The following is a 55,248-nucleotide window of genomic DNA, read 5'->3' as shown; positions in this document are numbered from 1 at the left end:
CAGCCGCCTGCGCAATGCCCAGCCCGTGCTATGGACCAACCCTGCGCGGCAAGCCCAGCCCGGTCCGGCACTGCAGGCCCGTGGCACCACTATTAGTCTGGATGATACGAAGGCGGCGGCCGGCCGGCTGGCCCGCTTTGCCGGCCTGCTGGCGGAGGTGTTTCCGGAGCTGGCCGCCAGCGGGGGCGTGGTCGAGTCGCCGCTGCTCAATGCCGCCGCCCTGCAGCCTGCGCTGGGCCTGGCCGCCGGCCAGGGACGGCTGTTCATCAAGGCCGACCACAGCCTGCCCGTGGCGGGCTCCATCAAGGCGCGCGGCGGCATGCACGAGGTGCTGGAGTTTGCCGAGCAGTGCGCGCTGCGGCACGGGCTGGTGCAGCCCAGGGGCGACTACCGCGCGCTGAACACCCCCGAGGCACGGGCGGTGCTGGGCCGCTACCAGGTGGCGGTGGGCTCCACGGGTAACCTGGGCCTGAGCATCGGCGTCGTGGCCTCGGCCCTGGGCTTCCAGGCCACCGTGCACATGTCGGCCGATGCCAAGGAGTGGAAGAAAGACCGCCTGCGCCAGCGCGGCGTGCAGGTGGTCGAACACGCGGGCGACTACGAACGCGCCGTGGCCGCCGGCCGCGCCGAGGCGGCTGCCGACCCGCAGTGCCACTTCGTGGACGACGAGCAATCGTTCTCGCTGCTGCTGGGCTACAGCGCGGCGGCGCTGCACTTGCAGCGGCAGCTGGCCAAGCAGGGCGTTGCGGTGGATGCCGAGCACCCGCTCATCGTGTACCTGCCCTGCGGCGTGGGCGGCGCGCCGGCGGGCATCACCTTCGGCCTGCGGCTGCTGCTGGGGCCGCACGTGCATTGCTTTTTTGCCGAGCCGGTGCAGTCGCCATGCTTCATGGTGCAGATGATGGCCGGGCAGGGCGAGCACCCGTCGGTGTACGACTGGGGCCTGACCAACCGCACCGAGGCCGACGGCCTGGCCGTGCCGCGCGCCTCGCTGCTCGCGGCCGAGCTGATGTGGCCGCTGCTGTCGGGCGTGTTCACCGTGGCCGACGACACCTTGTTTGCACAGCTGGTGCAGGTGCTGGACGCACTGGGCGAACGCATCGAGCCCTCGGCAGCGGCAGGTTTCAGCGGCCCGGCCATGTTGACCGGCACCACCGCCGGCCAGGCCTGGCTGCACCGCAGCGGCGTGGGCGCCGTGCTGCCCCAGGCCACGCACCTGGTGTGGACCACGGGCGGCCTGCTGGTGCCCGATGCGCAGTACCAGGGCTTTGTGCAACGCGGGCGTGCGGTCATCGCCGCCCAGGTCTGACAGGCCGGATTGCGGGCGGCCCAGCGGTGGCCTTGCCCGGTGTTGTTGAATTTTTCCTCGTCCTCTTTTTTTACCTCTGTTGGGAGCCCCGCCATGAACCGCAAGAAGCTGCTTTTGTCCGCCGTCCTCTGTGCCCTGGGGGCCGCTGCGTGGGGCCCCGCCATCGCGCAGGAGGCTGCGTTTCCGTCCAAGCCCATCACGCTGGTGATCCCGTTCCCGCCCGGCGGCGCCACCGACGTGCTGGGGCGCCTCATCGGCAAGAAGATGGGCGACCTGCTGGGGCAGCCCGTGGTCATCGACAACCGCGCTGGCGCGGGCACCACCGTGGGCGCCAGCTTTGCGGCCAAGGCCGCGCCCGACGGCTACACGCTGTTCATGAGTTCGGGCACCACCTTCACCGTGAACCCTGCCGTGCGTCCCAAGCTGCCCTACGACCCGGTCAAGAGCTTCGAGCCCATCGGCATCACCGGGCGCACGGGCCTGATCCTGCTGGCCAACAAGGACGTGCCCGCCAGCGACGTGAAGCAGTTCGTGGCGCTGGTGAAGGCCGCGCCCGACAAGTACTCGTATGGCTCGTTTGGCGCGGGCACCACCTCGCAGTTCGCGGGCGAGATGTTCTTCCATGCTGCGGGCCTCAAGATCCAGCACGTGCCCTACAAGGGCAGCGCGCCGGCCATGACCGACCTGCTGGGCGGGCAGATTCCGTTCACCGTGGACACGGTGTCGGCCGCCATCCCGCAGCTCAAGGACGGCAAGATCAAGGCCATCGCCGTCACGTCGGCCAAGCGCTCCAGCCTGCTGCCCAAGGTGCCCACGCTGGTGGAAAGCGGCTACCCCGGCCTGGAGATGGACACCTGGCTGGCCATGGTGGCGCCGCGCGGCCTGCCGCCGGCCGTCAAGTCGCGCCTGGAGCTGACGCTGGCCCAGGTGGTGTCCGACCCCGCCACGCGCGACAAAATGATCGCCGTCGGCTTCGAGCCCGCCTATGCTTCGTCCAAGGCGCTGGCCGAGCTGATCGACAAGGAACTGCCGCTGATGCGTGCCATTGCGCAGCGCGCCAGCATCACCGCAGACTGATCCGGCTGTGCGTTCAGTCATTCCCTACCGTTCGGGCTGAGCTTGTCGAAGCCTTGCGCGGCACTTCGACAAGCTCAGCGTGAACGGCTTTGCATTTTTTATAGGCCATTGGAGATGGGCCCGCAGATCCTGAAGGAGACAAGTCTGAGATGACAACGACAAGCACCCCTACCGGCACCCTGGTCGAGCTGACCGCCAACGAGCTGCGCCACCGCATCGGCACCCGCGAGGTGTCGCCCGTCGAGCTGCTGGAGGCCTGCATCGAGCGCATCGAGGCGGTGAACCCGCACGTGAACGCCATCACCGCCACCTGCTACGACCGCGCCCGCGCGGAGGCCAAAGCGGCCGAGCAGGCCGTGCTGCGCGGTGAGCCGCTGGGCTTGCTGCACGGCCTGCCCCTGGGCGTGAAGGACCTGGAGGCCACGGCCGGGCTGCTGACCACCTACGGCTCGCAGATCTACCGCGAGCACATCCCGGCCGAGGACAACGTGCTGGTGGCGCGCCTGCGGGCGGCGGGCGCCATCGTCACCGGCAAGACCAACATTCCCGAAATGGGCGCGGGCGCCAATTCGCGCAACACCGTGTGGGGTGCCACGGGCAATCCGTTCAACCCCAACCTGAACGCGGGCGGCTCCTCGGGCGGCTCGGCCGCCGCGCTGGCGTGCGACATGCTGCCCGTGTGCACGGGGTCGGACACGGGCGGTTCGCTGCGCATCCCGGCGGCCAAGTGCGGCGTGGTGGGCTTCCGGCCGTCGCCCGGCGTGGTGCCCAGCTCGCGCAAGCTGCTGGGGTGGACGCCGATTTCGGTGGTGGGCCCCATGGGCCGCACGGTGGAAGAGGCCTGCCTGCAGCTGGCTGCATCGGCCGGCATGTCGCCCGGCGACCCGCTGAGCTACCCGCTGGACCCGATGAGTTTCCTCCTCCCCGAAACGGTGGATTTGAGCCGCCTGCGCGTCGCCACCACCGAAGACTTTGGCGCCTGCGCGGTGGACGACGGCATCCGCGCCGTGTTCCGCCAGAAGGTGCAGGCCATGAAGCACCTGTTTGCGCGCTGCGATGCCATCGACATCGACCTGGGCGACGTGCACCGCTGCTTTGACGTGCTGCGCGCCGAGGCCTTCGTGGCCAGCACGCGCGACGCCTACGAGCGCGACCCCGCCAGCCTGGGCCCCAACACCCGCGCCAATTACGAGATGGGCGCCGCCATGACGCTGCTGGACAGCGCCTGGGCCCAGGCCGAGCAGACGCGCATCCTGGCGCGCTTTCAGAAGCTGTACGAAGACTACGACGTGATCCTCGCGCCGACCACGCCGGTTTCGCCGTTTGCGTGGACGCAACTGTTCGCCAGCCACATCAACGGCGAACCGCAGGCCAACTACTACCGCTGGCTGGCGCTGACCTACGTGACCACGCTGACCACCCACCCGGCGCTGAGCCTGCCGTGCGGGCTGGACGGCGCGGGCATGCCGTTCGGCCTGCAGATCGTGGGGCGCTTCCGGACCGACCGCCACACGCTGGGCGTGGGGCACGCGCTGGAGCAGGCCTTCAAGGGCATTGCGGGCCTGGCCCGCCCCCGGCCGGACATCGCCAAACTGATGCAAACCCGTGCCGAGCCTGCGCTGACGTCCATCGTCACGCAGGCCCCCGATCCGCTCGACGCCCGCAGCCTGCCGCGCGACGACCGTGCCGCCTCGGCCGCCCAGGTATCGGCGGTCTGAAGGGGAGGAGCAGACCATGCAAACCGTTGATTTCCTCGTGGTTGGCGCCGGCATTGCCGGTGCCTCCGTGGCCTGGCAGCTGGTGCAGCCCGGCGCTGCCGGAGCGGGCGCCAGCGTGCTGCTGCTGGAGCGCGAATCGCAGCCCGGCTACCACACCACCGGCCGCTCGGCCGCGCTGTACATGGCGACCTACGGCACGCCCAACATCCAGGCGCTCACCCGCGCCAGCCGTGCGTTCTACGACGCGCCACCGCCCGAGTTTGGTGCCGACCCCATCCTCTCGCCGCGGGGCGTGGTGTATGTGGCCGGGCCGGACCAGCTGGACCTGCTGAGGCAAACCTATGACGCAGCGCATGCCGCCTCGCCCAATGTGCGCTGGGTGGAGCAGGCCGAACTACTGGCGATGCTGCCCTGCCTGAAGCCCGAGGCCGCAGCCGCAGGCATGAGCGAGCCCGAGGCGGCCGACATTGATGTGAACGCCCTGCACCAGGGCTACCTGCGCGGCCTGCGCCAGCGCGGCGGCCAGGTGCTGACAAATGCCGAGGTCACGGCGGTGCAGCGCGAGGGCGATGGATGGCGGGTGACGCTGGCCGACGGCCGGGTATTTGCCGCCTCTACTATCGTCAATGCTGCGGGCGCCTGGGCCGACGTGGTGGCGGGCCTGGCGGGCGTGCCGCCCGTCGGGCTGGAGCCGCGCCGGCGCACGGCGTTTACCTTCCCGGTGCCCGAGGGCATGGACGCGACCCATTGGCCCGCCGTGGTGGGCATTGACGAGAGCTTCTACTTCAAGCCCGATGCGGGCCAGCTGCTGGGCTCGCCCGCCAACGCCGACCCCACGCACCCCCACGATGTGGTGCCCGAGGAGCTGGATGTGGCCACCGGCATCTACCACATCGAGGAAATGACGACGTTCCAGATCCGCCGCCCCTCGCACACTTGGGCGGGGCTGCGCTCGTTCGTGCCGGACGGCGACATGGTGATCGGCTGGGACAACCACGTGCCGGGCTTTTTCTGGCTGGCGGGGCAGGGCGGCTACGGCATCCAGAGCGCTGCCGGGGCATCGCTGCTGGCCCGCCAGCTGCTGCGCGGCGAGCCGCTGGCGCCGGAACTGGCGCGCGAGGGCGTGTTGGCGGAGGGGTTGTCGCCCGCGCGGCTGCGCTGAACGCCCCCGAAAGGCTCAAGCGAAGGTGTTGACCTGGGTGCCCAGCGGGCCGGACGTGGCCAGCGCGGGCTGCTGCGGCGCGGATTGCGGCAGGGCATCCAGCAGGGTGGCGGCAGAAGCCGCCTGGGTGTCCAGGGCTTTTTTCAGCACGGTCATGTGCACCGCATCCGAAGTCTTGGCGCTGGCCAGCGCCGTGGCGGTATTCACAATGCTGTTGGTGAGGGCGATGTCCATGGCGGTTCCTGGGGGCAATGCCCTGTTATCGGCAGATTCCCGGGCGGCTTGAGCGGTGTGCGGCCTGCGCAGGTGCGCGGCTGCCGCACGGGGCTATTCCAGTGCCGCTACGCCAATGCTGGCGCAGCTGGCCAGGTCCGATTCGGGCGCCGACGGCAGCTGCCGCGCGGCATCGCGCAGCGCCGTGCGCAGGCCTTCCTCGTAGGTGGGGTGGTAGAACGGCATGCCCAGCAGGTCGTGCACCGTCAGCCCCTGCTGGATGGCCAGCGCCAGCAGGTGGACCAGGTGTTCGCCGTGCGGGGCGCACATTTCCGCGCCCAGCAGCCGGGCGGTCGATGCATCGGCCGCCAGGTGCAGGCGGCCGTGGTGGTGCAGCGCAGCACGGGCGCGGCCCTGGTCCTTGAAATCCACCGTGCCCGTGACGGTGCGGCCAGGCTCCAGTTCGGCAAGGCGTTTGCCCACCTGGGCGACCTGGGGGTCGGAGAACACGATGGACAGCGGCGTGCGCCGCCGGAACGCGCCCGGCGAGCCGGCCAGGGCATTCATGCCGGCAATGTGGCCTTCATCAGCGGCCTCGTGCAGCAGCGGTGTCTGCGCGTTGGCGTCCCCCGCCAGGAACACGGGCAGATCGCCGATCTGAAGGGTTTGCGGGTTGACCTCGGGCAACCCGTGCGCGTCCAGCGGCAGGCCCAGCGTTTCCAGCCCCAGGCCCTCGGTGTTGGGAACCCGCCCCAGGGCGGCCACCACTTGGTCCACCACCACGCGGTTGGGGCCGCTGCGCACCTCGATGCCGCCCGCCACTTCGCGCAGTTCGGCCGCGGCGCCTGTGTGCAGCACCATCTCTTTCTTGAGCGCCGCGACCAGCGCGCCATTCACCTGCGTGTCGCTCAGACCCGCCAGTTCCGGGGCCGTGGTGAATGCCGCCACCTCCAGCCCCAGCCGTGCCAGCGCCTGCGAGATTTCCACGCCGAGCGGCCCCATGCCGATGACGGCGACGCGCGGCCCCAGCGTAGGCTGCTCGAACAGGGTGTCGGTGGTCAGAATGCGGTCCCCAAAGGCCAGCCATTCCTCCGGCACCTTGGGGCGCGAACCGGTGGCCACGATGATGCTGCGGGTGGCGTGCACGGTGCCGTCAATGTCGACCGCGTTCGGGCCGAGCAGGGTGGCACGGCCTGCAACCCGCTGGTGGCTTGGCAGCGCGTCCGTGGCGCGCAGGGCGCCGGCCACGAAGTCGTCGCGCAGGTCGCGGATGCGTTGCAGCACGGCAGGGATGTCGGCCTCCAGGGCATCTCCTCCCCGCAGCCCCAGGTCCTGCAGTTGGTGGCGGCGGTGCAGCGCGTTGGCCGCCTCGATCAAGGCCTTGGAGGGCATGCAGCCCACGCGGGCGCAGGTCGTGCCCCAGGGCCCCTCGTTCACGAGGAGGAAGCGGGCCGAGCGCTTGCGCACCTCGCGCAGCGCTGCCAGGCCGGCGGTGCCGGCGCCGATGATCAGAGTGTCCAAGGTGGGCGCACTCATGGGCTTGTCTCCAGGGGGCTTGTCTCCAGGGCCATGGGGTTCCAGTCCGCCGGTTTGTCCGGTTCAGGGGACTAGTGTCGTGTGGGACGCCCCCCCGGGCTGTAGGCGCACAGCCCTTTTTGGGCACTGGCCGGCAGCCAAGGCCGTGGCAGGTGGCTGCGGTGGAGCGGCCCGGGTGGCGGGGCGGCCCTGGCGGGCGCGTCAGTCGGCCTGCGCCGTGAGCCACCCCACGCGGCCCTGGCCGGCATCGTTGACGCGCTGCACGAAGGCCGCCGCCTGTGCTTCCACCAGCCGCAGTTCCATGCTCACCTGCGAGCCGTGTTCCACCTGCAGCAGTTCGGCCCCCGCTGCCGCGAGCTCGCGCCGCAGCAGGCCTTCCAGGGCGTAGGGCACTTCGCAGGCCAGCGTCTTCATCCGCTGCAAGGGCACTTTCTGCACCGGCAGGAGTGCCTGGGCCACGGTATCGGTATAGGCGCGCACCAAGCCGCCGGCACCCAGCTTCACCCCGCCAAAGTAGCGCACCACCGTGGCCAGCACGCCTTCCAGGTCCTGGTGGCGCAGCACGTCCAGCATGGGGCGCCCGGCAGTCCCGCCGGGCTCGCCGTCGTCCACCGCGGCGGACTGCCCGCCCGCCAGCAGGGCCCAGCAGATGTGCGCGGCGCCGGGGTGCTGTTGCCATAGGGCGTCGACCACCGCCTGCGCGCTGGCCCGGTCGGCCATGGGCTGCACGCAGCCAATGAAGCGGCTTTTCTTGATGATGAGTTCGCTGTGGGCCGGGGCGGCCAGGGTGTAGGGCATGGGGCGAACAGTTTAGGGCACCGCTGGCCCGGCCTTCGCGCGCGAGCCCACGGGATGCGGGCCGGCCCTGCCGCCGTGCACGCTGCGGTGTGCCTCGCGTCACACGCGGCAATGGCGTTCCTTCCTACACGGGCGCACGGCGCGCGCAGCTTAAAGTTTCGCTACGGTTTTCAAAGCAACACCCCCTACCCAGGAGCCGCCATGCTTGCCTTGCCCTTTGCCGCCATGCCCTCGCCGCAAACGCTGACCCGCCGCGTGTGGGGCCGGTTCCTGCCCCGTCCCGCAGCGGCCGGGCCGGGCGAAAGTGCCGCCGTCGCGGGGCTGGCGGAGGGGGAGGCCGCGGCCGAGGTGGACGAATCCGTGCCAGACCTGGCCCAGCGGGTGCGCGAAACCGGCGAGTGGTAGCGGGCGGATGCCGGTGCGCCCGTGGCTCCCTCAGAGCTTGAGCTCCCAGTGCTCGCCCACGAGCTGTTGCCCAAATCCCTCGTACGGCTCTGACTTGACCAAGCGGAAGCCGCGCTGGGCATAGATGCCGCGGGCTGCGGTGAGGCAGCTGTTGGTCCACAGCACCATCTTCTTGTAGCCCTTGCCGCGTGCAAAGGCGATGCACTCGTCCGCCAGGCGGGCGCCCAGGCCCAGGCCGCGGGCCCGGGGCGCCAGGATGAGCATGCGCAGCTGGGCCACCGTGGCCGACTTGCGCACCACAAACACGGCGCCGACGCGTTCGCCCTCCAGCTCCGCAATCCAGCAGCGCTCCCACCCCGGCTGGAACCGGGTGATGAACTGGGCGGCAATGTCCGCAACCAGGGCCTCGAAGCGGCTGTCCCAGCCGTACTCGCGCCAGTAGATCTCCCCGTGCTGCTGCACCACCCACCCGATGTCGCCGGGCACGGGCTCGCGCAGCACGGCCAGCGGGGAGCGTGGCGCGGGAAGCGCCGGCGGCTCCAGCAGCGCTTCGATGCGCTGCATGGCGTCGACCACCTCCTGGCGCCGGTGGGGTGCCAGCGGGGCCAGCAGCGCCGCGGCCTCGTCGCGCGAGCGTTGCTGCAGCGGCTCGAACGTGGCGCGGCCGGCGTCGGTCAGCGCCAGCACGTTTTGGCGTGCATCGCGCGGGCTGGCGCGGCGGGTGATCCACCCTGCCGTCTCGAAGCGGCGCAGGATGCGGCTGAGATACCCGCCGTCCAGCCCCAGCTCGCGCGCCAGTTCGCTGGCGACGGGGACCTCGCGGTGCGCCAGCTCGTACAGCACCCGCACCTCGGTCAGCGACAGCTTGCTGCCCAGGTACGGATCCAGCACGCCGATGCGCCGGGTGAAGAACCGGTTGAACTGGCGAACGGCCTTGACCGCGTCGGCGGGAATCGGGGGCGTATCGTCCGGCACAGCGGGCAGGTGCGAGGGGTACTTGAATGCCTTGGTCATGTAATTGATTGACTGAGGCAAGTATATGGCGCGTGGCATCAAACCTGCCCGGGGCAGGGGCAAGCCAGGCCAGGGCGACAAAAAAGCCCTGCCCGCCTAAAATTGCGGGTTACCCACCACTGCCGCGCCCCAGAAAGCCCCCGTCCGCCCCGGGGCCGGCCGCGCCCTCCGCACCAGCATGAACGCCCCCGTCGACGTCTCCTTTTTTGCGCGCGCCGCAAAGCCCTTGACCAGCTACCGTCCGTACTGGGCCAAGCGCTTTGGTACAGCTCCGTTCCTGCCGGTGAGCCGCGCCGAGATGGACAAGCTGGGCTGGGACAGCTGCGACATCATCCTGGTGACCGGCGACGCGTACGTGGACCACCCGAGCTTCGGCATGGCCGTGATCGGCCGCACGCTGGAGGCGCAGGGCTTTCGCGTGGGCATCATTGCCCAGCCGGACTGGCAAAGCGCCGAGCCCTTCAAGGTGCTGGGCAAGCCCAACCTGTTCTGGGGCGTGACGGCGGGCAACATGGATTCGATGATCAACCGGTATACCGCCGACCGGAAGATCCGCAGCGACGACGCCTACACCCCCGGCGACGTGGGCGGCAAGCGCCCCGACCGCGCGGCCATCGTCTACAGCCAGCGCTGCCGCGAGGCGTACAAGGACGTGCCCATCATCCTGGGCGGCATCGAAGGCAGCCTGCGCCGCATCGCCCACTACGACTACTGGAGCGACAAGGTGCGCCGCTCCATCGTGGTGGACAGCAAGTGCGACCTGCTGCTGTACGGCAACGCCGAGCGTGCGCTGGTCGAAGTGGCTCACCGCATCGCCGCGCGCGTGCCGGTGGAGCAGATCACCGACGTGCGCGGCACGGCCTTTGTGCGCCGGCCGGATGATGAAAGTGGCAAGGGCTGGTTCGAGATCGACTCCACCACGGTGGACGAGCCCGGCCGCGTGGAGCCGCACATCAACCCCTACATGACCACCAGCGAGCAGGCGGCCTCGCAGGGCGCCAGCTGCAGCAAGGAAGACGCTGGAGATGCTCCTGATTCAGGAGCTGCCAGCGATTGTGGGACGGTCGCTGGCGGCCAAAATGACCCGAACCCAGCGATCCAGCCGATCCAGTTCGTGGCCAACCCCGCGCTCAAGGCCAGGCTGAAGGCTCCCCCGCGCGACAAGACCGTGATCCGCCTGCCCAGCTACGAGCAGGTGAAAAGCGACCCCGTGCTGTACGCCCACGCCAACCGCGTGCTGCACCTGGAGACCAACCCCGGCAACGCCCGCGCCCTGGTGCAGGCCCACGGCGAGGGCGTGACGGCGCGCGATGTGTGGATCAACCCGCCGCCCATCCCGCTCACCACGGCCGAGATGGACTACGTGTTTGATCTGCCCTACGCCCGCAGCCCACACCCCAGCTACGCCGATGAGAACGGCAGCCACGACGGCGCCACCAAGATTCCCGCGTGGGAGATGATCCGCTTCTCGATCAACATCATGCGCGGCTGCTTTGGCGGCTGCACCTTCTGCTCCATCACCGAGCACGAAGGCCGCATCATCCAGAGCCGGTCGGAGGATTCCATCATCCAGGAGATCGAGGACATCCGCGACAAGGTCAAGGGCTTCACCGGCACCATCAGCGACCTGGGCGGCCCCACGGCCAACATGTACCGCCTGGGCTGCCGCAGCCCCGAGATCGAGGCCGCCTGCCGCAAGCCCAGCTGCGTGTACCCCGGCATCTGCCAGAACCTCACCACCGACCACGGCCCGCTCATCAAGATCTACCGCCGCGGCCGCGCGCTCAAGGGCATCAAGAAGATCCTGATCGGCTCGGGCCTGCGCTACGACCTGGCCGTGAAGTCGCCCGAGTACGTCAAGGAACTGGTACAGCACCACGTGGGCGGGTATCTGAAGATCGCGCCCGAGCACACCGAGCAGGGGCCGCTGACCAAGATGATGAAGCCGGGCATCGGCAGCTACGACCGCTTCAAGCAGATGTTCGAGAAGTTCAGCGAAGAGGCGGGCAAGAAGCAGTTCCTCATCCCGTACTTCATCGCCGCGCACCCGGGCACGAGCGACGAGGACATGATGAACCTCGCCATCTGGCTGAAGAAGAACGGTTTCCGTGCCGACCAGGTGCAGACCTTCTACCCCAGCCCCATGGCCACCGCCACCGCCATGTACCACTCGGGCCGCAACACGCTCACCAAGGTGCGCCGGCAGATGCGTGACGAGGCGGACGAGTCCGTGGACATCGTGCGCGGCGAGAAGCGCCGCCGCCTGCACAAGGCCTTCCTGCGCTACCACGACCCCAACAACTGGCCGCTGCTGCGCGAGGCGCTCAAGGCCATGGGCCGGGCGGACCTGATCGGCAACGGCAAGCACCATCTGATCCCCACCTTTCAGCCGATGACCGATGGCGGCTACCAGAGCGCGCGCAAGAAGAACAGCACCTCCGGCAAAGGTGGCGGTGGCTTGGGCTACGCGATCAACAAGGACGGCAAGGCGGTGGCCCTGCGCCCGCGCACCCAGGAAACGCACGAGCCGAAGGAAGACGTGCGCTTCCGCGCCACGCAGCCCAAGCCAGGGCGCATGCTGACCCAGCACACGGGGCTCCCGCCCCGGGCCACCGGCGCGGCCAAACCTTCCGCCAAGCGCAAGCCCCGGTAACTGCCGAGCGGGTCACCGCGCGATTTCGGCCGGGCAGAGCGTTCCCGGTCCCTGCGGGCGGAAGCGCTGCGTCAGCGCGGTGGGTCGCCGTTCACCGTGGGGTGCATGTCGCCCTTGGCTGCGTGCGTGCCCACCACGACGGACTGTGGCGAGTTGTCCAGCGGCTGTTGGGGGATCAGGTCTTCGATGATGAAGGTGCGGTAGTAAAACGCCGTCACGGCGCCCTGGGGCCGGATGGCGTCCACCAGGCGTTCCGGCGCGTCCTTGCTGCCCATGGAAATCAGCAGGCCGTGGTAGCCCCTGCCTGCCAGGTCCGCGATGCGGCGCACCATGTCGCCTTCCGCGCCCACCGACGGCATGGGCGCGTCGGCCGTGCCCAGCGTGCGCACGATTTCTTCCAGGATGAATTCGGGGCTGGCATAAGCCGTATCGCCCTGGTGGCCTGCCGCCTGCAGCGCGCTGGCAGCCTGGCGCACGCAGTCCTCGTCAGGAAACAGCGCGAACACATGGCCGGTGGGGTAGAACACGCCGCCCATGTTGGTCATGGTGGAATCAAGAACGAGGGGTTTCATGGGCATCTCCCGATGTGTTGCGACCCTCTGAATTGAAATCGGGCCCGCGGCGGCGCGGTGTAGGCCGGCGGGCATTTTGGGCGTCAGTACGGCCCCGGAGAGGCGGAAACATTGAGGAAAAATGGCGCTAGCGCTTATCTGGCAAGCGCTACCAGCTATCAAAAAGAGAGTTGCCTTTTGGGGGCGGGTGGCGAACTGCTACCGCCCGCTGCCCACCCAGGCTGCGAGTGCCGCGCAGTGCAGGCCCGCGGTGGCCCAGTACACCGCGCGGAACGGCTGCTTGCGGGACTTGTGCCGCAACCCTTGCTGGGCCAGCCACGCCCCCGGCCAGCCGCCGGCCAGGCTCAGCAGGTGCAATTGGCTTTCGCGGGTGCGCCATTGGCCGGTTTGCGCGGCGCGCTTGTCGATGGCGTAGACCAGGAAGGTGAGCAGGTTCACGCCGACGGCCGCACCCAGCACCCACACCGGCAGCCGCCCGGCCCAGACGCTCCACGCCAGCAGGGCTACCCAGCCCAGCATGAGCAGCTGGATCAGCGCTGCCCCGGCCGCGGCGGGCGGTTCGCTGGCTGAAGAGGAGGGCGGGCGTGGGCGGCGCGGAGCCTGCGGCCGGCCCGCAGGCGGCTTTGCCGCCGTACGCCGCGTGGAGCCTTGTTTTTGCATGGGCGCGGGCAATCCCTCAGGCCAGGGTGTGCAGCGGAATGTCCTGCGCCACCGCCAGCGCGTCCAGCTGGGCGCGGGTCTGCGTGCGCAGGAAGGCCGCCAGGGCCGCGTGGGTGGCGGGGGCGCGAAGCACCTCGGGTTCGCCCGTTGCCGGCAGGCCGGCGGCGGCGCACAGGCGGGCGGCAAAGTGGGGTTCCAGCGCGGCCACGGCCACGCGGCCGTCGGCGCAGGGGTAGATGCGGTAGCCCGCGTGGTGGCCGCCCACATCGCCGTCGGGCGTGGTCAGCCCCCAGGTGCGCGGCTGGGCCAGCCAGGCGGCGGCGTCGGCCAGGGCGACCTCCATGCACACGCCGCGGCCGGTATGGGCGCGCTCCAGCAGGGCTTGCAGCACCGCTTCGCTGGCCATCAGGGCGCCGCCCATGTCGGCGTACAGCGTGGGCGGCATCTCGGTGCCCGTCACCAGGCCGGCGTCGGCCAGGTAGGTGAGGTCGTGCCCAGGCTCTTCGGCACGGTCGGCCGCCGCGCCCACGATGCGCACCAGCGACAGGCGCGGATATTTCGCTTGCAGCGCTTCCCATGACAGGCCCAGCTTGGCCAGCGCCGAGGGGCGGAAGGAGGTGATCAGCACGTCGGTACGGGCCAGCTCTTCGTGCAGCGCGGCCTGGCCTTCGGGCGTCTTCAGGTGTGCGTGCAGCACCTGTACCCCTTCGTGCAGCGTGGCGTAGGCGGCCGGGCTGTAGATGCCCATGGGGTCGGCGCTCGCATGCCCGGGCGCGGGCGGCGGTTCGAGCTTGGTGCACAGGGCTCCCATGCGTGCGCAACGCATCAGGGCGGCCGGGCCGGGCAGGTTGAGCGCAAGGCTCAGGACGCGGACATTGCGCAGGGGCTGGGGCAGGGCGGTGGTCATGGGTGGAACGTTGTCTCGGAGTGTTGTTGCTGGGCAGGCGCGGCAGGAACTTCCGGCGGAGGCCGGGCTCACTCCCGCGTTATACATAACTTGTTACGCTCCCTGATCCATGCAACGCAGAACCTCTTTGGCCGCCCTCGCGGGGCTGGCCGCTTTCCCGGGAGCTTTCTTCATGACCGCATCCCTCAGCAGCGCCGCCACGGCGTCTGCGCTGCAGGCGCTCAAGCCTTCGCCCCGCATGCCGGTGCTGTTCGTGGGCCACGGCAGTCCCATGAACGCCATCGAAGACAACGCCTGGCGCCGCAGCTGGCAATCCGTGGGCGCGGAGTTGATGGCGCGCGCCGCGCAGCCACAGCTCATCCTGTGCGTGTCGGCCCACTGGCTCACGCGCGGCGGCTGGCAGCTCACCGGCATGGCCAGCCCCAAGACGATTCACGACTTTGGCGGGTTCCCGCAGGCGCTGTTCGACCAGCAATACCCCGCGCCTGGCGCGCCGCAGGTGGCGCGCAGCCTGGCGGCCGAGCTGAAGTCGCCCGCCACGGGGGGCGCCCTGGGCGTGGACGACGGCGAATGGGGGCTGGACCACGGCACCTGGTCGGTGCTCAAGCCGATGTTCCCGCAGGCGCAAATCCCGGTGGTGCAGCTGAGCATGGACTACAGCCGCGCCCCGGCCGAGCATTACGCCCTGGGCCGGCAGCTGCGGGCCCTGCGCGAGCGGGGTGTGCTGATCGTGGGCAGCGGCAATGTGGTGCACAACCTGCGCGCGTCGCGCCGGGGCTCCGCGGCCAACGAGGCCTATGACTGGGCCGCCGAGTTCGACACCACCGTGCAGGAGCAGATCAAGAAGGGCCAGCTCGATGCCCTGCAGGACTTTCTGCAGCTGGGCGCGGTGGCGCGGCAGGCGCACCCCACGCACGAGCACTACCTGCCGCTGCTGTATGCGGCGGGCGCGGTGCTGCCGTCGGAAATGCCGCGCTTCTTCAACACGGGGTTCCAGTCCGCGTCGATCTCGATGCGCTCTGTGCTGTGGGGGTAATGCTTCAAAAATGATAGCTGTCAGCGCTTTCTGCACAAGCGCTGCAGGCCAAAATCATGCTGATTGCAGCGTGAGCCAGCTCCAGCGCTCGCGGTAGCTGCGGGCCTTGGCCTCGAACAGCGGCAGGTGCGGGCATGCCGGGTTGGGGCGCAGGATGCCGGCGTACAGCTCTTGCAGCCCGTAGGGGGCGTACTGCCGGGGCGCATGTCCCGCTGGATCGGGCTGCAAGCCCACGCAGGTGCCCGGCACCAGAAACCGCCCGATGCCATCGTGCGCCGACTGCAGGGCGGTGTAGGGGTAGCCGAACCATTCTTCGTACCACAGGTGCACGCGCGCCTGGTTCTTGGCTTCCACCGTGATGGGCAGGTCGGCAAAAAGCGCGGCGGCGCGGACCTGCACCTGCTGCTCGGCCGCGGCGGACAGGTCCGCTGCGTCGAAGTAGAACAGGTCGTAATCCTTGATGTGTGCCGTGGGCGCCTGGCCCGAGCGCAGGTTCCACACCGTCTGGAACAGGCAACCCGCCACCAGCCAGGCATCTGGCAGGCCCAGAAGCGGCAAACGCTCCAGAAGGGCCGCGTTGTGCGGGTTCTGGAGCGTTTCGCTCACAAAGCGGCGCTCAAGCGCCGCTTCGATCTCTTGGTGCTCAGATGACCTTTGCAATGGCCTGGCAGACGTAGTCGATGTTCTTGCTGTTCAGCGCCGCCACGCACATGCGGCCGGTGTCGGTGCCGTAGACGCCAAACTCGCTGCGCAGGCGCACCATCTGGTCCTTGGAGAGGCCCGAGTAGCTGAACATGCCGATCTGCGTGGTGATGAAGGACATGTCCTTGGTCACGCCCGCGGCCTTGAGGCCGTCCACCAGCTTCTGGCGCATGGCCTTGATGCGCACGCGCATCTCGCCCAGTTCCTTTTCCCACAGAGCACGCAGCTCGGGGTTGCCCAGCACGGCGGCCACGATGGCGCCACCGTGGGTGGGTGGGTTGGAATAGTTGGTGCGGATGGCGATCTTCAGCTGGCTCAGCACGCGGTCGGTTTCTTCCTTGGTGCTGCCCACCACGCTCAGGGCGCCCACGCGCTCGCCGTACAGGCTGAAGCTCTTGGAGAAGCTGGTGGAGACAAAGATGTTCAGGCCGGCGGCCACGAACTTGCCAATCACGGCGCCGTCCTCGGCAATGCCGTAGCCAAAGCCTTGATAGGCCATGTCCAGGAAGGCGGTGAGGTTGCGTTCCTTCACCACGGCAATCACCTGGTCCCACTGGGCGGGGGTGATGTCGTAGCCGGTGGGGTTGTGGCAGCAAGCGTGCAGCAGCACGATGGTGCCGGCGGCGGCGGCCTTCAGCTTGGCCAGCATGCCGTCGAAGTTGATGCCGCCCAGGCCGCCGTTGGCGCTCTGGTCGAAGTAGGGGTAGGTGTCCACCGTGAAACCGGCATTGGTGAACAGCGCGCGGTGGTTTTCCCAGCTGGGGTCGGAGATCAGCACGGTGGCGTTGGGGCTGATCTTCTTGAGAAAGTCGGCACCGATCTTCAGGCCGCCGGTGCCGCCGATGGCCTGTACGGTGGCCACGCGGCCGCTCTTGACCACGTCGGAGTCCGCACCGAACACCAGGCCCTTCACGGCAGCGTCGTAGGCGGCGATACCGTCGATGGGCAGGTAGCCGCGGGCGGTGGGCTTGTCCATCATGGCCTTTTCGGCCGCTTGCACGCACTGCAGCAGGGGCAGCTTGCCGTTGTCATCGAAATACACGCCCACGCCCAGGTTGACCTTGTTGGGGTTGGTATCGGCAGCGAATTGCTCGTTCAGACCCAGGATGGGGTCGCGGGGGGCCATTTCGACGGCGGTGAACAGAGACATGTAGATCCTTGAAAGGTTGTCAGTAGCGAAGAATCCGGGCGTGGTGTAGTGTGCCGGGTTCAGCCAATTTTAACGGCCGCTCCCTACCACTCGTTGACTGCGCCCATGCCGGATCTCTCTGAAGTCATCACGGAAAAGCAAGAAGGCACTTTCGTGCGCTTTCCCGATTCACCGTTCGAGCTGTTCCAGCCGTACCCGCCCGCGGGCGACCAGCCCGAGGCCATCAACAAGCTGGTGGAGGGGCTGAACGACGGCGAGGCCTTCCAGACCCTGCTGGGCGTGACCGGCTCGGGCAAAACGTTCACCATGGCCAACGTGATCGCCCGCATGGGCCGCCCGGCCATCGTCTTTGCGCCCAACAAGACGCTGGCCGCGCAGTTGTACAGCGAGTTCCGCGAGTTCTTCCCCAAGAACGCTGTGGAGTACTTCGTCAGCTACTACGACTACTACCAGCCCGAGGCGTACGTGCCGCAGCGCGACCTGTTCATCGAGAAGGACAGCGCCATCAACGAGCACATCGAGCAGATGCGGCTGTCGTGCACCAAGAGCCTCATGGAGCGGCGCGACGTGGTGATCGTGGCCACCGTCTCGGCCATCTACGGCATCGGCGAGCCCGAAAGCTACCACCGCATGGTGATGACGCTGCGCGTGGGCGACAAGCTGGGCCAGCGCGACGTGATCGCCCAGCTCATCCGCATGCAGTACCAGCGCAACGAGCAGGACTTCGCGCGCGGCAAGTTCCGCGTGCGGGGCGATACCATTGACGTGTTCCCTGCCGAGCATTCCGAGCTGGCCATCCGCATCGAGCTGTTTGACGACGAAATAGAAAGCCTGCAGCTGTTCGACCCGCTCACCGGCCGCGTCAAGCAGAAGATCCCGCGCTTCACCGTGTACCCCAGCAGCCACTACGTCACCCCGCGTGACAAAGTGCTGGCGGCCGTGGAGACCATCAAGATTGAATTGGCCGAGCGCCTGCAGCAGTTGCTGGCCGACGGCAAGCTGGTGGAAGCGCAGCGGCTGGAGCAGCGCACCCGGTTTGACCTGGAAATGCTCAGCGAGGTGGGCCACTGCAAGGGCATCGAGAACTACACGCGCCACCTGTCGGGCGCGGCGCCGGGCGACCCGCCCAGCACGCTGACCGACTACATGCCCAAGGATTCGATCATGTTCCTGGACGAAAGCCACCAGATGATCGGCCAGCTCAGCGCCATGTACAACGGCGACCGCGCGCGCAAGACCACCCTGGTGGAATATGGCTTTCGCCTGCCGTCCGCACTGGACAACCGGCCGCTGAAGTTCGAGGAATTCGAGCAGCGCATGCGCCAGGTGATCTTTGTCTCGGCCACGCCCGCGGACTACGAAAAGACCCATTCCGGCCAGGTGGTGGACCAGGTGGTGCGGCCCACGGGGCTGGTCGACCCGCTGGTGGAGGTGCGCCCAGCCACCCACCAGGTCGATGACGTGCTGCAGGAAATCCGCATCCGCATCGACAAGCGCGAGCGCGTGCTGATCACCACCCTGACCAAGCGCATGGCCGAGCAGCTCACCGACTACCTGACCGACAACGGCGTGAAGGTGCGCTACCTGCACAGCGACGTGGACACGGTGGAACGGGTGGAAATCATCCGCGACCTGCGCCTGGGCGCGTTTGACGTGCTGGTGGGCATCAACCTGCTGCGCGAGGGGCTGGACATTCCCGAGGTGTCGCTGGTGGCCATCCTGGACGCTGACAAGGAGGGCTTCCTGCGCGCCGAGCGCAGCCTGATCCAGACCATCGGCCGCGCGGCCCGCAATCTCAACGGCCACGCCATCCTGTACGCGGACCGGATGACCGATTCGATGAAGAAAGCCATCGGCGAAACGGAACGCCGCCGCGCCAAGCAGATCGCCTACAACAAGGAGCATGGCATCACTCCGCGCGGCGTTGTCAAGCGGGTGCGAGACCTGATTGACGGCGTGTACAGCGAAAAAGCGGGCAAGGACGCCGAGCGGGCGGAGCAGGAGGCCCTGCAGCGCGCCAAGGTGGAGGACATGTCCGAGAAGGATGTCGCCCGCGAGATCAAGCGCCTGGAAAAGCAGATGCTCGACCATGCCCGCAACCTGGAGTTCGAGCAGGCCGCCCGCGTGCGCGACCAGCTGTCGCGGCTCAAGGACCAGGCTTTTGGTGCGCACGGCGGCGATGCCGTAGGGCTCTAAACGCTCGCAAGTGGGCGCCGCGGCGGGAAGCTGGCTTCGCGCACCCAGCCGGCAGGCCGGCCGTTCCATAGAAGTTACCTACCCGGTCAATTGGTAACTGGACCGTCTCTTATCCTGACAAATTCGATAGGGATTTGTGGTATACTCCCACAAAACACTCAAGAAAACAGCCTAGCGATGAAGGGCTCTGCACCGTAACACGGGGGCAGGGTAGGGGCGGAGACGGTGCCTTGCGGGCTGCGGCCGGCACGGCGGTTTCTACAACGGACAAGCCTTAGCACAAGGAGCTTGCGATGCGTCTCACAACCAAAGGCCGTTTTGCGGTCACCGCCATGATTGACCTGGCCCTGCGCCAGAACAACGGTCCTGTCACGTTGGCCGCCATCAGCCAGCGCCAGCAGATTTCGCTGTCCTACCTGGAGCAGCTGTTCGGCAAGCTGCGCCGCCATGAACTCGTGGAGTCTACCCGCGGGCCCGGCGGCGGGTACACGCTGGCGCGCAAAGCCGGGGACATCACGGTGGCCGACATCATCGTTTCGGTGGACGAGCCCATCGATGCAACCCAGTGCGGCGGCAAGGAAAACTGCCTGGGCGATGCGGGCCGCTGCATGACGCACGAGCTGTGGGCTTCGCTCAACCAGCGCATGGTGGAGTTTCTGGATTCCGTCACCTTGCAAAAGCTGGTGGACGAGCAGATCGCCAAGGGCGTGCAGATCGAGGACAAGCCGGTCGTGCGCCGCGCCATCTCCACGACGCCGGTGGTCAAGCCCATCCGCGTGAATGCGCCCAACTCGGTCTTTGCCCTGGGCAACGCGTTCGCCAAATCCTGATCTTCCCAGCGCAGCGGCCGGCCCTGGGGTCGGCGCCGCTCTGAGCGATTTCTGAGATTGTTAATTTTTGTTTTCTTCTTGTTTGCCAGCCAGAAGCAACCCCTGAGCCAGCCATGGACATGACTCCGCACTTCCCCATCTATCTCGACTATGGCGCCACCACACCCGTGGACCCCCGGGTGGTCGACGCCATGATTCCCTGGTTGCGCGAGCATTTCGGCAACCCGGCGTCGCGCAGTCACGCCTGGGGCTGGGAGGCCGAGGAAGCCGTGGAGAAGGCGCGTGCCCAGGTGGCCGACCTGATCCATGCCGATCCGCGCGAGATCGTGTGGACCAGCGGCGCCACCGAATCCATCAACCTGGCGCTCAAGGGCGCTGCCCACTTCTACCAGGGCAAGGGCAAGCACCTCATCACCCTCAAGACCGAGCACAAGGCGGTGCTGGACACCATGCGCGAGCTGGAACGCCAGGGCTTTGAGGTGACCTACCTGGACGTGCAGGAAGACGGCCTGGTGGACCTGGACAAGCTCAAGGCGGCCATCCGCCCCGACACGGTGCTGATCAGCATCCTGTTCGTGAACAACGAAATCGGCGTCATCCAGGACATCCCCGCCATTGGCGCGCTGTGCCGCGAGAAGGGCATCCTGCTGCACGTGGACGCCGCCCAGGCCACGGGCCGGGTGGACATCGACATGGACGTGCTGCCCATCGACCTGATGAGCATGACCGCCCACAAGACCTACGGCCCCAAGGGCATCGGTGCGCTGTACGTGCGCCGCAAGCCCCGCGTGCGGCTGGAGGCCCAGATGCATGGTGGCGGCCATGAGCGGGGCATGCGCTCCGGTACGTTGCCCACGCACCAGATCGTGGGCATGGGCGAGGCCTTCCGTATCGCCAAGGCCGAGATGGCCGAGGGCAATGCCAAGGCCCGTGCGCTGCAGCAGCGCCTGCTCGACGGGCTCAAGGACATCGAACAGGTGTTCATCAATGGCAGCCTGGAGCGCCGCGTGCCGCAGAACCTGAACATGAGCTTCAACTTCGTCGAAGGCGAGTCGCTCATCATGGGGATCAAGGGCCTGGCCGTGTCGTCGGGGTCGGCCTGCACGTCGGCCAGCCTGGAGCCCAGCTATGTGCTGCGCGCCCTGGGCCGCAGCGACGAGCTGGCCCACAGCAGCCTGCGCATGACGATCGGCCGCTTCACGACGCAGGAGGAGATCGACTATGCCATCACCACCATCCGCGAAAACGTGGCGCGCCTGCGCGAACTGAGCCCGCTGTGGGAGATGTACAAGGACGGCGTCGATCTCAGCACAATCCAGTGGGCTGCGCACTGAGCGGGCGCTCGGCGCCCCCCGGCATTTTGAAGAATTGAAGAGGTACACATCATGGCTTACTCGGACAAGGTAGTTGACCATTACGAAAATCCCCGCAACGTGGGCTCGTTCGACAAGGGCGACGACTCGGTGGGCACCGGCATGGTGGGCGCACCGGCCTGCGGCGACGTGATGAAGCTGCAGATCAAGGTGAATCCCCAGACGGGCGTAATCGAAGATGCGCGTTTCAAGACGTATGGCTGCGGCTCCGCCATCGCGTCGTCGTCCCTGGTGACCGAATGGGTCAAGGGCAAGACGCTGGACGAAGCCGCCGCGCTCAAGAACAGCGAGATCGCCGAGGAGCTGGCGCTGCCGCCGGTGAAGATCCACTGTTCCATCCTGGCAGAAGACGCCATCAAGGCGGCCGTGCTCGACTACAAGACCAAGCACGCCGCCACCGTGGCCTGAGCGATGAAGAGTGCCATGGCCATTACGCTGACAGAAGCTGCTGCCCGGCACGTCACCCGCTACCTTGCCCGGCGTGGCAAGGGCGTGGGCGTGCGCCTGGGCGTCAAGACGACGGGCTGCTCCGGGCTTGCCTACAAGCTGGAGTACGTGGACTCGAGCGAACCGGAAGATCTGGTGTTCGAGAACCATGGGGTCAAGGTCCTCATCGACCCCAAGAGCCTGGCATACATCGACGGCACCGAGCTGGACTACGTGCGCGAGGGCCTGAACGAGGGCTTCAAGTTCAACAACCCCAACGAGCGGGACCGCTGCGGCTGTGGAGAGAGCTTCCGCGTCTGAGCGCACGGGCTTACCCGGTCCGTGGAGTGACACACTACCCAACCGCCACCGCGTATGTGCTGGCGGTTTTTTCATGTTTTTTCCTTGAAAGAGCAGGCCCGTCACCGGGCCTGGGCTGCATGAACCTGCAATCCGACGATTTCGAACTGTTTGGCCTGCCCCGTCGCATGGAGCAAGACCGTGGTGCCATTGATGCGCGCTGGAAGGAACTGCAGCGCGAAGCCCATCCGGACAAGTTTGCGGCGCAGGGCCCGGCAGCGCAGCGGGTGGCCATGCAGTGGTCCGTGCGCATCAACGAGGCGTACCAGCGTTTGAAGGACCCCATGCGCCGGGCGGCCTACCTGTGCGAGCTGCACGGTGCGCCCATTCGCGCCGAGGACAACACGGCCATGCCCGCGGCGTTTCTGATGCAGCAGATGGAGTGGCGCGAAGCCCTGGAAGAAGCCCGCGCCGAAAGTGCCCTGGATGCGCTGGATGACGCCGTGCAAGACGCGCACCGTGCCGCCCTGGCCGAATGCGCACGGTGCATCGACGGCCAGCAGGACTACGCGGGGGCCGCCCGCCAGGTCAGAGCCCTCATGTTCATTGCGCGATTTGGCGACGACATCGAGCGCCGCCGGGAGCAACTGGGACAATAGCCAGGTTTTGCTTTTTTCGGGCTCCGCATTGCCGTGGCGGCCCGTCACGTTGAGATCCGACTTTCATGGCGCTTTTGCAGATTTCCGAACCCGGTCAGTCCCCTGACCCTCACCAGCGGCGCATTGCCGTGGGCATTGACCTGGGCACCACCCATTCCCTGGTGGCCGCCGTGCGCAACGGCGTGGCCGAATGCCTGCCGGATGCGCAGGGCAGGGTGCTGCTGCCTTCGGTGGTGCGCTACCTGGAAAACGGCGGGCGGCAGATCGGCCACGACGCTGTCGCCGCGCAGAGCGCCGACGCGCGCAACACCATTGCCTCCGTCAAGCGCTTCATGGGCCGGGGCCTGGGCGACGTTGCGCAGGCCGGCGCGCTGCCGTACGACTTTGTCTCCGACGCGGCCGGTGGCGGCGCGCAGGGCATGGTCAGCCTCGCAACGGTGGCGGGCAACAAGTCGCCGGTCGAAGTCAGCGCGGAGATTCTGGCCACGCTGCGGTTTCGCGCAGAAGACACCTTCGACGCCGATCTGTACGGCGCCGTCATTACCGTGCCCGCCTACTTTGACGATGCCCAGCGCCAGGCCACCAAGGACGCGGCCCGGCTCGCAGGCATCCACCTGCTGCGCCTGATCAACGAGCCCACTGCCGCCGCGATTGCCTACGGCCTGGACAACGCGAGCGAAGGCGTCTATGCCGTGTACGACCTGGGCGGCGGCACCTTCGATATCTCCATCCTGCGCCTGACCCGCGGCGTGTTCGAGGTCATCGCGACGGGCGGGGATTCCGCCCTGGGCGGTGACGACTACGATGCCGCCCTGGCGGAATGGGTGCTCGGGCAACTGGGCCTGCAAGCCGCCACGCCCGCGGACAAGTCGGCCGTGCGCCTGGCGGCGCGGGCCTGCAAGGAAGCATTGACTGCTGCAGAAACTGTAGCTTTCTGCGCCCATCTGGCGGGCGCTGACGTTCGTTTTGATGTGAAACGATCGGATTTCGAGGCCGCCACGGCCGACCTGACCGCCCGCTCCATGGCGGCCGTGCGCCGTGCCCTGCGCGATGCCCGTCTGGCGCGCGATGAAGTGCAAGGGGTGGTGATGGTCGGCGGCTCCACGCGCATGCCGCAGGTCCAGCGCGCCGTGGAGGAATTCTTTGGCAAGCCCCCGTTGACCAACCTGAACCCGGACGAGGTCGTCGCCCTCGGGGCAGCCATCCAGGCCAACCAGCTGGCGGGCAACAACACGGCCGGCGACCTGCTGTTGCTGGACGTGATTCCGCTGTCGCTGGGCATCGAGACCATGGGCGGGCTGGTGGAGCGCATCGTCTCGCGCAACGAGACCATTCCCACCGCCAAGGCGCAGGATTTCACCACCTACAAGGACGGCCAGACCGCGCTGGCCATCCATGTGGTGCAGGGCGAGCGCGACCTGGTGCAGGACTGCCGCAGCCTGGCGCGTTTCGAGCTGCGCGGCATTCCGCCGATGGCCGCAGGAGCGGCGCGCATTCGCGTCACCTTCACCGTGGATGCGGATGGCCTGCTGAGCGTGAGCGCGCGCGAGCAGGGCAGCGGCGTGGAGGCGCGCATCGACGTGAAGCCGTCGTACGGCCTCTCGGACGACCAGATCGCGCGCATGCTGCAGGACGGCTTTGCCACGGCTGCGCAGGACATGAAGGCCCGCGCCGTGGTCGAGGCGCGCGTGGATGCCGACCGCATGCTGATCGCTACCCAGGGCGCACTGGATGCCGACGGCGACCTGCTGAGCCCCCGCGAGCGGGAGGACATCGACGCGCTGATGGTCGCGCTGCGCCACCTGCACGACAGCGACGACGCGGCCCGCATCGAAGCCGCCACCGAAGCCCTGGCCAAGGGCACGGAGGCGTTCGCGGCGCAGCGCATGAACCGGGGCATCCAGCACGCCCTGGCTGGCAAGAACGTGCAGACTCTCTGAGGGCCTGCAAGGGCCCTCGCCGAACCAGAAACCCCACCCCCATGCCCGTCATCAAGATTCTTCCCCATCCCGAGTACTGCCCCGCGGGCGCCGAGATCACCGCCCCCGCGGGCACCTCGGTCTGCGAAGCGCTGCTGGACAACCACATCAACATCGAGCACGCCTGCGACATGAGCTGCGCCTGCACCACCTGCCACGTGATCGTGCGCCAGGGCCTGGCATCGCTGAATCCCGCCGAGGAGGAAGAAGAGGATCTGCTGGACCGCGCCTGGGGGCTGGAACCCCAGTCGCGCCTGTCGTGCCAGGCCATCCTCGCGCAGCAGGACCTGGTGGTGGAGATTCCCAAGTACACCATCAACCACGCCAAGGAGAACCACTAAATGAGCGCAGCGCCCGGCCGCCCCAAGGCAGCACAGGCCCCCCTGGGGGGCCACGAGGACACGAAGTGCCCAGCGTGGGGGGCTGTATGACCCGCCAGATCGTCCTGGACACGGAAACCACCGGCCTGTCGGCCGAAGGCGGGGACCGCATCATTGAACTGGGCTGCGTGGAGCTGCTCAACCGCAAGCTCACCGGCAACAACCTGCACCTGTACTTCAACCCCGGGCGGGACAGCCACGAGGACGCGCTGAAGGTGCACGGCATCAGCAACGAGTTCCTGCGGGACAAGCCAAAGTTCGCGGAGCTGGTCGACGACATCCTGCAATACCTGCAGGGCGCGGAGATCATCATCCACAACGCAGCGTTCGACGTCGGCTTTCTGAACAAGGAGCTTGAGCTGACCGGGCGGCCCGCCTTTCCGACCTATGTGGAGAGCATCACCGACACCCTGGCCATGGCCAAGGAGATGTACCCGGGCAAGCGGAACTCGCTGGACGCCCTGTGCGACCGCCTGGGCGTGGACAACTCCGGCCGTACCCTGCACGGCGCCTTGCTGGATGCGGAGCTGCTGGCCGATGTCTACATCAACCTCACGCGCGGCCAGGATGCGCTGCTGATCGCCGATGACGCACAGGACAGCGGCGTGGGCCTGAAGGTGGCGGCCGTCGATCTGCGGGCGCTCGCCTTGCCGGTGCTGCGGGCCAGCGAGCAGGAGCTTGCGGCCCACGACGAGGTGCTCGCGCAAATCGACAAGGCCAGTGGAGGCAAAACAATTTGGCGAACTGCTCAGCCAGCGTAAAAAGCTGTGCCATAATAGCTGGCTGTCGCAACGACACGGGTGATTAGCTCAGCGGTAGAGCACTGCCTTCACACGGCAGGGGTCACATGTTCGATCCATGTATCACCCACCACGTTGTCGACACCGTTGCAAAAGTGTTCTGCCCCGCAGAATGCCGGCGCCGGGTGATTAGCTCAGCGGTAGAGCACTGCCTTCACACGGCAGGGGTCACATGTTCGATCCATGTATCACCCACCAATACCAACCCCTGCAGATTCCGGTCTGCAGGGGTTTTTTCTTGGGTTCATGCGGTCTGGCACGCTGGCGGAGCTCGGCGGTGCGGATACAGTCGTGGTGCCTGTTCAAAGACGGTGGGAACGCCGCGCGGCCGTGCCTCCAACGTGCCCCCCCAAAGTTGCCGAGGTGCTGCATGGCTTGTGCCTGCAAGCCGCCGAGAGCGCCTCCCACCAGCCTTGCAGTGCCCATTCCGAGGCCTTCATGATCACCTTCCACAATCCAGCCCACCCGGGGCATGCCCCGGTGTACGAGTTCTTCCGCGGCGAGCGCGTGCCCTGTTTTGAAAAGCCGGCGCGCGCCGATTTTGTCGAAGACGCCTTGCGCCAGCGCGGCCATGCGCTGGTGGCGCCCGATGCGGACAGCACGGCAGCTTTGAACGCGGTGCATGCCCCGCGCTACCTTGCCTTCTTGCAGACGGCCTGGGCGCAGTGGGTGGCCCTGGATGCGGCCAATGCCCAGGTGCAGCCGTTCCCGTCCGTGTGGCCCGTGCGCACCTTGCGCAGCGACGTGGAGCCCGAGAACTTTGTGGCCCGCCTGGGCCTGTACTCCATGGACAACGGGACCCCTATGGCCGCCGGCACCTGGACTGCCGCCAAGACCGGCGCGGACGCGGCCGCCAGCGCGGCCCAGCGCGTGGCCCGGGGCGCCCGGGCAGCGTTCTGCTGCACGCGCCCGCCCGGCCACCATGCCGGGCCGGACTTCATGGGCGGCTACTGCTTCTTGAACAACGCGGCGGTGGCGGCGCAAGGGTTGCGCCAGCAGGGCGCCTGCCGGGTGGCCGTGCTGGACGTTGACTACCACCACGGCAACGGCACGCAAAGCATCTTTTACGACCGTGCGGATGTGCTCTTCGTCAGCATCCACGGCGATCCGCGCACGGAATACCCGTTCTATCTCGGCCACGCGGACGAGACCGGCGCGGGGGAGGGCCTGGGCTTCAACTGCAACCTGCCGTTGCCCGCCGGCACCGGCGCGCAGGGCTGGTTTGCAGCGCTGGAAGCGGCGTGCGCGCGGATTGCGGGCCACGCCGCAGACGCCCTGGTGGTGTCGCTGGGGCTGGACACCTTCGAGGGCGACCCCATCTCCCGGTTCACCCTGGCATCGTCCGACTTCAGCCGCCTGGGCGAGCGCCTTGCGCGGCTGGGGCTGCCCACCGTCTTCGTGCTGGAGGGCGGCTACGCCGCCGCAGAGCTGGGCACGAATGCCGTCAACGTGCTGGACGGGTTCGAGCAGGCCTGAGGCGCCGGCCCCAATGCAACGAACAAGGAAGGAACCCATGGTGGACACGGTGGAAAGAGTCGATTGCGTCGTGGTGGGGGCGGGCGTTGTCGGCTTGGCGGTGGCGCGGGCGTTGGCCTTGCAAGGGCGCGAAGTGATGGTGCTGGAGGCCGCAGACGCCATCGGCACCGGCACGAGCTCGCGCAACAGCGAAGTCATCCATGCCGGGCTGTACTACCCCACCGGCTCCCTCAAGGCGCGCCTGTGCGTGCAGGGCCGCGAAAGGCTTTATGCGTACTGCGAGGAGCGGGGCGTGCCGTACCGGCGCTGCGGCAAACTGGTGGTGGCTACGGCGCAGGACCAGCTGGCGCGCCTGCACGCGATCGAGGCGCATGCGCAGGCCAACGGCGTGCGCGACCTGCGGTGGGTGGACCGCGACGAAGCCCGGGCCATGGAGCCGGCGCTGGAATGCGTGGCCGCCTTGCATTCGCCCAGCACCGGCATCGTGGACAGCCACGCCTTCATGCTGGCGCTGCAGGGCGACCTGGAGCACGCCGGCGGCCTGGTGGCACTCAATTCGCCGCTGGAGCGTGCAGAATATGCGCAAGGTGCTATCAATTTGGTAGCTTCCGGCGGAGTGCAGCTGCGGGCCCGCACGGTGGTGAATGCGGCGGGCCTGCAGGCTCCCGCACTGGCGCGGCGCTTTGCGGGGCTGGCCGCGCAGCACATCCCCGCCGCCTATTTCGCCAAAGGCAGCTACTTTACCTTGTCCGGCAAGGCGCCCTTCAGCCGGCTCATCTACCCCGTACCCGAGGCCGCCGGGTTGGGCGTGCACCTGACCCTGGACCTGGGCGGGCAGGCCAAGTTCGGCCCGGACGTGCAGTGGGTGGATGCTCCGGGTGACCTGCTGGTCGACCCGTCCCGAGGCGAGGCGTTCTACGCCGAGGTGCGCAAGTACTGGCCCGGGCTGCGCGACGGTGCCCTGGCGCCCGGCTATGCCGGCATGCGCCCGAAGATCAGCGGGCCGGGCGAGCCCGCGGCGGATTTCGTGATCCAGGGCCCGGGCGTTCATGGCGTGGCCGGGTTGGTGAACCTGTTCGGCATCGAATCGCCGGGCCTCACCAGCGCACTGGCCATTGCCGAGCATGTAGCCGCGATGGTGTGACGTTCCGGCATTCCGGGCCCGCATCGGCCCCTTGGCATGATGTACGTCATCTGTTGCCTTCGGTAACCTCTTGCGTCCCCGTCCTACGGGGCGATTGCGACCCCGGGGCTAAGATCAGGTTGTATTCTGTCTGGCGGGGCCGGCAGAAGGAAAAAGGCCGGGTTTTTTGTTTCGCTAAGAAAGGTTTTGTATGACTGCTTCCGATACCACCACCGAACTGGAAAAACTGGTTTCCGACCTGCGCGGACTGCTGGCCAACAAGGATCTGGATGCGGTTCCCGAGATCAAGCTGCTGCGCCAGCGCCTGGACGATGGCATGAGCAACGTCCGCGATTCTGCCGTGCGCGCTGCGCAGGACGCAGCCCGCCAGGCCAAGGAAGCAGCGCTGGCTGCCGACCGCTACGCCCATGACGAGCCCTGGCGCGTGGCCGGTGCGGCCCTGGCCGTGGGCGCCCTGGTGGGGTTCCTGCTTGCCCGCCGCTAAAGCGGCCCTGCGGGCTCCGCGTCACCCGTTGCCTGGAGGCCTGGGATGAACTGGCTGTCTCTTCTGGGCCTGGACGCTTTGGTAGCGCGCTGGCGCGCCCATGTGATCGAAGGCGCCATCGCGGCCGAAGACCGCATGGAACTGGCCCGGCTGGAATGGCAGGATCAAAAGGCGCGCCTGCAGCGCCTGCTCGTCCTCACCATTGCGGTGGGCGGGCTCACGGTTGTGGCGCTCCTCATGCTGTCGGCCGCCATCCTGGTGCAGTTCTGGGACACGCCCCAGCGCACCGCGGTGGCCTGGGGGGTGGCAGCTGTCTGGCTGCTGGGCTGGGTTGTGGCGCTGGGATCCCTGGTGTCAGTGGCCCAAAAGGCCCGCCATGGCTTTGCGCTGACCCGCCGGGAGCTGGCCCAGGATTGGCACGAGATCAAGGAGCGGCTCTGATGACTTCTCCCCAACTTTCTGACCCTTCCGCTTCGCCAGGCCCTGTGCCCGTGCCCACGGCCGCCCAGCAAAAAGTGCTGGACCGCATCGCGTTGCAACGCGAACGTCTGCGGGCCCGCCGGGCCGCCCGTGCCCAGGCGATGGCGCTGGCGCAGCGCGACGCAGGCACTGTCGGTGCGGACGAGTCGCTGGCGCTGCGGGCCGCAGGCTTTGCGCGCCAGCATCCGCTGGCGGTGGCCGCCATGGCGGGTGTGGCGCTGGTGGCCGGGCCGCGCCGGCTGGTGCGCTGGGCGGGCGTGGTGCTGCCGCTGGTGATGCGGCTGCGGCGCTGAGCACCGCCGCGCACTGCCTTGCAGGTCACGACAAGAGCCACTGCCGGGTGCGGCGGCTTTTTGTTTGGGTGCGGCCGCCCCGCCTGGGCGGCGCCGGCGCCAACTACCGGCCTGCTGCCTTGATCGCGCGGGCCGCCTGGGCCACCAGCGCGGGCCCTTCGTAGATCAGGCCGGTGTAGATCTGCACCACGTCGGCCCCAGCCCGGATCTTGCTGACGGCGTCCTCGGCGCTCAGGATGCCGCCCACGCCGATGATGGGGTAGCGGCTTCCGAGCGCCGCGCGCAGCTGGCGGATGACCTGGTTGCTGGCTTCCAGCACCGGGGCGCCGCTCAGGCCCCCCGTTTCCTCCGCATGGCGCAACCCTTGGACCGCCGCGCGGCTGATGGTGGTGTTGGTGGCGATCACGCCATCCATGCCATGGCGCTGCAGCGTGGCGGCGATCACGGCCACCTGGGCTTCGTCGAGGTCGGGCGCGATCTTCACGAACACGGGCACGCGACGGCCGTGCTGGCTGGCCAGCGCCTCCCGGCGGCTGGCGATGGCTTCGAGGAGCCCGTCCAGCGCGGCATCGCTTTGCAGGGCCCGCAGGTTCTGCGTGTTGGGCGAGCTGATGTTGACCGTGACATAGTCTGCATGGGGGTACACACCCTCCAGGCAGGTGAGGTAGTCGCGCGTGGCGTCCTCGATGGGGGTCGTGGCGTTCTTGCCAATGTTCAGGCCCAGCAGCAGCGGGTGCTTGCGGGGCTGGCTGCGAAAGCGCGCTTTCTGCACGTTGGACAGAAAGGCGTCCAGCCCCTCGTTGTTGAAGCCCAGGCGATTGATGAGCGCGCGGGCCTCGGGCAGGCGGAACATGCGGGGCTTGGGGTTGCCCGGCTGCGCCTTGGGCGTCACCGTGCCCACTTCGACAAAGCCGAAACCCATGGCGCCCAGGGCATCGATGCAGCGTGCATTCTTGTCCAGGCCCGCGGCCAGGCCGACCCGGTTGGGGAAGGTCAGGCCCGCGAGTTCCACGGGGTCGTCCACCGTTTCATTGCACCAGGCCCATTGCAGCGGCGTGCGCTGGCCGCGGGCGAGCATGTCCATGGTGAGTTCGTGGGCTGCTTCGGCGTCCATGCCAAAGAGAAAGGGGCGGGTCAATGCGTAGGGAATGAGGGACATGGGGAGATAATTCGCGGATTACCCCTGATTTTCCCTCATGACCACTTCTGCTCCCCTGACCCAAGACGAACTCAAGACCCTGGTAGGCCAGGCCGCGCTGCAATACGTGGTGCCCGGCGAGATCGTGGGCGTCGGCACCGGCTCCACCGTCAACAAGTTCATTGACGCGCTGGCCACCATCAAGGACCAGATCAAGGGCGCCGTTTCCAGCTCCGTCGCCAGCACCGAGCGCCTTAAGGCGCTGGGCATCACGGTGTACGACGCCAACGCGGTGGAATCGCTGGCCGTCTACATCGACGGTGCGGACGAGATCGACGGCAAGGGCTACATGGTCAAGGGCGGGGGCGCGGCACTGACCCGCGAGAAGATCGTCGCGGCCCTGGCGGGCCGTTTCGTGTGCATTGCCGACGAATCCAAGCTGGTGCCGGTGCTCGGGCAGTTCCCGCTGCCGGTCGAGGTCATCCCCATGGCGGCCGCGCACATCGCGCGCCGGTTTGCGGCCGAGGGCGGGCAGGCCCAGCTGCGTCTGCGCGATGGGCAGCCACTGGTGACGGACAACGGCCAGCACATCCTGGATGTCAAAGGGCTGGCCATTGCCGACCCGCTGGCGTTTGAGTCGCGCGTCAACCAGTGGCCGGGTGTGGTCACCGTGGGGGTGTTTGCCCACCAGAAGGCTTCGGTGTGCCTGCTGGGCACCGCGCAGGGCGTGAAAACCATCACCTACTGAGCGAGCGCGGGCGCTCTGGCCCCGGCGTGGTCGGGTGTGCCAGGGGGCACAAAGGAAAAGGGGCCTCAGCGGCCCCTTTTTGCTGCAGCGCTTGCAGGCGCCGTTTTTTTAGAACCGGATGCCTGCCGGATTGCTGGGTGTGGGGCCGTCGGTCACCGGGGGCGGCGTCCGGACACTGGGGGCTGCGGGCGCAGGGGCCGTGGCGGCTGCTGGCTCCGCAGCTTTCACGGCGACCAGTGGCGTGGCCGCGGGTTGCCGGTGGTTGCGGGGCAGTTGCGACTGCTGGGGATACCCCGCGGCGTCCAGGTACTGGCTCCATTCCTGTTCGGAGAAGCCCGACAGTTGCTGGCCCCCAATGGTGCCGAAGGGCAGCCCCGTGCTGCCGCTCAGGCGCTGCAGCGCTGCAATGTCTTCGTTGCTGGACACGGTGCGCTCGGTGAAGGGGACGCCCCGTGCGCTGAGCAGGTTGCGGGCGGCGGTACAGGGCTGGCAATTGTCACCGGTGTAGAGCGTGACGGGAAAGCGGCTGGCAACCTGGCGCAGTTCGTAAGGCAAGGCCCCGTTGGCTCCCGCGGCGGCAGCGGCCGGAGCCACCGGCTCCACCGCGCGCGGCTTTGCGCCCGCATCGGCCGGCGGACGGTCGGAAAAAGTCACCTTGCCGTCCGGGCCGACGATCCGGTAGATGCCTTGGGCTTGCACGCCAGCGCAGGCGCAGGTCAGCAGCAGGGCCGCCAGAAGGGGCAGGGGCGTGGTCTTCGTGTGCATGGCGGTCTTTCTCCTTGTTCCTTCGGCAGCTTGTTCAGGCCGCAGCGGTGGCCGGTGCGCCGGCCATGCCCTGGTGGCGCAGCAGCGCGTCCAGGCTGGGTTCGCGTCCGCGGAAGGCCTTGAACGATTCCATGGCAGGCCGGCTGCCGCCCACTTCCAGGATGGCTTGCCGGTAGCGGCGGCCGGTTTCGATGCTGGGCTGTCCGTCGCTGGCGGCGGTTTCTTCAAACGCTGCGTAGGCGTCGGCGCTGAGCACTTCCGCCCACTTGTAGCTGTAGTAGCCGGCAGCATAGCCGCCCGCAAAGATGTGACTGAAGGTGTGGGGCGTGCGGCTGAACGCCGGGGGCTGCAGCACGGCCACTTCGCGGCGCACCGCGTCCAGCAGCGGCATGATGTCCTGCGCCGGGTCGTGCTCGGTGTGCAGCAGCATGTCGAACAGCGAAAACTCGATTTGCCGCAGCGTTTGCATGCCGCTCTGGAAGTTCTTGGCCGCGATCATCTTGTCGAACAGGGCGCGGGGCAATGGCTCGCCGGTGTCGACGTGGGCCGTCATGTGCTTGAGGACGTCCCATTCCCAGCAGAAGTTCTCCATGAACTGGCTGGGCAGCTCCACGGCATCCCATTCCACGCCGCCGATGCCCGACACGTCGCGTTCGCTCACCTGCGTGAGCAGATGGTGCAGCCCATGGCCGAACTCGTGGAAAAGGGTGATGACGTCGTCGTGGGTGAGCAGTGGCGGCTTGCCGTCCACGCCGCTGGCAAAGTTGCACACGAGGTGCGCCACGGGCGTTTGCAGCACGCCGGTATCGGGGCGCAGCCAGCGCGTGCGCACATCGTCCATCCAGGCGCCGCCGCGCTTGCCGGTGCGCGCGGGCTGGTCCAGGTAGAACTGGCCCACCAGCTGCGTGCCGCCGTCGGGCCGCGTGCGCTCGATGCGGTAGAACTCGACCGCCGGGTTCCAGACCGCGGCGGTGTCGCGGCGGATGGCCACCTCGAACAGGGTTTCGATGATCTTGAACAGGCCCGCCAGCACCTTGGGGGCAGTGAAGTAGGCCTTGACCTCCTGCTCGCTGAAGGCGTAGCGCGCTTCCTTGAGCTTTTCCGAGATGTAGGGCCAGTCCCAGGCCTGCGGGTTCGCCAGACCCAGGTGCTGCGCGGCGAAGGCGCGCAGATCGGCCACGTCCTTCTCGGCGTAGGGCCGCGCACGGTGGGCCAGGTCGCGCAGAAAGCCGGTCACCTGTGCCGGAGACTGGGCCATCTTGGGCACGACGGAGACTTCGCCAAAGTTGGCATAGCCCAGCAGCTGGGCCTCCTCGCGCCGCAGTGCGAGGATCTCGCGGATCAGGGCCGTGTTGTCAAACTTGCGTGCGTCGCCTTCGGCTTGGTCGGAGGCGCGGGTGACGTAGGCGCGGTAGAGCTTCTCGCGCAGGTCGCTGCGGGCGGCGAACTGCATGACGGGCAGGTAGCACGGCATCTTCAGCGTGAGCTTGTAGCCCTCCCGCCCGTCGGCCTGCGCTGCCTCGCGTGCCGCCTGCTGCACGTCCTGCGGAACACCTTCGAGCTCCTCGGCCGTGGCGTAGTAGGCGTAGGCGTCCGTGGCGTCCAGCGCGTTCTCGCTGAACTTCTGGCTCAGTTCGGCCTGGCGCTCCTGGATTTGCGCGAAGCGCTCCTTGGCGGCGCCGGTGAGCTCGGCGCCGCTGAGCACGAAGTTGCGCACGGCATTCTGGCGGGCCTGGCGCTGCTCGGCCGTCAGCGTGAGGGGATCGATGGCCTTGTATTTGGCGTACAGGCGCTCGTCGGCCCCCAGCCGGGTCCAGAACTCCGTCACCTTGGGCAGCACGGCGTTGTAGGCCGCGCGCAATTCGGGCGTGTCGGCCACGCTGTTGAGGTGGCTGACGCTGCCCCAGGCAACGCCCAGCTGTTCGGTGGCGACATCCAGCACCTTGGCGATGGCGTTCCACTCGGCCGGGAAGTCCGGCGCCGTCACGGTCTCCAGCGCTGTGTTGGCGCGCTCCAGCAGCACGTCGATGGCCGGGGCCACGTGCTCCGGCGCGATGCGGTCGAAATGGGGAAGGTCCGAGAAGTCGAGGAGGGGATTGCTCATGCGAGGTCAGATGGCGCCGGGCGGCAGAGGTTCAAGTTGCGAGGCGGCCGCCCCGTCAGCGGGCGGCCGAGCGGTCGGCGCCAGGACGCCGCCAGCGCGGGCGCCCCGGGCCTGTCAGCGTCCGGCGCAGCGCTCGGCTGCTTCAATGGTGTTGACCAGCAGCATGGTAATGGTCATGGGGCCGACCCCGCCAGGCACGGGGGTGATCCACCCGGCGACTTCCTTGACGCCTTCGAAGTCCACGTCGCCGCAAAGCTTGCCGTCGGCCTTGCGGTTGATGCCCACGTCGATCACGATGGCGCCCGGCTTGACCATGTCCGCCGTCAAGGTATTCGGACGGCCGACTGCGGCCACCACGACGTCGGCCTGGCGCGTGTGGTAGCCCAGGTCTGGCGTGCCGCTGTGCGTGATGGTGACGGTGGCGTTGGCCTGCAGCAGGAGCAGGGCCATGGGCTTGCCCACGGTGTTGCTGCGGCCGATGACGACCGCATGCTTGCCCTTGAGGGACTGGCCGGTGGACTCGATTAGCTTCATGCTGCCATAGGGGGTGCAGGGCCGGAAGCCCTCCAGCCCCGCCATCAGCTCGCCGGCCGACAGCACCGAATAGCCGTCCACGTCCTTGGAGGTGGCGATGGCTTCGATCACCTTGTGCGGGTCGATGTGCTTGGGCAGCGGCATCTGCACCAGGATGCCGTGCACGGTCGGGTCCGCATTGAGCGCGGCAATGCGCTCGAGCAGCGCGGCTTCGGTCAGGTCGGCGTCGTACTTCTCAAAGATCGAGCGCACGCCGCTGTCCTCGCAGGCCTTGACCTTGTTGCGCACATACACCGCCGAGGCGGGGTCTTCACCGACCAGAATCACGGCCAGGCCGGGCTGGTGTCCGCGCGCCGTGAGGGCGGCGGCGCGTTGCGCCACATTGGCACGCAGTTGGCGGGAGAGGGCGTTGCCGTCAATGAGTTGGGCTGTCATTTCAACAAGAGGTACGGTTCAAATTCGGCTCTGGCGCCCGTGGATAGGGCGCAAGCAGCTATAAAAACAGGAGTATCAGGCCTTGGGGGCGTTCTGGCCCAGGGCAATCTTGAGCAGGTCGGCCACGGTGTTGGCGTTGAGCTTTTCCATGATATTGGCGCGGTGCGCCTCCACCGTCTTGATGCTGATGCCCAGGTCGTCGGCGATCTGCTTGTTCAGGCGGCCCGCCACGATGCGTTCCAGCACCTGGGCCTCGCGGCTGGTGAGCTTGGAGAGCAGGGCGTCCCGGCTGGCGGCCTGCTGGTATCCGGCGAAGGCCTCGCGCGCGTGGTCCAGCATGCGCTCGACCAGACCCACCAGCTCTTCTTCGTTGAAGGGCTTCTGGATGAAGTCCAGCGCGCCCTTCTTCATGGTGTTCACGGCCATGGGCACGTCGCCGTGGCCGGTGATGAACACGATGGGCAGGGGCGACTTGCGCTCGATCAGGCGGTCTTGCAACTCCAGGCCGGTCATGCCGCCCATGCGGATGTCCACGATCAGGCAGGCGACTTCGCGGGGGTCGTAGCGCGAGAGGAAGGTCTCGGCCGAATCAAAGCAGCGTACGCGGTAGTCCTTGCCCTCCAGCAGCCACTGCAGGGAGTCGCGAACTGCCTCGTCGTCATCCACGACGTAGACGGTGCCTTTTTTCGGAATCAAGCTCATGCAACTGTCCTCGGGTTGTGTTCGTTTGCTATCGAATTCGTAGTGGCTTCGGCAGGCTTGGCAAGCGGCAGCCAGAAGGAGAACCTGCAACCAACGACCTCCGGTCCATTGTAGATGTTCTCCGCCTGCATCCGGCCCTGGTGCGACTCCACGATGCTTCGGCACAGGTTGAGCCCCATCCCCATGCCTTCGCTCTTGGTGGAGAAGAAGGCTTCGAACAGCCGCTCCAGCACCTCGGGAGCCAGGCCCTTGCCGGTGTCCTGCACCGAAAACTCCACCACCTGGTGCTCTTCGATCTGCTTGGGCACCACGCGCAGCTCCACGCTGCGCCGGGACGCGGGGCGCCCGGCATGCTGGATGGATTCGGCGCCGTTCTTCATCAGGTTGACCAGCACCTGCTCGATGAGGATGGTGTCGGCCATCACCGGCGGCAGCCGGGCGGCCACGTAGTGGGTGAGGCGGACGTTGTGGCGGCGCAGCTCGATGTCCGCCAGCTCCACGGCCTCGTTGACCATGGAGTGCACGTCGGCCAGGGTGCGGTTGGGCTCGCTCTTCTTCACGAACGCGCGGATGCGCTGAATGATCTGCCCGGCCCGCTGGGCCTGGTGGGCGGTCTTTTGCAGGGCGGCCAGCAGGGCCTCTTCGGTCAGCTGCCCGCTCTGGATGCGCGAGACCATGCCGCTGCAATAGTTGTTGATGGCGGTGAGGGGCTGGTTCAGCTCGTGGGCCACGCTCGACGCCATTTCCCCCATGGTGATGAGGCGGCTGACCGACTGGGCGCGCTCGGCCTGCCGTTCGGCCTGCTCTTCGGCCAGGCGGCGGGGCGTGATGTCCGTGGCAATCACCATCTGGGCCAGCCGGCCGTCCACCCAGTTGAGGTAGCGCGAGCGCACCTCCAGCCATTTGCCCAGGTCGGGCAGGTAGATTTCCGCGTTTTCGGTGCGGGCGCTGGTCAGCGGGTCGGTGGGCAGGCCCATCAGGCCGTCCTCATCGTCCATGCCCGAGTGGTCCGTGCCCGCCACGGGTACCACGCCGGCCTGCGCCACCAGTTGCAGGTGCCCGGTGGTCTGGGATCCGAACCACTGGCGGTAGAGCTTGTTTGCGAACAGCAGCTCCTCGCTGCCCAGCGGGGCCACCGACACCGATGCGTCCAGCGACTCCAGGACGATGGTGAACCGCTCGTGCGAGGCCGAAAGCTGCTCGCGGATGCGGTTGGGCTCGGTGATGTCGGTCATCGAGGTCATCCAGCCCGTCTGCTGCCCGTAGGCATCGATGAGCGGGGACACGTACAGGCGGGCATCGAACAGGGTGCCGCTCTTGCGCCGCACCCGCACCTGGAAGCCGCCATGGATGGTCTTGCCCGACAGTTCGTCGCGCAGCTTCGCGTGCAGGGCCTCGTGGTCGGACTCGGGCCAGTAGGGGAAGGGCGCCTTCAGGCCCACCAGCTCGGCCTCGCTCCAGCCCGTCATCTGGCAGAAGGCGGCGTTCACATAGGTGATGCGGCCTTCCAGGTCCAGGGCGCGCATGCCGGTGAGGATGGAGTTCTCCATGGCCCGGCGGAAGTTGGTTTCCGCCACCAGGGCCTGCTGCGCCTGCATGCGGCGGCGCGTGTGGCGCCAGGTGGCGATCAGCATCCATGCCGTCATTGCGCTCAGGGCCCCCACCAGCCAGAACAGCCCGCTGCCGACCACGCCCAGCGAGGTGCGGTAGGCCTGGGCGCGCAGCACCAGGCCATTGCCCACGGGCGAGACGGGTACTTCGTACGCATTGGCCTTCGGGGTCCAGGGCAGCAGCTGCGTGGCCTTGTGGCGGGGCGCAAGCGGGGTGCCGGCCAGCACCTGGTTCTTGCCATCCAGCAGCGTGACGGCGTACCGCGCCAGCACTTCGGTGGGCGTGCCGTAGCGCAGCAGGCTGTCCAGCGAGTACTCGCCCAGTACCACGCCGCTGAACTTGCCTTGGTTGTTCAGGGGCACCTGCAGTTGCAGCAGGGGCGCGGTGTTGCCGGAGGTGGCTGCCGGCTGCGCGTACACGGGTTGCTGCAGGTCCCGGGCCAGGCCGAAGGTGTCTGCCGTGTCGCCGGGCTTGAGCACCTCGCCCGCGATGCGCAGCTCGCTGCTGGCCAGCGTGGGCGCCCCGTGGCTGGCCCGGATGCGCCGGCGCTCGTCAATCCAGGAAATCGCCTGCAGCTCGGGGTACTGGCTGATCAGCGCCTCGGCGCGGCTCACAAACTCGGCGCGCTCCAGCTCCTGGTTGGACAGGTCGCGGGCAATGCGCATGAGCTGTTCCTGGCGCTCCAGCAGCCGCAGCCGCACACGCTGCTGCGCGTATTCCACGTCGCGCCGCAGGGCTTCTTGCTCGCGGTCGGCCTCCTCGGCCCGCAAATACCAGAACGCGGCCACGATAGCCGTGAGGAACATCAGCACCGCCGCCAGGGGCGCCAAGGCGGCAAACCGGTCCTGCCGGGTGGGTGACAGCCCGCGCCACCACTTGCGCCACCAGCGGGCCGGAGCGGCCACGACCGAGGCTGCGGGGGAGGGGGCGGGGAGCTGCGAATCCATGGGCACAAGTGTAGGGGAGCGCCGCGGCGCTGTGACCCCGGCTGGCCTCCTTTAGGCAATGAATAATTTTGTAATATGAAATCAAAGGGCATAATTTGAAATTTTGAAAAGTTGTGCGAAACTAGGGGCAACGTACTAAATTGCTGCCACATCTATAGGAGACAAAGCATGTCAGCTCAGCGCGACCCCCAGGCCGGACTTGGCATCGGCACCGATGCAGACCAGCAGGAAACCCGCGAATGGATGGACGCCCTGTCCGCCGTCATTGAAAAAGAAGGCCCGGAGCGCGCCCACTCGTTGCTGGAGCAGTTGCTTGAACACGCGCGGCAGAGCAGCATCGACATGCCGTTCTCGGCCAACACCGGCTACGTGAACACCATCGAGCCCGAGCAGGAAGCCCACTGCCCCGGCAACATCGCCATCGAAAAGCGCCTGCGCGCCTACATGCGCTGGAACGCCATGGCCATGGTGGTGCGCGCCAACCGCTTGAATCCGGCGGACGGCGGCGACCTGGGCGGCCACATCGGCTCCTTTGCCTCGGTGGCCAGCATGTTTGGCGCCGGCTTCAACCACTTCTGGCACGCCGAGAGCGAAGGCCACGGCGGCGACCTGCTGTACATCCAGGGCCACAGCGCCCCCGGCATCTACGCGCGGGCCTTCCTGGAAGGGCGCCTGACGGAAGAGCAGCTCGACAGCTTCCGCCAGGAAGTGGACGGCAAGGGCCTGTCCAGCTACCCCCACCCCAAGCTGATGCCCGAGTTCTGGCAGTTCCCCACGGTGTCGATGGGTCTGGGCCCGCTGATGGCCATCTACCAGGCGCGCTTCCTCAAGTACCTGCATGCCCGCGGCATTGCCAACACCGAAAACCGCAAGGTCTGGGTGTTCTGCGGCGACGGCGAGATGGACGAGCCCGAATCGCTGGGCGCCATCGGCCTGGCCGCGCGCGAAAACCTCGACAACCTGGTGTTCGTCGTCAACTGCAACCTGCAGCGCCTGGACGGCCCGGTGCGCGGCAACGGCAAGATCGTGCAGGAGCTCGAAAGCGAGTTCCGCGGCTCTGGCTGGAACGTGATCAAGCTGCTGTGGGGCAATGGCTGGGACGAGCTGCTGCGCCGCGACAAGAGCGGCAAGCTAAAAGCATTGATGATGGAGACGCTGGACGGCGACTACCAGGCCATGAAGGCCAACGACGGCGCCTTTGTGCGCAAGAACTTCTTTGGCAAGTACCCCGAGACGCTCAAGCTCGTCGAGCACATGACCGACGAAGAGGTGTTCGAACTGCGCCGCGGCGGCCACGAGCCCGCCAAGGTGTATGCCGCCTTCCACGCCGCCAACGAGCACAAGGGCCAGCCCACGGTGCTGCTGGTCAAGACCGTCAAGGGCTATGGCATGGGCAAGGCCGGTGAGGGCAAGAACACCGTGCACCAGACCAAGAAGCTGTCGGACGAGGACATCAAGTACATCCGCGACCGCTTCAACATTCCCATCCCCGACAGCCAGCTGGCCGAGATCCCGTACTACAAGCCGGCCGACGACACGCCGGAAATGAAGTACCTGCACGAGCGCCGCCAAGCCCTGGGCGGCTACCTGCCGCACCGCCGCGTGAAGGCCGACGAACACTTCACCGTGCCGTCGCTCGAGACCTTCAAGTCCGTGCTGGAGCCCACCGCCGAAGGCCGCGAGATCTCCACCACCCAGGCCTATGTGCGCTTCCTCACCCAGCTGCTGCGCGACCAGGCCCTGGGCCCGCGCGTGGTGCCCATCCTGGTGGACGAGGCCCGCACCTTCGGCATGGAAGGCCTGTTCCGCCAGATCGGCATCTACAACCCCAAGGGCCAGCTGTACACCCCGGTCGACCGCGACCAGGTGATGTACTACAAGGAAGACAAAGCCGGCCAGATCCTGCAAGAGGGCATCAACGAAGCCGGCGGCATGGCCAGCTGGATCGCCGCGGCCACCTCCTACAGCACGAACAACCGGATCATGATCCCGTTCTACGTGTACTACTCGATGTTCGGCTTCCAGCGCATCGGCGACCTGGCCTGGGCGGCGGGCGACATGCAGGCGCGCGGCTTCCTGCTGGGCGGCACCTCGGGCCGTACCACGCTCAATGGCGAAGGCCTGCAGCACGAAGACGGCCACAGCCACATCCTGGCCAACACCATTCCCAACTGCGTGAGCTACGACCCCACCTTCGCGCACGAAGTGGCGGTGATCATGCACCACGGCCTCAAGCGCATGGTGGAGCGCCAGGAAAACGTCTACTACTACCTGACGCTGCTGAACGAGAACTACGCCATGCCCGGCCTCATCGCCGGCACGGAAGAGCAGATCATCAAGGGCATGTACCTGTGCAAGCCCGGCGCCGACGGCGACAAGCGCGTGCAGCTGCTGGGCTCGGGCACCATCCTGCGCGAGTCGCTGGAAGCGCAGACCCTGCTGGCCGCCGACTGGGGCGTGCAGGCGGACGTGTGGAGCTGCCCCAGCTTCAACGAGCTCACCCGCGAAGGCCAGGACGCCGACCGCTGGAACCTGCTGCACCCGCTGGAAACGCCGCGCGTGCCGTTCGTCACGCAGCAGCTGTCCACGCGCAGCGGCCCCGTGGTGGCATCCACCGACTACATGAAGGCCTATGCCGAGCAGATCCGCCCCTTCATCCCCAAGGGCCGCACCTACCGCGTGCTGGGCACCGACGGCTTTGGCCGCTCGGACTTCCGCAGCAAGCTGCGCGAGCACTTCGAGGTGAACCGCCACTACATCGTCGTGGCCGCTCTCAAGTCGCTGGCCGAAGACGGCGTGCTGCCCATGGCCAAGGTCGCCGAGGCCATTGCCAAGTACGGCATCAACGCCGACAAGACCAACCCGCTGTACGCATAAAACCCACCGGAGACAACCGAAATGGCATTGGTAGACATCAAGGTCCCGGACATCGGGGATTTCGACGAAGTCGGCGTGATCGAACTGCTCGTGAAGGTGGGCGACACCGTCAAGGCCGAGCAAAGCCTCATTACCGTGGAGTCCGACAAGGCCTCCATGGAGATCCCGTCCAGCCACGCTGGCGTGATCAAGGAACTGAAGGTCGCGCTGGGCGACAAGGTCAAAGAGGGCTCCGTGATCGCCGTGATCGAGGCGGCCGACGCCGGTGCAGCGGCGGCCCCGGCTGCGGCGCTCGCGCCCGCAGCGGCCCCGGTGGCGGCGCCGGCTGCGGCACCTGCCGCTCCCGCAGCGCCTGCTACAGCGGCCCCTGCCGCCTCCGGCCCCATCGAAGTGCGCGTGCCCGACATCGGCGACTTCAAGGATGTGGCCGTGATCGAGCTGCTGGTCAAGCCCGGCGACACCGTCAAGGTGGAACAGTCCCTGTTCACCGTGGAGTCCGACAAGGCTTCCATGGAAATCCCGTCGCCCGCTGCGGGCGTGCTCAAGGAACTGAAGGTCAAGCTGGGCGACACCGTCAACATCGGTGACCTGGTGGCCGTGCTGGAAGGCGCGGTGTCTGCCGCGCCCGCAGCGGCTGCGCCAGCACCCGTGGCAGCCCCTGCTGCTGCTGCTGCTGCTGCCCCGGCGGCTGCGCCTGCAGCGCCTGCCATGGCGGCTGCTGCACCCGCCGCCGCTGTGGCTGCTACGGCCGCAGCGCCGGCCCACACCCCGGGCAGCGCCCCCCTGGGCCTGCCGCACGCCAGCCCCTCGGTGCGCAAGTTCGCCCGCGAGCTGGGGGTGCCGCTCGAAGAGGTCAAGGGCTCCGGCCCCAAGGGCCGCATCACGGCCGAAGACGTGCAGGCCTTCACCCGGCAGGTGATGACCGGCGCGGTGCAGACCAAGGCCCAGGCGGCGAAGGCCCCTGCAGCGGCCTCCGGCGGTTCCGGCGCGGGCCTGGACCTGCTGCCCTGGCCCAAGGTGGACTTTGCCAAGTTCGGCCCCGTCGAGCGCAAGGACCTCTCGCGCATCAAGAAGATCAGCGGCGCCAACCTGCACCGCAACTGGGTCGTCATCCCGCACGTCACCAACCATGACGACGCGGACATCACCGACCTGGAAGCCTTCCGCGTGCAGTTCAACAAGGAGAACGAGAAGAGCGGCGTCAAGGTCACCATGCTGGCCTTCATGATCAAGGCCGCCGTCGCCGCGCTCAGGAAGTTCCCCGAGTTCAACAGCTCGCTCGACGGCGACCAACTGGTGCTGAAGAACTACTTCCACATCGGCTTTGCGGCCGACACGCCCAACGGCCTGGTGGTGCCTGTCATCAAGGACGCCGACCAGAAGGGCATCGTGCAGATCAGCAAGGAGATGGGCGAACTCGCCGCCAAGGCGCGAGAGGGCAAGCTGGCTCCGGCAGACATGCAGGGCGGCTGCTTCTCCATCAGCTCGCTGGGGGGCATTGGCGGGCGTTACTTCACGCCCATCATCAACGCGCCTGAAGTCGCCATCATGGGCGTGTGCAAGAGCAGCCTGGAGCCCAAGTGGGACGGCAAGCAGTTCGCGCCGCGCCTGATGCTGCCGCTGTCGCTCAGCTGGGACCACCGCGTGATCGACGGCGCCGCAGCCGCACGCTTCAACGTGTACTTTGCCTCGCTGCTGGCGGACTTCCGCCGCATCGTGATGTAACGCGGGGGCACAACACATGGCAATCATCGACATCAAGGTGCCCGACATCGGCGACTTCGCCGAAGTGGGCGTGATCGAAGTGCTGGTCAAGCCCGGCGACGCCATCAAGGCCGAGCAGAGCCTGATCACCGTGGAGTCCGACAAGGCCTCCATGGAGATCCCGTCCAGCCACGCGGGCGTGGTCAAAGAGCTGAAAGTGAAGCTGGGCGACAAGGTCGCCGAAGGCTCCGTCGTCCTCACGCTGGAAGTGGAAGGCGCCGGCGCTGCTCCTGCGGCACCGGTGGCGGCGCCCGCTCCGGCGGCATCTGAGCCAAAAGCGGCTCCAGCGACCGCCACGCAAGCGCAAGCAGCTATCAATCCAGTAGCATCCAGTTTCGGCGGCTCCGCCGATCTGGATTGCGACGTGCTCGTGCTGGGCGGCGGCCCTGGCGGCTATTCGGCCGCCTTCCGCGCGGCCGATCTGGGCCTGAAGGTGGTGCTGGTCGAGCGCTACGCCACCCTGGGCGGCGTGTGCCTGAACGTGGGCTGCATTCCCTCCAAGGCGCTGCTGCACGTGGCGGCTGTGATGGACGAGGTGTCGCACCTCTCCGCCGCGGGCATCGACTTTGGCGCACCGCAGGTCAACGTCGACACGCTGCGCGGCCACAAGGAGAAAGTCATCGGCAAGCTGACCGGCGGCCTGGCCGCCATGGCCAAGATGCGCAAGGTGACGGTGGTGCGGGGCTACGGCCACTTCGTGGGTGCCAACCACCTGGAAGTGGAAGAGACCACCGGCACGGGCCAGGACAAGACCGGCACCACCAAGGTGGTGGCGTTCAAGAAGGCCATCATCGCCGCCGGCAGCCAGGCCGTGCGCCTGCCGTTCATGCCCGACGACCCGCGCGTGGTCGATTCCACCGGCGCGCTGGCGCTGCAGGGTGTCCCCAAGCGCATGCTCATCCTGGGCGGCGGCATCATCGGCCTGGAAATGGGCACCGTGTACAGCACGCTGGGCGCGCGCCTGGATGTGGTCGAGATGATGGACGGCCTGATGCAGGGCGCCGACCGCGACCTGGTCAAGGTGTGGCAGAAGATGAATGCCAAGCGCTTCGACAACATCATGCTCAACACCAAGACGGTGGCGGCCGAGGCCACGCCCGAAGGCATCAAGGTGAGCTTCGCGCCCGCCAAGGACGGCGTGACGGTGCCCGAGCCGCAGGTGTACGACCTGGTGCTGCAAGCCGTGGGCCGCACGCCCAACGGCAAGAAGATTGCCGCTGAAAAGGCCGGCGTGGCCGTCACAGACCGTGGCTTCATCAACGTCGACATCCAGATGCGCACCAACGTGCCGCACATCTTCGCCATCGGCGACATCGTGGGCCAGCCCATGCTGGCGCACAAGGCGGTGCATGAGGCGCACGTGGCGGCAGAGGTCATCGCCGGCGAACTGCAGGGTAACAAGGAGCTGGCCTCCGCCGCGTTCAACGCCCGCGTGATCCCGAGCGTGGCCTACACCGACCCCGAGGTGGCCTGGGTGGGTCTGACGGAAGACCAGGCCAAGGCCCAGGGCATCAAGGTCAAGAAGGGCCTGTTCCCCTGGACGGCCTCCGGCCGTGCCATCGCCAACGGCCGCGACGAGGGCTACACCAAGCTGCTGTTCGACGACTCGCCCGAGGCCCATGGCCACGGCAAGATCCTGGGCGGCGGCATCGTGGGCACGCATGCCGGCGACATGATCGGCGAGATCGCCCTGGCCATCGAGATGGGCGCCGACGCCGTGGACATCGGCAAGACCATCCACCCGCACCCCACGCTGGGCGAAAGCATCGGCATGGCGGCGGAGATTGCGCACGGCAGCTGCACGGACGTGCCGCCGCAAAAAAAGTAGGGGCCTTCTCACCGCCGCCGCCTGCCTGAGATCGCCGCCATGGCCGCCGTCAAGAGGTTCCCCAAAGCCCCCGCCCACCCCGAGCGGGTGTGCTGGGGATGCGACCTCTACTGCCCGGCCAAGTCCATGCGGTGCGGCAACGGATCGGACCGCACCCAGCATCCGGCCGAGCTGTTTGGCGACGACTGGGACCAGTGGGGGCTGGAGGCCGAAGCGGCTTCGCCACCCCCACCCCCACCGTTAGCGGACGCAAACACGTTCTGAGAGGCTTGCACCGTACTGCTTGCACGAAAGCCCGGAGGCGTATCGGTCTCCGGGCTTTTGTTTTCGCCACGCGGCTATGCAGCAGGGCTGTCCACAGGGCTTCACTCCCCCGGGTCGATTGCAAAAACTCTCTCCACTCCCTCACAGCCTGTTGACGATCTTTTGATGTTGCTCAACGGGCCCCATGAAAGATCGTCAACGTGCAAGACCGTCAACGGCTCTTAAGGTTGCCGCCCTAGACTCGGTCGTCTTCCTGGTTCGCGATCCTTGCCCCCCGTGCCTTCCTTCCGTCAGAAACTCTTGGTGATTGCCGGATTGGCATGGGCCGCGGTCGCCACCCCGGTACAGGCCGCCGACCGGTGCACGGACGGCCGCCGCCAGTCGCCCCTCGCCATCGAGCAAACCACCCCGCGGGCCTTGCCCGCCTTGCAGTTTGACTACCACCCTTTCCCGCCCGTGCTGGCAAACGACGGCCACACCCTGCGCGTGCGGGCGGCCAAGGGCAGTGCGCTGGTGGTGGGGGGCGAACGGTATGCCTTGCAGCAGGTGCATTTCCACACCCCGGGGGGTGACCGGGTGGGCGGCGAGACCTTCCCCCTGTCGGCCCACCTGTTGCACAGGGGGCCCAAAGGCCAGCTGCTGGCGGTGGCGCTGATGTTCCGGCTGGGGCAGCCTCATCCACTGCTGGAGCGCTTGTTCAGCCACATTCCCGCCCCCGGTGCCTCGGTGGCGGGAGAGGGCGTGCCCCAGGTCAACCCTGCCGACCTGCTGCCCGCGCAGCGGGGCTACTACCGCTACGTGGGCTCGGAAACCGCGCCCCCATGCGCCGAAGGGGTGGACTGGATCATCCTGCGCCAGCCCGTGGAGGTGTCGGCGGCGCAACTGGCCCTGTGGAAAAGCCGGTTTGCCGACAACATGCGCGCCGCCCAACCCCAGAATGGCCGCCCCGTGCTGGAAAGCCTGCCTTGAACCGTCTTCTTCTTTTCTTGTTTTGTTGGTGATTCCCATGCCTGTTCAACCCTCCCTGAAAACCTCTTTGGCGACAGCGCTCGCCCTGGCCTTGTCGCTGGGCTCCGTCGCCTTCGCCCAAACCAAACCTAACCGCTACACCACCACGGGGGTGGCGGTGTCGGTCACGCCCGAAATGACCGGGGCCGGCGCGGTCTCCAGCGGCGTGACGCTGCCCAAGCCCCCGCCGGTCACCGGCAGCCGGGCCAATCCCGTGGCGCACTGGGGCAAGCCGCTGCCGTACCCCATCGTCATTGCCGACCGCCGCAACAACCGTTTGATCGAGGTCACGCCTGACAAGCGCATCGTGTGGGAGTTTGCGTCGCCCGACCTCAAGGTCTACCGGGGCAACGAGGATGTGAACTTCTCCGCCGACGGCAGGCAACTGGCTGTGAGCGAGGAAGACAACTTCGACCTTCACCTGGTGGACTACGAAAACAAGGCCATTACCTGGACCTACGGCATCCCCGACCACCGCGGCAGCGGCCCCAACCTGCTGAACTACCCGGACGACGCCCACCTGCTGGCCGACGGCAAAGTCATCACCGCCGACATCCGCAACTGCCGCATCCTGGTCATCGACCCCAAGACCCAGGAGATTGCCACCCAGTTCGGCACCACCGGCAAGTGCGAGCACAAGCCGCCGCAGCTGCTGGCCTACCCCAACGGGGCCACGCCTCTGGAGAACGGCGACCTGCTGTTTACCGAAATTTCCGGGTCATGGATTTCGCGGGTCACCCGCGACGGCGTGGTGAAGTGGTCGGTGCGAGCGCCCAACGTGCGCTACCCGTCCGACGCCTTCCCCACCGTGGACGGCAAGCAGGTCATCGTGGCCGACTTTTCCAAGCCCGGGCGCGTGGTGATCTTCGACCCCGCCACCGGCAAGGCCACCTGGGAGTACTTTGTGAAGGAAGGCGAGGGCATGCTGGACCACAGCTCCATCGCCCGCGAACTGCCGCACACCGGCGACATCCTGGTGGTGGACGACCTGAACGACCGCGTCATCGTCATCGACCGGCAGACCCGCCAGATCATCTGGCAGTACGGCGAAAAGAACAAAAAGGGCCACACCCCCGGCCTGCTGAACTACCCCGACGGCGTGGACCTGGACGTGTTCCGCGACTGGAAGGCTGCGGCCAAATGATGCCCCGCCGCCCGCTGGCCCCGCATGCACGGCCTCCGGCGGGCGTTTCGCGCCTCGGTTTTTGAGACGCAAAGCGGGTATCGCTGGGCCACGTGTACACCGCCAGCGTGCCATCCAACCCACGACATCTCCACCTACCTGGGCAACCGCTTCCACCCCAAGGGGCCGCGCATCGACCACATCGCACTGAAAGGCATTACCCGTGGCCTGGCCTACCAGTGCCGCAAGCAACTGCGGCACTTCATGCTGCGCGATGGGGCGGGACTCAATAGGGTGCTGCGTGTCTTCCTGCGGGTAAGTGTGAAAACGCTGCAGACACACTGCGCCGGTGCCCTGCTGACGGGTGAAACCTGCACATTGGTGCAGTAGCGTTCATCCACCGTTTCGGCTCCAGCCTGAACGAGAGCACGTTCTCCTTGCGCGTCTGCTGGTTGTGGGGTGTTTGAGGAGCTTGCAGAATCCGATGCGCCGGGGTGTCATCGCCTCGCCGGGCGAGACACAATACGCCGCTTCATTTCAAACAATGGTATTTGGCTGCATGCCTGCACAGGAGCTGCTTTGAGCGATTTCGATCGATATCAATATGCCTTTGATCCCGACGGCGATGAACTGGCGGCCCGCCTGATTCGCCGCCTGCCTGAGCGCGCTACGGTCCTGGAGCTCGGGCCCGGGCCTGGTGTCATGACCAAGGTGATGATCGACAAGGGTTACCAGGTCACGGTGGTGGAAATCGATGCAGCCTATGCAGAGATCTTGCAAGGCATGGGGGCTGAAACGATCATTGCGAACCTTGAGGAGCCGCATTGGATGGCGCAACTGCAGGGGCGTCGTTTTGATGCAGTGATGGCCTGTGACGTTCTGGAGCATCTTCGGTCTCCAGAACGTGTGCTAGAGGCATTGCGCGCGTGCACGCAGCCTCAAGGGCGGCTCATCGTTTCCGTGCCAAATATTGCCTACATGGGTGTGGTTGCCGGGCTTGTTCACGGTGTGTTTGACTACACGGCGGCGGGGCTGTTGGACCATACCCATTTGCGGTTCTTCACCAGGCGCAGTCTGGAGCGGCTGCTGTGGCAGACGGGCTGGTCACCGAACTACTGGGAGTCGTATCCGTTTCCGGTGGAACAAAGCGAGTTTGCGCGCTTTTGGGGGGCTCTGACGGACGCCCAGCGACAATGTCTGGTGGTTGGCGGTGCGGACTCCGACGTCTACGAGTGGATGGCCGTAGCGTGCCTGTCCGAGTGCGGGCCTGCATTGGCGCTGCGGGATGCCCAAGTTCTTGCTGACAAGGCTTGTGACGACCTTCAGGCACTGCAATTGGTGCACGCGCAAGAGCATGCCTCCCTGCTGGAGCACCAAAAGGCGTTTGCGCAGGCGCGCGACATCATCGCGGAACAGCAGCGCGAGATTGCAGTGCTGCGTGGCTCTGCCGCGGGGGCGACGCTCTCGGTGGCCAGATTTCTGAACGAACCCCGGAATGGCGTGCGGCGACTGTTGCAGTCAATACGGAGACGCTTGGGATGACAGCGACCCTGGCTTCGCAGCGGGCTGTCCTTGCATGCAGGACCGCTGCGAAGCGTTTGGCAGCACACCTGGAGAGCAAACGACCCGGGTCTTCGGTCCGGCTTCAGGTCAGCTAACGGTTCAACATACCGTTGCCCGGTTCTCTGGTGAGAGACCAAGGATCCGTTTTCTCATCGTTAGGGCGGCAGTGCGAAGACGTCCGTGAAAGTGGTGGAAAATAGCAGACTTTGTGCCGTAAACGCACCGCGTAGCAGCACATTCTTTCGGCTTTCCCTTTGTTTGCTCCCCTGAGCCAGTCCATGCAAGACGTTCAAAACTCCAAGATCTCTGTCGAGAAGATCGGCGGCACTTCCATGACCGCCTTTGGCGATGTGCTGCGCCACATCATGCTGCACGATCCCCAGCGCATCTACGGCCGGATCTACGTCGTGTCGGCCTACTCGGGGGTGACGAACCAGCTGCTGGAGCACAAGAAGACGGGCGAGCGCGGCATCTACGCCCTGTTTGCCGAGGGCAAGGGCTACCAGGACGCGCTGACCCAGCTGGCCGCCAGCCTCAAGAAGCTCAATGCGGGCTATGCCGATCTGGGCCTTCCGCTGGATGTGGCCGATGCCTTCATCGACCAGCGCATCGGCCAGGCGCGTGAGTACCTGAACGCCATGCAGCACGTGCTGGCCAGCGGCTACCTGAGCCGCAAGGATGTGCTGCTGGCGGCACGCGAGGTGCTTGCTTCCATTGGCGAGTCGCACAGCGCGTTCAATTCGGTCGAGATACTCAAGGCCAACGGCGTGAAAGCCGTGCTGATGGACCTGGCCGGCTTCAACGACAACGAAGCCTGGACGATCGACGAGCGCATCGCCCACAGCTTCAAGGGCCTGGACCTCTCCGACAAGGTGGTGGTGGCCACAGGCTACACCAAGGGCACCGAAGGCATCATGCGCGAATTCGACCGCGGCTACTCCGAGGTCACGTTCAGCAAGATCGCGGTGGAAGTGCGCCCCGCCGAGGCCGTGATCCACAAGGAGTTCCACCTCTCGTCCGCCGACCCCAATCTGGTGGGCCTGGAAAACGCCATCGTGGTGGGCGCCACCAACTATGACGTGGCCGACCAGCTGGCCGACGTGGGCATGGAAGCCATCCACCCCAAGGCCGCCAAGCCCATGGAGCTGGCGGGCATTCCCATCCGCCTGAAGAACACCTTCGAGCCCGACCACCCCGGCACGCTCATCACCAAGGACTTCGTGGGCGAGCGCGCGCGTGTGGAGATCGTCACCGGCACCGACAAGGTCACGCTGATCGAGATCCACGACCCGAGCATGGTGGGCACCGTGGGCTTTGATGCCGGCCTGATGAACGTGTTCTGCCAGCATGGCGTGAGCTACATCCTGAAGGCGACCAACGCCAACTCCATCGCCCACCTGGTGTGGGACAACCAGGTCACGCCCGCGCTCGTGGCCGAGCTGCAGGAGGCCTACCAGGTCGTGACGATCAAGCCCAGCGCCATCGTGTGCGCCATCGGCTCCAACATCAGCATCCCCGGCGTGCTGGCCAAGGCGGCGCAGGCGTTGGCCGACGCCGAGGTCAACGTGAACTGCGTGTCGCAAACCCTGCGCCAGGTGAACATGCAGTTTGTGATCGAACGCGAGGACTACAAGACCGCGATCAAGGCGCTGAACCTGGCGCTGTGCGTCAACTCGGGCACCCCGGTTCCCCGCGCCTGAAAGGGGCTTGGCCGCTTTCACCTGGAGCCCGCCTTGTGCGGGCTTTTTTTCTTTTTGCGTCGCCCGCAACCGCAGGGCCCGCAAACGCGGCGCCCTCCCTGCGCTGGTTTCTGCCGGGCGGGATGCCCGCGCAGTGACGAAACCAGGGCCATTGCCAACTATTTCCGCGAGCTGCCTTTCAGGCGGCAGGGGCTTCGTCGCAAACAGGTTTGCCCAAACTATCATGCCTCCTTGCAGCCCGGCTGTTGGCCGTGCCGACGATACAACCCTGGGGAGGTTCATGCAGAAATTTAGCGCTCATATCCGGCTCCTGCGCCACGCCTTGGCAGGGGCGGCGGTCGTTCTCCTGCATGCGTGCGGCGGTTCCGGCAGTGGCTCAGATCCCGGCAATCCGCCTCCCGGGGGCGCTGGAAAAATGGCGTTGCTGGCCGGTGACGTGGGCGGCTTGGGCAATCTGGACGGTCCGCGCGGCGCGGCCACGTTCTATGGCGTTCAGGGCTTCGCAGTGGATCCTGCAGGGAACCTGCTCGTGGCCGAAAGCGGCAACCATGCGCTGCGCAAGATCACGCCCGAAGGAACCGTCAGTACCGTGGCGGGCGGCGACATGACCAGCGCTTTTGCGGATGGTCCAGGCGCTTCCGCCAAGTTTTTGAATCCGCAATTTGTCGCAGCCGACGCCAGTGGCAATGCGTATGTGTCAGACAACGGAGACTACCTCCGGAAGGTGACGCCAGCAGGCTTGGTGAGCACGCTGGCCAACGTCGGGGCGGACGTGGGGTGCCCCGCAACCTGCACCAGGTACAAGCCTTTGACGGTGGACACCGCGGGCACCATTTACTTCGTTGCGAACAACACGTTGCGCAAACTGGGGGGCGACGGGCAGGCCGTGACGGTGGTGGACGCCATCAGTTCCCAGGGCATTGCTACGCCTGCGTTCTCGTTCGTCTATCTGCCTTCCAGTCTGGTTGCCGATAGCAAGGGCAACGTTTTCATCGCCGACCGCAACCAACCCGTGGTCCGCAAGGTGGCGCCCACGGGCGCGATGTCGGTGTTTGCGGGCAATGCGGCGGCTGCAGGCCTGGTTGACGGCCAGGGCACGGATGCGCGCTTCACGGAGCTTCAGGCCGTCGTGCGGGATGGTTCGGACAATCTGTATGTTCTGGAAGGCAACGGCGCCATCCGCAAGATCACGCCCGCCGGCCAGGTCTCCACCGTGCGCCAGCCCACGCAAAACTGGGCTTCCGGCTGGTCCTATAGCCCGACAGGGTTTGCGCGGGATGCAGCGGGCAACTATTTCTTGTCCGCACTGGGTAGCAGTCAGAACGCTGCGGTGTTGGGCAACCCCGCGATCCTGAAAGTGGACGCTCAGGGTGTTGAAAGCGCCTATGCTGGCTCACGGGGCTGGGTGGGCGATGCCGATGGCGAGGGCAGTGCGGCGCGGTTTTCGGATCCACGCAGCCCGGCGGTCGACCCCAGCGGCAACGTGGTGGTGCTCGACCGTTTCACCGACCCCAACACCCAGTTGCTGGACCACTTGGCCGAGTCTTTCTACCTGCGCCGCATTGCGCCCGCTGGCCGCACGACCACCTTGGTGCGCATGCCCGACTTCAACGATGGCATGGCGGGAACTGCGGTGGACAAGCAGGGCAACACCTACGTGGGGGGTGGCAGGCGCATTCGTGTGGTGGCTCCCGATGGCAGCGTCAAGGTCTTTTTTGAAGGGGGTGAAGGCCTGCCCGACGGCTTGAAAGTGCTGGCGCTGGACGGCACGGGTTCCGTCTACGTGGCCGCCGGCTTCATGGAGCCCATGGCAGGCTCGCCCATCTATGTCCCTACCCGGCAGTACAGCGCCATCTACAAAATCGGTGCGAACGGAACCGTTCAGAGGCTTGCGGGCCAAGCGGGCGTGCGAGGCCATGTGGATGGTGCGGGCGGTTCAGCGCAGTTCTCCTCGATTGGCGGCGGCACGGTGGACTCGGCGGGCAACCTTTACGTTGCAGACAAGGGCAACCATGTGATCCGCAAGATCACTCCCGCAGGCGCGGTGAGCACCCTGGCAGGCCAGCCCGGCGTGGCAGGCCACAGCGATGGGTCGCCAGCGCAAGCGAAGTTCTGGCAACCCGTGGATGTCAAGGCCGACGCGCAGGACAACCTGTATGTCGCGGACCGCAACAATGCCGTGGTTCGGAAAATCAGTGCCGGCGTGCGGGTGGGCACCGTGGTCGGGACGCCCGGCAAATATGGCTTTGCGCCGGGCGCGCTGCCCGGGGTGATTCCTCCGCCAGAAGGCATCGCGGTGAACGGCTCCTCTCTGTACATCACCACACGCAACGGCGTGGTGCGGGTCGATTTGTAAACAGGCGCGTAGCCTAGTGGGCGGGGCGCTGCCGGGCCTGTGGTCAGCCCGGCGCCACGCGCACCGGTGCCCCTGCGGCTTCCAGCGCCTTGCGCGTGCGCGGTGGCGTGCCCGCGGGCACCACCAACCCTGCCAACGCCGTGAGCGGGGCCACGGTAAAGGCCGAGGCGGCGCCCAGCTTGTCGGACGACGCCAGCACCACGGTTTCGGCCGCGCGGCGGTGCAGGGCGCGCTTGACGGCGGCCTCTTCGAAATCGCCCGTGGTGAGGCCGGCTTCGGCATGCACGCCGGTCACGCCCATCAGGTACAGGTCGGCGTGCAGCTGGGCTGCCGCCTCGACCACGGTGGCGCCGACGTTCACCATCGAATGGCGGAACAGCCGGCCCCCCAGCATCAGCACCTCGATACCGGTGTGCGCGGCCAGCGCCGCGGCCACCGTGGGGCTGTGCGTGACGACCGTGGCCTGCAGGTGCAGCGGCAGGTGCTGCACCACCTGCAGGGACGTGGTGCCGCCGTCCAGGATCACCACCTGGCCGGGCTGCACCAGCGCCGCACCGGCGCGGCCCAGGGCGCGTTTTTCCTCCGGCGCCAGTTGCTCGCGCACCTGCAGGTTGCCCGTGGCCGCCGAGGCGGGCAGGGCGCCGCCGTGCACCCGCTGCAGCAGGCCTTCGGCTGCCAGCTCCCGCAGGTCGCGCCGCACGGTGTCTTCGGAGACGCCGAGCTCCTCGCTCAAGGCCTTGGCGATGACCTGGCCGTTCTGGCGCAGGCGTTCCAGGATGAGTTGTTTGCGTTGGGTGGTTAGCATGGGGCGAAAGGAGACGGGGCGCGCGGCAGATGCAGAAGCACCGGGGCTTGCCTGAAATTGCATGTTTGTGCATGATATTGCACGAATCAACGGGGTGCAAACCGATATGTCCGATGCCCGCTCTCGCCCAACTTCTTCACCCGCCCCTGCGGCCAGCCCCCACCGCCCGGTTCCCGCGCCGGTGCCCGCCAGCACGGAGCGGGTGCGGCTGCACGCGGTGCAGACGCTGTCCGACCACTGGTACACGCTGCGCAAGGTGACCTTCGACCTGCGCCGCCGCGACGGGCAATGGCAGACCTTGTCGCGCGAGGCCTACGACCGGGGCAATGGCGCGGCACTGCTGCTGTTCGACCCGCGCCGGCGCACGGTGGTGCTCACGCGCCAGTTCCGGTTGCCCGCGTTCCTCAACGGCTCCGCCGACGGCATGCTGGTGGAGGCCTGCGCCGGCCTGCTGGACGGCGACGACCCGGAAACCTGCATCCGGCGCGAGGCCGAGGAGGAAACCGGCTACCGCGTGCGGCAGCCTCGCAAGGTGTTCGAGGTCTACATGAGCCCGGGGTCGGTGACCGAGAAGCTGCACTTCTTCGTGGCGGAGTACGAACCGTCCGACCGGGTTTTGGCCGGTGGCGGCATGCAGGAGGAGGGCGAAGACATCGAGGTCATCGAGATGCCGCTGGACGAGGCGCTGGCGGGCATCGCCAGCGGCAGGATTCAGGACGGCAAGACCGTCATGCTGCTGCAGCATGTAGCGCTGCAGCGGTGATTGCTATCAGTTGAATAGCTTATAGCGCTTGATGGGCGGGCGCTGGAGGCCGATTTTTCATCAAAGGCCTTTGGTGGCCCCGAAGGGCCGCGGATTAGGCCTTCTTGAACAGCCCATAGATCACCAGCAGCACGATGGCGCCGATGACCGATGCAATCCAGCCTGCGGGCGTACCGGCTGCGTACCAGCCCATGGCCGTGCCGGCATAGCTGGCTACAAGGGAGCCGGCGACACCCAGCACGGTGGTCATGATCCAGCCGAGGCTGTCGTTGCCCGGCTTCACGGCGCGCGCGATGAGCCCGACGATGAAGCCGACGACGATGGTTCCGAGGATAGACAGCATGTAATTCCTTCAAGGGGCGCGGCGGCCCGGAAGTGGGCTTGCCGTTTCTCACTGTACCGGCGTGAAGGGGCCGCCAGGCGCTCGAAGCCTGTTAAAAATCTTTTCCTGTGCGCCTCTCAGGGCCGCGCCAGCCGCAGC

At 67.2% G+C, this 55,248-nt stretch carries 51 protein-coding genes and 2 tRNA genes (1 of these 53 cut by a window edge); 36 read left to right on the top strand and 17 right to left on the bottom strand.

The window, feature by feature from the left end:
* From ACOYR3_RS13525 to ACOYR3_RS13510, 4 genes are all read left to right on the top strand, one after another.
* Positions 1-1,309, top strand: the 3' portion of a protein-coding gene (locus ACOYR3_RS13525; RefSeq protein WP_422842887.1) for a D-serine ammonia-lyase. 44 nt of this gene lie to the left of the window's left edge; 1,309 of the gene's 1,353 nt are visible here — the last part of the coding sequence; its start codon lies off the left edge, out of view; it ends in the stop codon at positions 1,307-1,309.
* A 93-nt stretch (positions 1,310-1,402) separates the two neighbouring features.
* Positions 1,403-2,386: a Bug family tripartite tricarboxylate transporter substrate binding protein gene (locus tag ACOYR3_RS13520; RefSeq protein ID WP_422842886.1), complete on the top strand. Its 984-nt coding sequence runs from the start codon at positions 1,403-1,405 to the stop codon at positions 2,384-2,386.
* Positions 2,387-2,535: 149 nt separating this feature from the next.
* Positions 2,536-4,104, top strand: a complete 1,569-nt coding sequence (locus tag ACOYR3_RS13515; RefSeq protein ID WP_422842885.1) for an amidase — start codon at positions 2,536-2,538, stop codon at positions 4,102-4,104.
* A gap of 16 nt (positions 4,105-4,120) precedes the next feature.
* The gene (locus ACOYR3_RS13510) at positions 4,121-5,266 is read left to right on the top strand and encodes an NAD(P)/FAD-dependent oxidoreductase (protein WP_422842884.1); all 1,146 of its coding nucleotides are present in this window, start codon (positions 4,121-4,123) and stop codon (positions 5,264-5,266) included.
* 15 nt (positions 5,267-5,281) lie between these two features.
* Here ACOYR3_RS13510 and ACOYR3_RS13505 read toward each other — a convergent pair whose 3' ends face one another.
* The 3 genes from ACOYR3_RS13505 to ACOYR3_RS13495 all read right to left on the bottom strand — a co-directional run bounded on the left by ACOYR3_RS13505 (position 5,282) and on the right by ACOYR3_RS13495 (position 7,813).
* Positions 5,282-5,500: a YjfB family protein gene (locus ACOYR3_RS13505; RefSeq protein WP_422842883.1), complete on the bottom strand. Its 219-nt coding sequence runs from the start codon at positions 5,498-5,500 to the stop codon at positions 5,282-5,284.
* A 93-nt stretch (positions 5,501-5,593) separates the two neighbouring features.
* The gene (locus tag ACOYR3_RS13500; protein WP_422842882.1) at positions 5,594-7,015 is read right to left on the bottom strand and encodes a dihydrolipoyl dehydrogenase; all 1,422 of its coding nucleotides are present in this window, start codon (positions 7,013-7,015) and stop codon (positions 5,594-5,596) included.
* A gap of 201 nt (positions 7,016-7,216) precedes the next feature.
* Positions 7,217-7,813, bottom strand: coding sequence for an IMPACT family protein (locus tag ACOYR3_RS13495; RefSeq protein ID WP_422842881.1), 597 nt, complete (start codon positions 7,811-7,813; stop codon positions 7,217-7,219).
* 201 nt (positions 7,814-8,014) lie between these two features.
* On the opposite strand from ACOYR3_RS13495, the gene ACOYR3_RS13490 reads away from it, so the two are divergent.
* Entirely contained in the window at positions 8,015-8,218 is a 204-nt protein-coding gene (locus tag ACOYR3_RS13490; RefSeq protein WP_422842880.1) for a hypothetical protein, read from the top strand.
* A 30-nt stretch (positions 8,219-8,248) separates the two neighbouring features.
* Here ACOYR3_RS13490 and ACOYR3_RS13485 read toward each other — a convergent pair whose 3' ends face one another.
* Positions 8,249-9,232, bottom strand: coding sequence for a bifunctional helix-turn-helix transcriptional regulator/GNAT family N-acetyltransferase (locus tag ACOYR3_RS13485; RefSeq protein WP_422842879.1), 984 nt, complete (start codon positions 9,230-9,232; stop codon positions 8,249-8,251).
* A gap of 178 nt (positions 9,233-9,410) precedes the next feature.
* On the opposite strand from ACOYR3_RS13485, the gene ACOYR3_RS13480 reads away from it, so the two are divergent.
* Positions 9,411-11,885: a YgiQ family radical SAM protein gene (locus ACOYR3_RS13480; RefSeq protein WP_422842878.1), complete on the top strand. Its 2,475-nt coding sequence runs from the start codon at positions 9,411-9,413 to the stop codon at positions 11,883-11,885.
* 71 nt (positions 11,886-11,956) lie between these two features.
* On the opposite strand, the gene ACOYR3_RS13475 is transcribed toward ACOYR3_RS13480, so the two are convergent.
* From ACOYR3_RS13475 to ACOYR3_RS13465, 3 genes are all read right to left on the bottom strand, one after another.
* On the bottom strand, positions 11,957-12,457 hold the full coding sequence (locus ACOYR3_RS13475; RefSeq protein ID WP_422842877.1) for a hypothetical protein: 501 nt from the start codon (positions 12,455-12,457) through the stop codon (positions 11,957-11,959).
* Positions 12,458-12,655: 198 nt separating this feature from the next.
* Positions 12,656-12,976 (bottom strand): DUF1294 domain-containing protein, encoded by a 321-nt coding sequence (locus tag ACOYR3_RS13470; RefSeq protein WP_422842876.1) that lies wholly within the window; start codon positions 12,974-12,976, stop codon positions 12,656-12,658.
* A gap of 157 nt (positions 12,977-13,133) precedes the next feature.
* Positions 13,134-14,024: a CoA transferase gene (locus ACOYR3_RS13465; protein WP_422842875.1), complete on the bottom strand. Its 891-nt coding sequence runs from the start codon at positions 14,022-14,024 to the stop codon at positions 13,134-13,136.
* Positions 14,025-14,151: 127 nt separating this feature from the next.
* Between ACOYR3_RS13465 and ygiD the strand changes: the two genes are divergently transcribed.
* On the top strand, positions 14,152-15,060 hold the full coding sequence (gene ygiD, locus ACOYR3_RS13460; RefSeq protein ID WP_422846590.1) for a 4,5-DOPA dioxygenase extradiol: 909 nt from the start codon (positions 14,152-14,154) through the stop codon (positions 15,058-15,060).
* A gap of 17 nt (positions 15,061-15,077) precedes the next feature.
* The gene (locus ACOYR3_RS13455) at positions 15,078-15,134 is read left to right on the top strand and encodes a hypothetical protein (RefSeq protein ID WP_422846589.1); all 57 of its coding nucleotides are present in this window, start codon (positions 15,078-15,080) and stop codon (positions 15,132-15,134) included.
* On the opposite strand, the gene ACOYR3_RS13450 is transcribed toward ACOYR3_RS13455, so the two are convergent.
* A complete protein-coding gene (locus ACOYR3_RS13450) occupies positions 15,115-15,666 on the bottom strand; it encodes a nucleotidyltransferase family protein (protein WP_422842874.1) in 552 nt (183 codons plus the stop codon). The two genes, ACOYR3_RS13455 and ACOYR3_RS13450, sit on opposite strands and share 20 nt — an antisense overlap.
* Before the next feature lie 37 nt (positions 15,667-15,703).
* Complete coding sequence (locus ACOYR3_RS13445) at positions 15,704-16,912, bottom strand: amino acid aminotransferase (RefSeq protein WP_422842873.1); 1,209 nt, start codon at positions 16,910-16,912, stop codon at positions 15,704-15,706.
* A gap of 105 nt (positions 16,913-17,017) precedes the next feature.
* Here ACOYR3_RS13445 and uvrB point away from each other — a divergent pair, with 105 nt between their 5' ends.
* From uvrB to ACOYR3_RS13365, 16 genes are all read left to right on the top strand, one after another.
* Positions 17,018-19,108 (top strand): excinuclease ABC subunit UvrB, encoded by a 2,091-nt coding sequence (gene uvrB / locus ACOYR3_RS13440; protein WP_422842872.1) that lies wholly within the window; start codon positions 17,018-17,020, stop codon positions 19,106-19,108.
* 293 nt (positions 19,109-19,401) lie between these two features.
* On the top strand, positions 19,402-19,938 hold the full coding sequence (iscR, locus tag ACOYR3_RS13435; RefSeq protein WP_291487648.1) for a Fe-S cluster assembly transcriptional regulator IscR: 537 nt from the start codon (positions 19,402-19,404) through the stop codon (positions 19,936-19,938).
* Between the two features lie 113 nt (positions 19,939-20,051).
* The gene (locus ACOYR3_RS13430; RefSeq protein ID WP_422842871.1) at positions 20,052-21,272 is read left to right on the top strand and encodes an IscS subfamily cysteine desulfurase; all 1,221 of its coding nucleotides are present in this window, start codon (positions 20,052-20,054) and stop codon (positions 21,270-21,272) included.
* Positions 21,273-21,323: 51 nt separating this feature from the next.
* Positions 21,324-21,719 carry a Fe-S cluster assembly scaffold IscU gene (gene iscU, locus ACOYR3_RS13425; protein ID WP_291487644.1) on the top strand — a complete coding sequence of 132 codons (396 nt, stop codon included), beginning with the start codon at positions 21,324-21,326 and terminating at the stop codon, positions 21,717-21,719.
* 15 nt (positions 21,720-21,734) lie between these two features.
* Positions 21,735-22,058: an iron-sulfur cluster assembly protein IscA gene (gene iscA / locus ACOYR3_RS13420; RefSeq protein ID WP_422842870.1), complete on the top strand. Its 324-nt coding sequence runs from the start codon at positions 21,735-21,737 to the stop codon at positions 22,056-22,058.
* A gap of 119 nt (positions 22,059-22,177) precedes the next feature.
* A complete protein-coding gene (hscB, locus tag ACOYR3_RS13415) occupies positions 22,178-22,696 on the top strand; it encodes a Fe-S protein assembly co-chaperone HscB (protein ID WP_422842869.1) in 519 nt (172 codons plus the stop codon).
* A gap of 65 nt (positions 22,697-22,761) precedes the next feature.
* Positions 22,762-24,636: a Fe-S protein assembly chaperone HscA gene (gene hscA, locus ACOYR3_RS13410; protein ID WP_422842868.1), complete on the top strand. Its 1,875-nt coding sequence runs from the start codon at positions 22,762-22,764 to the stop codon at positions 24,634-24,636.
* Positions 24,637-24,677: 41 nt separating this feature from the next.
* Positions 24,678-25,016, top strand: coding sequence for an ISC system 2Fe-2S type ferredoxin (gene fdx, locus ACOYR3_RS13405; RefSeq protein ID WP_422842867.1), 339 nt, complete (start codon positions 24,678-24,680; stop codon positions 25,014-25,016).
* A gap of 86 nt (positions 25,017-25,102) precedes the next feature.
* On the top strand, positions 25,103-25,816 hold the full coding sequence (gene dnaQ / locus ACOYR3_RS13400) for a DNA polymerase III subunit epsilon (RefSeq protein WP_422842866.1): 714 nt from the start codon (positions 25,103-25,105) through the stop codon (positions 25,814-25,816).
* 37 nt (positions 25,817-25,853) lie between these two features.
* Positions 25,854-25,928, top strand: a tRNA-Val gene (locus ACOYR3_RS13395).
* A 50-nt stretch (positions 25,929-25,978) separates the two neighbouring features.
* Positions 25,979-26,053: transfer RNA gene (locus tag ACOYR3_RS13390), tRNA-Val, on the top strand.
* Between the two features lie 240 nt (positions 26,054-26,293).
* Positions 26,294-27,331 carry a histone deacetylase family protein gene (locus ACOYR3_RS13385; protein ID WP_422842865.1) on the top strand — a complete coding sequence of 346 codons (1,038 nt, stop codon included), beginning with the start codon at positions 26,294-26,296 and terminating at the stop codon, positions 27,329-27,331.
* A gap of 37 nt (positions 27,332-27,368) precedes the next feature.
* Positions 27,369-28,475: an NAD(P)/FAD-dependent oxidoreductase gene (locus ACOYR3_RS13380; protein ID WP_422842864.1), complete on the top strand. Its 1,107-nt coding sequence runs from the start codon at positions 27,369-27,371 to the stop codon at positions 28,473-28,475.
* Between the two features lie 190 nt (positions 28,476-28,665).
* Positions 28,666-28,959, top strand: a complete 294-nt coding sequence (locus ACOYR3_RS13375; protein ID WP_422842863.1) for a DUF883 family protein — start codon at positions 28,666-28,668, stop codon at positions 28,957-28,959.
* 45 nt (positions 28,960-29,004) lie between these two features.
* Entirely contained in the window at positions 29,005-29,400 is a 396-nt protein-coding gene (locus ACOYR3_RS13370; RefSeq protein WP_422842862.1) for a phage holin family protein, read from the top strand.
* Positions 29,400-29,732, top strand: coding sequence for a hypothetical protein (locus ACOYR3_RS13365; protein WP_422842861.1), 333 nt, complete (start codon positions 29,400-29,402; stop codon positions 29,730-29,732). The genes ACOYR3_RS13370 and ACOYR3_RS13365 overlap by 1 nt, the downstream gene beginning before the upstream one ends.
* Positions 29,733-29,835: 103 nt before the next feature.
* Here ACOYR3_RS13365 and ACOYR3_RS13360 read toward each other — a convergent pair whose 3' ends face one another.
* Positions 29,836-30,891 carry a quinone-dependent dihydroorotate dehydrogenase gene (locus ACOYR3_RS13360; RefSeq protein ID WP_422842860.1) on the bottom strand — a complete coding sequence of 352 codons (1,056 nt, stop codon included), beginning with the start codon at positions 30,889-30,891 and terminating at the stop codon, positions 29,836-29,838.
* Between the two features lie 37 nt (positions 30,892-30,928).
* Between ACOYR3_RS13360 and rpiA the strand changes: the two genes are divergently transcribed.
* Positions 30,929-31,618 (top strand): ribose-5-phosphate isomerase RpiA, encoded by a 690-nt coding sequence (rpiA, locus tag ACOYR3_RS13355; protein ID WP_422842859.1) that lies wholly within the window; start codon positions 30,929-30,931, stop codon positions 31,616-31,618.
* A gap of 108 nt (positions 31,619-31,726) precedes the next feature.
* On the opposite strand, the gene ACOYR3_RS13350 is transcribed toward rpiA, so the two are convergent.
* The 5 genes from ACOYR3_RS13350 to ACOYR3_RS13330 form a co-directional block, all read right to left on the bottom strand.
* The gene (locus tag ACOYR3_RS13350) at positions 31,727-32,383 is read right to left on the bottom strand and encodes a glutaredoxin family protein (RefSeq protein ID WP_422842858.1); all 657 of its coding nucleotides are present in this window, start codon (positions 32,381-32,383) and stop codon (positions 31,727-31,729) included.
* 34 nt (positions 32,384-32,417) lie between these two features.
* Positions 32,418-34,487, bottom strand: coding sequence for a M3 family metallopeptidase (locus ACOYR3_RS13345; protein WP_422842857.1), 2,070 nt, complete (start codon positions 34,485-34,487; stop codon positions 32,418-32,420).
* A gap of 114 nt (positions 34,488-34,601) precedes the next feature.
* Positions 34,602-35,456 (bottom strand): bifunctional methylenetetrahydrofolate dehydrogenase/methenyltetrahydrofolate cyclohydrolase FolD, encoded by an 855-nt coding sequence (gene folD / locus ACOYR3_RS13340; protein ID WP_422842856.1) that lies wholly within the window; start codon positions 35,454-35,456, stop codon positions 34,602-34,604.
* 75 nt (positions 35,457-35,531) lie between these two features.
* A complete protein-coding gene (locus tag ACOYR3_RS13335; RefSeq protein WP_422842855.1) occupies positions 35,532-36,158 on the bottom strand; it encodes a response regulator transcription factor in 627 nt (208 codons plus the stop codon).
* Positions 36,155-38,716 (bottom strand): PAS domain S-box protein, encoded by a 2,562-nt coding sequence (locus ACOYR3_RS13330; protein ID WP_422842854.1) that lies wholly within the window; start codon positions 38,714-38,716, stop codon positions 36,155-36,157. The genes ACOYR3_RS13335 and ACOYR3_RS13330 overlap by 4 nt, the downstream gene beginning before the upstream one ends.
* A 168-nt stretch (positions 38,717-38,884) precedes the next feature.
* Between ACOYR3_RS13330 and aceE the strand changes: the two genes are divergently transcribed.
* The 10 genes from aceE to ACOYR3_RS13280 all read left to right on the top strand — a co-directional run bounded on the left by aceE (position 38,885) and on the right by ACOYR3_RS13280 (position 53,199).
* On the top strand, positions 38,885-41,593 hold the full coding sequence (gene aceE / locus ACOYR3_RS13325) for a pyruvate dehydrogenase (acetyl-transferring), homodimeric type (RefSeq protein WP_422842853.1): 2,709 nt from the start codon (positions 38,885-38,887) through the stop codon (positions 41,591-41,593).
* A gap of 21 nt (positions 41,594-41,614) precedes the next feature.
* The gene (gene aceF, locus ACOYR3_RS13320; protein ID WP_422842852.1) at positions 41,615-43,318 is read left to right on the top strand and encodes a dihydrolipoyllysine-residue acetyltransferase; all 1,704 of its coding nucleotides are present in this window, start codon (positions 41,615-41,617) and stop codon (positions 43,316-43,318) included.
* Positions 43,319-43,334: 16 nt separating this feature from the next.
* A complete protein-coding gene (lpdA, locus tag ACOYR3_RS13315) occupies positions 43,335-45,185 on the top strand; it encodes a dihydrolipoyl dehydrogenase (RefSeq protein WP_422842851.1) in 1,851 nt (616 codons plus the stop codon).
* 39 nt (positions 45,186-45,224) lie between these two features.
* The gene (locus tag ACOYR3_RS13310) at positions 45,225-45,449 is read left to right on the top strand and encodes a DUF3079 domain-containing protein (protein ID WP_422842850.1); all 225 of its coding nucleotides are present in this window, start codon (positions 45,225-45,227) and stop codon (positions 45,447-45,449) included.
* Between the two features lie 276 nt (positions 45,450-45,725).
* Positions 45,726-46,418 (top strand): carbonic anhydrase, encoded by a 693-nt coding sequence (locus ACOYR3_RS13305; RefSeq protein ID WP_422842849.1) that lies wholly within the window; start codon positions 45,726-45,728, stop codon positions 46,416-46,418.
* Positions 46,419-46,485: 67 nt separating this feature from the next.
* Positions 46,486-47,601 (top strand): PQQ-binding-like beta-propeller repeat protein, encoded by a 1,116-nt coding sequence (locus ACOYR3_RS13300; RefSeq protein WP_422842848.1) that lies wholly within the window; start codon positions 46,486-46,488, stop codon positions 47,599-47,601.
* A 24-nt stretch (positions 47,602-47,625) separates the two neighbouring features.
* Positions 47,626-47,970, top strand: a complete 345-nt coding sequence (locus ACOYR3_RS13295; RefSeq protein WP_422842847.1) for a hypothetical protein — start codon at positions 47,626-47,628, stop codon at positions 47,968-47,970.
* Between the two features lie 189 nt (positions 47,971-48,159).
* Positions 48,160-49,122 (top strand): class I SAM-dependent methyltransferase, encoded by a 963-nt coding sequence (locus tag ACOYR3_RS13290; RefSeq protein WP_422842846.1) that lies wholly within the window; start codon positions 48,160-48,162, stop codon positions 49,120-49,122.
* 299 nt (positions 49,123-49,421) lie between these two features.
* Positions 49,422-50,843 (top strand): aspartate kinase, encoded by a 1,422-nt coding sequence (locus ACOYR3_RS13285; protein WP_422842845.1) that lies wholly within the window; start codon positions 49,422-49,424, stop codon positions 50,841-50,843.
* A 280-nt stretch (positions 50,844-51,123) separates the two neighbouring features.
* Entirely contained in the window at positions 51,124-53,199 is a 2,076-nt protein-coding gene (locus ACOYR3_RS13280) for a hypothetical protein (RefSeq protein WP_422842844.1), read from the top strand.
* Between the two features lie 43 nt (positions 53,200-53,242).
* Here the strand turns inward: ACOYR3_RS13280 and ACOYR3_RS13275 are convergent, their stop codons facing one another.
* On the bottom strand, positions 53,243-54,004 hold the full coding sequence (locus ACOYR3_RS13275) for a DeoR/GlpR family DNA-binding transcription regulator (RefSeq protein WP_422842843.1): 762 nt from the start codon (positions 54,002-54,004) through the stop codon (positions 53,243-53,245).
* A 106-nt stretch (positions 54,005-54,110) separates the two neighbouring features.
* Here ACOYR3_RS13275 and ACOYR3_RS13270 point away from each other — a divergent pair, with 106 nt between their 5' ends.
* Positions 54,111-54,767 carry an NUDIX domain-containing protein gene (locus ACOYR3_RS13270; protein WP_422842842.1) on the top strand — a complete coding sequence of 219 codons (657 nt, stop codon included), beginning with the start codon at positions 54,111-54,113 and terminating at the stop codon, positions 54,765-54,767.
* 94 nt (positions 54,768-54,861) lie between these two features.
* Here the strand turns inward: ACOYR3_RS13270 and ACOYR3_RS13265 are convergent, their stop codons facing one another.
* Positions 54,862-55,110, bottom strand: a complete 249-nt coding sequence (locus ACOYR3_RS13265; RefSeq protein ID WP_422842841.1) for a GlsB/YeaQ/YmgE family stress response membrane protein — start codon at positions 55,108-55,110, stop codon at positions 54,862-54,864.
* Positions 55,111-55,248 lie beyond the last annotated feature (138 nt).

Origin of the sequence: Acidovorax sp. M2(2025) (assembly GCF_049330835.1) — a bacterium.
Lineage (GTDB): Bacteria > Pseudomonadota > Gammaproteobacteria > Burkholderiales > Burkholderiaceae_C > Acidovorax.
This window is presented reverse-complemented; position numbering and strand designations above follow the sequence as displayed.

Excerpts from the sequence above, each read along its gene's own strand:
- ACOYR3_RS13510 (WP_422842884.1), top strand. The coding sequence starts at position 4,121 with ATGCAAACCGTTGATTTCCTCGTGGTTGGCGCCGGCATTGCCGGTGCC.
- ACOYR3_RS13295 (WP_422842847.1), top strand. The coding sequence starts at position 47,626 with ATGCACGGCCTCCGGCGGGCGTTTCGCGCCTCGGTTTTTGAGACGCAA.
- ACOYR3_RS13310 (WP_422842850.1), top strand. The coding sequence starts at position 45,225 with ATGGCCGCCGTCAAGAGGTTCCCCAAAGCCCCCGCCCACCCCGAGCGG.
- ACOYR3_RS13285 (WP_422842845.1), top strand. The coding sequence starts at position 49,422 with ATGCAAGACGTTCAAAACTCCAAGATCTCTGTCGAGAAGATCGGCGGC.
- iscU (WP_291487644.1), top strand. The coding sequence starts at position 21,324 with ATGGCTTACTCGGACAAGGTAGTTGACCATTACGAAAATCCCCGCAAC.
- folD (WP_422842856.1), bottom strand. The coding sequence starts at position 35,456 with ATGACAGCCCAACTCATTGACGGCAACGCCCTCTCCCGCCAACTGCGT.
- ACOYR3_RS13505 (WP_422842883.1), bottom strand. The coding sequence starts at position 5,500 with ATGGACATCGCCCTCACCAACAGCATTGTGAATACCGCCACGGCGCTG.
- ACOYR3_RS13375 (WP_422842863.1), top strand. The coding sequence starts at position 28,666 with ATGACTGCTTCCGATACCACCACCGAACTGGAAAAACTGGTTTCCGAC.
- ACOYR3_RS13365 (WP_422842861.1), top strand. The coding sequence starts at position 29,400 with ATGACTTCTCCCCAACTTTCTGACCCTTCCGCTTCGCCAGGCCCTGTG.
- aceE (WP_422842853.1), top strand. The coding sequence starts at position 38,885 with ATGTCAGCTCAGCGCGACCCCCAGGCCGGACTTGGCATCGGCACCGAT.
- ACOYR3_RS13270 (WP_422842842.1), top strand. The coding sequence starts at position 54,111 with ATGTCCGATGCCCGCTCTCGCCCAACTTCTTCACCCGCCCCTGCGGCC.
- ACOYR3_RS13500 (WP_422842882.1), bottom strand. The coding sequence starts at position 7,015 with ATGAGTGCGCCCACCTTGGACACTCTGATCATCGGCGCCGGCACCGCC.
- ACOYR3_RS13380 (WP_422842864.1), top strand. The coding sequence starts at position 27,369 with ATGGTGGACACGGTGGAAAGAGTCGATTGCGTCGTGGTGGGGGCGGGC.
- uvrB (WP_422842872.1), top strand. The coding sequence starts at position 17,018 with ATGCCGGATCTCTCTGAAGTCATCACGGAAAAGCAAGAAGGCACTTTC.
- ACOYR3_RS13520 (WP_422842886.1), top strand. The coding sequence starts at position 1,403 with ATGAACCGCAAGAAGCTGCTTTTGTCCGCCGTCCTCTGTGCCCTGGGG.
- ACOYR3_RS13480 (WP_422842878.1), top strand. The coding sequence starts at position 9,411 with ATGAACGCCCCCGTCGACGTCTCCTTTTTTGCGCGCGCCGCAAAGCCC.
- iscA (WP_422842870.1), top strand. The coding sequence starts at position 21,735 with ATGGCCATTACGCTGACAGAAGCTGCTGCCCGGCACGTCACCCGCTAC.
- ACOYR3_RS13265 (WP_422842841.1), bottom strand. The coding sequence starts at position 55,110 with ATGCTGTCTATCCTCGGAACCATCGTCGTCGGCTTCATCGTCGGGCTC.
- ACOYR3_RS13385 (WP_422842865.1), top strand. The coding sequence starts at position 26,294 with ATGATCACCTTCCACAATCCAGCCCACCCGGGGCATGCCCCGGTGTAC.
- iscR (WP_291487648.1), top strand. The coding sequence starts at position 19,402 with ATGCGTCTCACAACCAAAGGCCGTTTTGCGGTCACCGCCATGATTGAC.
- dnaQ (WP_422842866.1), top strand. The coding sequence starts at position 25,103 with ATGACCCGCCAGATCGTCCTGGACACGGAAACCACCGGCCTGTCGGCC.
- aceF (WP_422842852.1), top strand. The coding sequence starts at position 41,615 with ATGGCATTGGTAGACATCAAGGTCCCGGACATCGGGGATTTCGACGAA.
- ACOYR3_RS13495 (WP_422842881.1), bottom strand. The coding sequence starts at position 7,813 with ATGCCCTACACCCTGGCCGCCCCGGCCCACAGCGAACTCATCATCAAG.
- ACOYR3_RS13275 (WP_422842843.1), bottom strand. The coding sequence starts at position 54,004 with ATGCTAACCACCCAACGCAAACAACTCATCCTGGAACGCCTGCGCCAG.
- ACOYR3_RS13445 (WP_422842873.1), bottom strand. The coding sequence starts at position 16,912 with ATGTCTCTGTTCACCGCCGTCGAAATGGCCCCCCGCGACCCCATCCTG.
- ACOYR3_RS13470 (WP_422842876.1), bottom strand. The coding sequence starts at position 12,976 with ATGCTGGGCTGGGTAGCCCTGCTGGCGTGGAGCGTCTGGGCCGGGCGG.
- ACOYR3_RS13280 (WP_422842844.1), top strand. The coding sequence starts at position 51,124 with ATGCAGAAATTTAGCGCTCATATCCGGCTCCTGCGCCACGCCTTGGCA.
- ACOYR3_RS13360 (WP_422842860.1), bottom strand. The coding sequence starts at position 30,891 with ATGTCCCTCATTCCCTACGCATTGACCCGCCCCTTTCTCTTTGGCATG.
- ACOYR3_RS13335 (WP_422842855.1), bottom strand. The coding sequence starts at position 36,158 with ATGAGCTTGATTCCGAAAAAAGGCACCGTCTACGTCGTGGATGACGAC.
- ACOYR3_RS13475 (WP_422842877.1), bottom strand. The coding sequence starts at position 12,457 with ATGAAACCCCTCGTTCTTGATTCCACCATGACCAACATGGGCGGCGTG.
- hscB (WP_422842869.1), top strand. The coding sequence starts at position 22,178 with ATGAACCTGCAATCCGACGATTTCGAACTGTTTGGCCTGCCCCGTCGC.
- rpiA (WP_422842859.1), top strand. The coding sequence starts at position 30,929 with ATGACCACTTCTGCTCCCCTGACCCAAGACGAACTCAAGACCCTGGTA.
- fdx (WP_422842867.1), top strand. The coding sequence starts at position 24,678 with ATGCCCGTCATCAAGATTCTTCCCCATCCCGAGTACTGCCCCGCGGGC.
- ACOYR3_RS13430 (WP_422842871.1), top strand. The coding sequence starts at position 20,052 with ATGGACATGACTCCGCACTTCCCCATCTATCTCGACTATGGCGCCACC.
- ACOYR3_RS13345 (WP_422842857.1), bottom strand. The coding sequence starts at position 34,487 with ATGAGCAATCCCCTCCTCGACTTCTCGGACCTTCCCCATTTCGACCGC.
- ACOYR3_RS13330 (WP_422842854.1), bottom strand. The coding sequence starts at position 38,716 with ATGGATTCGCAGCTCCCCGCCCCCTCCCCCGCAGCCTCGGTCGTGGCC.
- ACOYR3_RS13465 (WP_422842875.1), bottom strand. The coding sequence starts at position 14,024 with ATGACCACCGCCCTGCCCCAGCCCCTGCGCAATGTCCGCGTCCTGAGC.
- hscA (WP_422842868.1), top strand. The coding sequence starts at position 22,762 with ATGGCGCTTTTGCAGATTTCCGAACCCGGTCAGTCCCCTGACCCTCAC.
- lpdA (WP_422842851.1), top strand. The coding sequence starts at position 43,335 with ATGGCAATCATCGACATCAAGGTGCCCGACATCGGCGACTTCGCCGAA.
- ACOYR3_RS13490 (WP_422842880.1), top strand. The coding sequence starts at position 8,015 with ATGCTTGCCTTGCCCTTTGCCGCCATGCCCTCGCCGCAAACGCTGACC.
- ACOYR3_RS13485 (WP_422842879.1), bottom strand. The coding sequence starts at position 9,232 with ATGACCAAGGCATTCAAGTACCCCTCGCACCTGCCCGCTGTGCCGGAC.
- ACOYR3_RS13515 (WP_422842885.1), top strand. The coding sequence starts at position 2,536 with ATGACAACGACAAGCACCCCTACCGGCACCCTGGTCGAGCTGACCGCC.
- ACOYR3_RS13350 (WP_422842858.1), bottom strand. The coding sequence starts at position 32,383 with ATGCACACGAAGACCACGCCCCTGCCCCTTCTGGCGGCCCTGCTGCTG.
- ACOYR3_RS13370 (WP_422842862.1), top strand. The coding sequence starts at position 29,005 with ATGAACTGGCTGTCTCTTCTGGGCCTGGACGCTTTGGTAGCGCGCTGG.